The 50,884-nt window shown below is 41.4% G+C and carries 36 protein-coding genes, 1 tRNA gene and 3 pseudogenes (1 of these 40 only partly in view); 21 read left to right on the top strand and 19 right to left on the bottom strand.

Annotated elements, in window-relative coordinates:
• From ACS8FB_RS06670 to ACS8FB_RS06645, 6 genes are all read left to right on the top strand, one after another.
• On the top strand, window positions 1-2,532 hold a 2,532-nt coding region (locus tag ACS8FB_RS06670; RefSeq protein ID WP_439261623.1), incomplete at its 5' end, for a copper-transporting P-type ATPase.
• A gap of 80 nt (window positions 2,533-2,612) precedes the next feature.
• Window positions 2,613-2,897, top strand: coding sequence for a Sec-independent protein translocase subunit TatA (gene tatA, locus ACS8FB_RS06665; RefSeq protein ID WP_011959992.1), 285 nt, complete (start codon window positions 2,613-2,615; stop codon window positions 2,895-2,897).
• A 55-nt stretch (window positions 2,898-2,952) separates the two neighbouring features.
• Window positions 2,953-3,339 (top strand): Sec-independent protein translocase protein TatB, encoded by a 387-nt coding sequence (gene tatB / locus ACS8FB_RS06660; RefSeq protein ID WP_439261622.1) that lies wholly within the window; start codon window positions 2,953-2,955, stop codon window positions 3,337-3,339.
• Window positions 3,336-4,169: a twin-arginine translocase subunit TatC gene (gene tatC / locus ACS8FB_RS06655; RefSeq protein ID WP_025645697.1), complete on the top strand. Its 834-nt coding sequence runs from the start codon at window positions 3,336-3,338 to the stop codon at window positions 4,167-4,169. The genes tatB and tatC overlap by 4 nt, the downstream gene beginning before the upstream one ends.
• Window positions 4,170-4,344: 175 nt before the next feature.
• A complete protein-coding gene (locus ACS8FB_RS06650; RefSeq protein ID WP_071001775.1) occupies window positions 4,345-5,637 on the top strand; it encodes an ATP-grasp domain-containing protein in 1,293 nt (430 codons plus the stop codon).
• Window positions 5,638-5,738: 101 nt separating this feature from the next.
• Entirely contained in the window at window positions 5,739-5,831 is a 93-nt protein-coding gene (locus ACS8FB_RS06645; protein WP_439261621.1) for a DUF6122 family protein, read from the top strand.
• 53 nt (window positions 5,832-5,884) lie between these two features.
• Here ACS8FB_RS06645 and ACS8FB_RS06640 read toward each other — a convergent pair whose 3' ends face one another.
• The gene (locus tag ACS8FB_RS06640; protein ID WP_105244335.1) at window positions 5,885-6,877 is read right to left on the bottom strand and encodes an IS110 family RNA-guided transposase; all 993 of its coding nucleotides are present in this window, start codon (window positions 6,875-6,877) and stop codon (window positions 5,885-5,887) included.
• Window positions 6,878-7,133: 256 nt separating this feature from the next.
• Between ACS8FB_RS06640 and ACS8FB_RS06635 the strand changes: the two genes are divergently transcribed.
• The 5 genes from ACS8FB_RS06635 to ACS8FB_RS06615 all read left to right on the top strand — a co-directional run bounded on the left by ACS8FB_RS06635 (window position 7,134) and on the right by ACS8FB_RS06615 (window position 16,368).
• Window positions 7,134-8,317, top strand: a protein-coding gene (locus tag ACS8FB_RS06635) for an IS3 family transposase (RefSeq protein WP_105244334.1) whose coding sequence is annotated in 2 segments (ribosomal slippage) — window positions 7,134-7,407 and window positions 7,407-8,317 — 1,185 coding nt in all. Because the reading frame shifts where the segments join, the coding sequence is not laid out codon by codon here.
• 135 nt (window positions 8,318-8,452) lie between these two features.
• Window positions 8,453-9,937 carry a leucine-rich repeat domain-containing protein gene (locus tag ACS8FB_RS06630; protein WP_201600860.1) on the top strand — a complete coding sequence of 495 codons (1,485 nt, stop codon included), beginning with the start codon at window positions 8,453-8,455 and terminating at the stop codon, window positions 9,935-9,937.
• A 440-nt stretch (window positions 9,938-10,377) separates the two neighbouring features.
• A complete protein-coding gene (locus tag ACS8FB_RS06625; protein ID WP_439261620.1) occupies window positions 10,378-10,797 on the top strand; it encodes a hypothetical protein in 420 nt (139 codons plus the stop codon).
• Window positions 10,797-13,121: a hypothetical protein gene (locus ACS8FB_RS06620; protein WP_439261619.1), complete on the top strand. Its 2,325-nt coding sequence runs from the start codon at window positions 10,797-10,799 to the stop codon at window positions 13,119-13,121. Before ACS8FB_RS06625 ends, ACS8FB_RS06620 begins: the two co-directional genes overlap by 1 nt.
• A complete protein-coding gene (locus tag ACS8FB_RS06615; protein ID WP_439261618.1) occupies window positions 13,114-16,368 on the top strand; it encodes a site-specific integrase in 3,255 nt (1,084 codons plus the stop codon). The genes ACS8FB_RS06620 and ACS8FB_RS06615 overlap by 8 nt, the downstream gene beginning before the upstream one ends.
• Before the next feature lie 476 nt (window positions 16,369-16,844).
• On the opposite strand, the gene ACS8FB_RS06610 is transcribed toward ACS8FB_RS06615, so the two are convergent.
• Window positions 16,845-17,675, bottom strand: coding sequence for a cation transporter (locus tag ACS8FB_RS06610; RefSeq protein WP_087814222.1), 831 nt, complete (start codon window positions 17,673-17,675; stop codon window positions 16,845-16,847).
• Between the two features lie 76 nt (window positions 17,676-17,751).
• Between ACS8FB_RS06610 and ACS8FB_RS06605 the strand changes: the two are divergent.
• Window positions 17,752-17,826 (top strand): annotated as a pseudogene (locus ACS8FB_RS06605) (IS1 family transposase); the annotation flags it as partial.
• A 17-nt stretch (window positions 17,827-17,843) separates the two neighbouring features.
• On the opposite strand, the gene ACS8FB_RS06600 reads toward ACS8FB_RS06605, so the two are convergent.
• Window positions 17,844-18,401 (bottom strand): hypothetical protein, encoded by a 558-nt coding sequence (locus ACS8FB_RS06600; protein ID WP_439261617.1) that lies wholly within the window; start codon window positions 18,399-18,401, stop codon window positions 17,844-17,846.
• Window positions 18,402-18,676: 275 nt separating this feature from the next.
• Window positions 18,677-20,032, bottom strand: a complete 1,356-nt coding sequence (locus ACS8FB_RS06595) for a serpin family protein (RefSeq protein WP_367111849.1) — start codon at window positions 20,030-20,032, stop codon at window positions 18,677-18,679.
• A gap of 200 nt (window positions 20,033-20,232) precedes the next feature.
• On the opposite strand from ACS8FB_RS06595, the gene ACS8FB_RS06590 reads away from it, so the two are divergent.
• Complete coding sequence (locus ACS8FB_RS06590; protein WP_439261616.1) at window positions 20,233-20,553, top strand: hypothetical protein; 321 nt, start codon at window positions 20,233-20,235, stop codon at window positions 20,551-20,553.
• A 21-nt stretch (window positions 20,554-20,574) separates the two neighbouring features.
• Window positions 20,575-21,799 (top strand): annotated as a pseudogene (locus ACS8FB_RS06585) (IS3 family transposase).
• 58 nt (window positions 21,800-21,857) lie between these two features.
• On the opposite strand, the pseudogene ACS8FB_RS06580 reads toward ACS8FB_RS06585, so the two are convergent.
• From ACS8FB_RS06580 to ACS8FB_RS06540, 9 genes and pseudogenes are all read right to left on the bottom strand, one after another.
• Window positions 21,858-22,446 (bottom strand): annotated as a pseudogene (locus ACS8FB_RS06580) (transposase); the annotation flags it as partial.
• Window positions 22,447-22,532: 86 nt separating this feature from the next.
• Window positions 22,533-23,804: an integrase family protein gene (locus ACS8FB_RS06575; protein WP_201596005.1), complete on the bottom strand. Its 1,272-nt coding sequence runs from the start codon at window positions 23,802-23,804 to the stop codon at window positions 22,533-22,535.
• A 170-nt stretch (window positions 23,805-23,974) separates the two neighbouring features.
• Window positions 23,975-24,051, bottom strand: a tRNA-Ile gene (locus ACS8FB_RS06570).
• A 93-nt stretch (window positions 24,052-24,144) separates the two neighbouring features.
• Window positions 24,145-24,984 carry a pteridine reductase gene (locus ACS8FB_RS06565; RefSeq protein ID WP_439261615.1) on the bottom strand — a complete coding sequence of 280 codons (840 nt, stop codon included), beginning with the start codon at window positions 24,982-24,984 and terminating at the stop codon, window positions 24,145-24,147.
• Between the two features lie 84 nt (window positions 24,985-25,068).
• On the bottom strand, window positions 25,069-26,304 hold the full coding sequence (locus ACS8FB_RS06560) for a tRNA nucleotidyltransferase (protein WP_439261614.1): 1,236 nt from the start codon (window positions 26,302-26,304) through the stop codon (window positions 25,069-25,071).
• 178 nt (window positions 26,305-26,482) lie between these two features.
• A complete protein-coding gene (locus tag ACS8FB_RS06555) occupies window positions 26,483-28,801 on the bottom strand; it encodes an NADP-dependent malic enzyme (protein WP_439261613.1) in 2,319 nt (772 codons plus the stop codon).
• Window positions 28,802-29,329: 528 nt separating this feature from the next.
• On the bottom strand, window positions 29,330-30,796 hold the full coding sequence (locus ACS8FB_RS06550; protein ID WP_439261612.1) for a protein adenylyltransferase SelO: 1,467 nt from the start codon (window positions 30,794-30,796) through the stop codon (window positions 29,330-29,332).
• A gap of 290 nt (window positions 30,797-31,086) precedes the next feature.
• Complete coding sequence (locus ACS8FB_RS06545; RefSeq protein WP_439261611.1) at window positions 31,087-32,490, bottom strand: acyl-CoA desaturase; 1,404 nt, start codon at window positions 32,488-32,490, stop codon at window positions 31,087-31,089.
• Window positions 32,491-32,808: 318 nt separating this feature from the next.
• The gene (locus tag ACS8FB_RS06540; protein WP_439261610.1) at window positions 32,809-33,648 is read right to left on the bottom strand and encodes a glycerophosphodiester phosphodiesterase; all 840 of its coding nucleotides are present in this window, start codon (window positions 33,646-33,648) and stop codon (window positions 32,809-32,811) included.
• 391 nt (window positions 33,649-34,039) lie between these two features.
• Between ACS8FB_RS06540 and ACS8FB_RS06535 the strand changes: the two genes are divergently transcribed.
• The gene (locus tag ACS8FB_RS06535) at window positions 34,040-34,993 is read left to right on the top strand and encodes a hypothetical protein (RefSeq protein ID WP_439261609.1); all 954 of its coding nucleotides are present in this window, start codon (window positions 34,040-34,042) and stop codon (window positions 34,991-34,993) included.
• 78 nt (window positions 34,994-35,071) lie between these two features.
• On the opposite strand, the gene ACS8FB_RS06530 is transcribed toward ACS8FB_RS06535, so the two are convergent.
• The gene (locus ACS8FB_RS06530; RefSeq protein WP_439261608.1) at window positions 35,072-35,737 is read right to left on the bottom strand and encodes a cob(I)yrinic acid a,c-diamide adenosyltransferase; all 666 of its coding nucleotides are present in this window, start codon (window positions 35,735-35,737) and stop codon (window positions 35,072-35,074) included.
• Window positions 35,738-35,869: 132 nt separating this feature from the next.
• On the opposite strand from ACS8FB_RS06530, the gene cysS reads away from it, so the two are divergent.
• From cysS to pdxH, 6 genes are all read left to right on the top strand, one after another.
• Complete coding sequence (gene cysS, locus ACS8FB_RS06525; RefSeq protein WP_439261607.1) at window positions 35,870-37,330, top strand: cysteine--tRNA ligase; 1,461 nt, start codon at window positions 35,870-35,872, stop codon at window positions 37,328-37,330.
• A gap of 143 nt (window positions 37,331-37,473) precedes the next feature.
• Window positions 37,474-39,411 carry a mechanosensitive ion channel family protein gene (locus ACS8FB_RS06520; protein WP_439261606.1) on the top strand — a complete coding sequence of 646 codons (1,938 nt, stop codon included), beginning with the start codon at window positions 37,474-37,476 and terminating at the stop codon, window positions 39,409-39,411.
• Window positions 39,412-39,580: 169 nt separating this feature from the next.
• Window positions 39,581-41,605 (top strand): mechanosensitive ion channel family protein, encoded by a 2,025-nt coding sequence (locus ACS8FB_RS06515; RefSeq protein WP_439261605.1) that lies wholly within the window; start codon window positions 39,581-39,583, stop codon window positions 41,603-41,605.
• A gap of 347 nt (window positions 41,606-41,952) precedes the next feature.
• A complete protein-coding gene (gene guaB / locus ACS8FB_RS06510) occupies window positions 41,953-43,425 on the top strand; it encodes an IMP dehydrogenase (RefSeq protein WP_058368540.1) in 1,473 nt (490 codons plus the stop codon).
• A 189-nt stretch (window positions 43,426-43,614) separates the two neighbouring features.
• Window positions 43,615-44,979: a phosphoglucosamine mutase gene (glmM, locus tag ACS8FB_RS06505; RefSeq protein WP_058368541.1), complete on the top strand. Its 1,365-nt coding sequence runs from the start codon at window positions 43,615-43,617 to the stop codon at window positions 44,977-44,979.
• A 42-nt stretch (window positions 44,980-45,021) separates the two neighbouring features.
• A complete protein-coding gene (pdxH, locus tag ACS8FB_RS06500) occupies window positions 45,022-45,690 on the top strand; it encodes a pyridoxamine 5'-phosphate oxidase (protein WP_439261604.1) in 669 nt (222 codons plus the stop codon).
• A gap of 118 nt (window positions 45,691-45,808) precedes the next feature.
• Here pdxH and ACS8FB_RS06495 read toward each other — a convergent pair whose 3' ends face one another.
• The 5 genes from ACS8FB_RS06495 to ACS8FB_RS06475 form a co-directional block, all read right to left on the bottom strand.
• Window positions 45,809-47,125 (bottom strand): HlyD family secretion protein, encoded by a 1,317-nt coding sequence (locus ACS8FB_RS06495; protein WP_439261603.1) that lies wholly within the window; start codon window positions 47,123-47,125, stop codon window positions 45,809-45,811.
• 101 nt (window positions 47,126-47,226) lie between these two features.
• Complete coding sequence (locus ACS8FB_RS06490) at window positions 47,227-48,843, bottom strand: efflux MFS transporter permease (protein WP_439261602.1); 1,617 nt, start codon at window positions 48,841-48,843, stop codon at window positions 47,227-47,229.
• Between the two features lie 261 nt (window positions 48,844-49,104).
• Window positions 49,105-49,740 carry a glutathione S-transferase family protein gene (locus tag ACS8FB_RS06485; protein WP_439261601.1) on the bottom strand — a complete coding sequence of 212 codons (636 nt, stop codon included), beginning with the start codon at window positions 49,738-49,740 and terminating at the stop codon, window positions 49,105-49,107.
• A 48-nt stretch (window positions 49,741-49,788) separates the two neighbouring features.
• Complete coding sequence (locus ACS8FB_RS06480) at window positions 49,789-50,466, bottom strand: type 1 glutamine amidotransferase domain-containing protein (protein WP_439261600.1); 678 nt, start codon at window positions 50,464-50,466, stop codon at window positions 49,789-49,791.
• Between the two features lie 216 nt (window positions 50,467-50,682).
• Window positions 50,683-50,884, bottom strand: partial view of an NADP-dependent oxidoreductase gene (locus tag ACS8FB_RS06475; RefSeq protein ID WP_439261599.1) — the end only. It continues 848 nt past the right edge of the window; 202 of the gene's 1,050 nt are visible here — the last part of the coding sequence; its start codon lies off the right edge, out of view; it ends in the stop codon at window positions 50,683-50,685.

Here is a 50,884-nt window from a genome sequence, read left to right as displayed (position 1 = left end):
CCTATGCATCCAGAAGTAAGAGATGTTGAAAAAAGTGACTGCCCAATATGTGGCATGTTTCTTAAACCTGAAGACGAGGTTGCTGAATCCAACAACCATGAAGATAGTCATGCGCATTGTCATGGAGCGGATGCTAATAATAGTACTGAGTTAAAGTCTGTCGAAGGCAATAAGTACGACAAGATACCGGAAAATTATAACGGCACGATTTATATTTGTCCTATGCATCCAGAAGTAAGAGATGTTGAAAAAAGTGACTGCCCAATATGTGGCATGTTTCTTAAACCTGAAGACGAAGTTGCTAAAGATGATAGTCACGCCAGTTGTCATGGAAAGGATACTGATAGTAGCGGAGTAAAATCTGTTAAAGGCGGTAAATACGATAAAGTACCTGCTGATTACGATGGCACGGTATATACCTGTCCTATGCATCCTGAAGTGAGAGACGTTAGAAATAGCGGTTGTCCGATATGTGGTATGGCGCTTGAGCCCGAAACGCTTACTATCGGTGAAGAGGACACCTCAGAGCTTGACGACATGACTCGTCGTTTTTGGATATGTACCGTGTTGACTGTACCGCTATTAATATATGTGATGAGCGGTATGTTTGACTTAAACGTAGTTAATTTTAGTCAGTATGGTATCTCCTCAAAGATCTTACAATGGGCTGAGTTAGTGCTCGCGACCCCTGTAGTGCTTTGGGGCGCCGCCCCGTTTTTCGTCCGTGGCTGGCAGTCTATAAAAAGCCGCAATCTAAATATGTTTACCTTGATTGCGATAGGCGTAGGCGCTGCTTATATTTTTAGTATTGTCGCGACCTTTTTTCCCGATATTTTCCCAGACAGTTTCAGAGATGCCTCTGGTCAAGTCGGAGTCTACTATGAAGCGGCAGCGGTCATTGTGACCTTGGTGCTACTGGGTCAAGTATTAGAGCTCAAAGCTAGAAGTCAAACTTCAGGTGCGATTAGAGCTTTGCTTGAGCTCGCACCACCAACCGCAAGACGTGTCGATGAAAACGGTGAAGAAGTCGAAGTCTCGCTTGATGAGGTCGTCACTGGCGATAAGCTACGGGTTAAACCAGGTGAGAAACTACCCGTAGATGGTACAGTGATCGATGGTAATAGTAATGTTGATGAATCAATGGTGACGGGTGAGCCAATCCCTGTATCAAAAGTAGCAGGAGATACAGTGACTGGTGGTACGGTAAATGGCACCGGAACGCTATTGGTCGAAGCGGTCAATGTTGGAGCAGATTCGGTATTATCCAAAATTGTACAAATGGTTGCCGAAGCTCAGCGTAGCCGCGCGCCTATCCAGCGCTTGGTAGATCAAGTGGCGGGTTGGTTCGTACCTATTGTTATTGTCAGCTCTATCATAACCTTTATTGTCTGGGCAATCTTTGGCCCTGAGCCGGCTATGGCCTATGCTTTGGTTAACGCTATCGCGGTACTGATTATTGCCTGTCCTTGTGCCCTTGGTCTAGCGACGCCGATGTCTATTATGGTCGGTACTGGTAAAGGCGCGCAAAACGGCGTCCTCATCAAAAATGCTGAAGCGTTAGAGAGTATGGAAAAAGTCGATACCATTGTCGTCGACAAGACCGGAACACTGACCGCTGGTAAGCCCGAGCTTACCGCAATTGATGCGCAGGTAGGTCAAGATGAAGACGAGTTCCTCGCATTGGTAGCCTCAGTAGAAAGCGCTAGCGAGCATCCTTTAGCAGAAGCTATCGTTAGAGCAGCTCAAGAAAGATCACTCATTATTCCTAAAGCTACTGACTTTAATTCGACTACTGGCGAAGGCGTACAAGCCGTGGTCGATGGTAAGAAAGTCGCTATTGGTAACTCTAAGCTTATGGAAAGCCTAAATAGTTTTGATAATGAGCTGTCCACTAAAGCTGATGTCCGTAGAAAAGACGGTGAAACGGTAATGTTTGTGGCTATAGACGGTAAAGCTGCTGGTATTATTTCAGTTGCTGACCCTATTAAACCAAGCACTAAAGAGGCTATTTCACTGCTTCATGACGCAGGTTTAAAAGTTGTGATGCTAACCGGTGACAACGAAAAAACCGCGCAGGCAGTCGCCAATAAACTAGGTATTGATGAAGTTCATGCGGATGTCTCACCAGAGGATAAAAACCGTATCGTCAAAGAAATGCAAGACAGCGGTAAATTGGTCGCTATGGCGGGTGATGGTATCAACGACGCACCAGCGCTAGCGCAAGCTAATGTTGGTATCGCTATGGGAACCGGTACCGATGTGGCGATGGAGAGTGCGGGCATTACCCTGCTAAAAGGTGATTTAATGGGCATTGCCAAAGCTTATAAGCTTAGCCACGCCACCATGCGCAATATCAGACAGAATCTGTTTTTTGCCTTTATCTACAATGCACTTGGTGTTCCTATTGCCGCAGGTGTGCTCTATCCCATATTTGGGCTTCTGCTCAGTCCGATGATAGCAGCGGCAGCGATGAGCTTGTCGTCATTCTCGGTGATTGCTAACGCGCTGCGATTGCGCCGTTTGAAACTATAATTCTGGTACGGTAAAAAGTGTTCTAAAGCACACTGACACATACTGGTCTAAACAAGATCACAAAATATAAGGATACCGTTATGGGCAGCTTTTCTATTACACATTGGCTGATTTTATTGGTCGTAGTGGTGGTCGTATTTGGTACTGCCAAGCTTAAAAATGCAGGTAAAGATTTAGGCGGTGCGGTGAAGGGTTTTAAAGAAGCGGTCAAAGATGAAGAACCTGAGAATGCTCGCAAAAATCATGTGCTTAGCCATGAAAATAGTACGCCAGCTGCAAGTAATGATTTAAATACGCGTGTAGGTAATCAGGCTGATGATATGGAAATCAGCCCTATTTCCACTGATGACCAGCCTAAAGTATGAAGCGCGCCGCTTATAAATAGCGGCACTAAGTAGTCTATTAATATATGTGACTGTTATGTTTGATATTGGGTTTTCCGAATTACTCTTGTTTGGCGTCATTGCTTTAATCGTATTGGGCCCAGAAAAACTGCCGCAAGCCGCACGTACCGCTGGGCAATGGTATGCCAAACTGCGCCGTACAGTATCCACTCTACAATCTGAAATAGAAGCTGAGCTTGATCTAGCTGAGACACGAAAACAGATGCAAGATGAGCTGGCAAAGATTCGTCAGACCGAGTCGGATATGAAGCGCGAATTAGCAGAAATGCGTGGCAGTATGCAAAAGTTTGAGCAGTCACAGAACCAAAGCCTAGACGCTTCACATCAGTCAATCACCCCTTATGATAAAGACCATCAACAGAATACTACCTCTTCTTCAGCTATAGAGAAGGGGGATAAATGAGCTTATTTAAGCGCCAAAAAAGTCGCCAAAGAAAGTTAGCAAATACAGATGCTAAGGCGTCAGATGCTACCCATAATGTTGAGACTGATAATGTGCTGAATGTGCTTAGCGACATGCCTATTACTGAGCATTTGATTGAATTACGCAAGCATCTCATCAAAATATGCGTAGCCGTTTTGATCGTCTTCTTAGCATTGGTAGGGTTTTCGCGTGAGCTCTACAATCTTTTATCAGACCCTCTGGTTGCGCAGCTGCCTGCGAATTCGACTATGATTGCTACTGATATTACCTCGAACTTTATGGCACCTATTCGCTTGACGATTTTCGTTGCTGCCTTTGTAGTGATGCCGTATATTCTGTATCAAATTTGGTCATTTATAGCGCCTGGATTATATAAAAAAGAGAAAAAAATCACTATTCCAGTGCTGATATCTTCGATATTCCTATTTTATTCTGGTGTCGCTTTTGCCTACTTTGTGGTACTCAAAGGCGTATTGAAGTTCTTTATTTTATTCGCTCCGCAAAACGTTATACCTATGACCGATATCGACAGTTATCTGAGCTTTGCGCTAAAGTTATTTATGGTATTTGGACTCACTTTTGAGATTCCAGTGGTTACTTTATTATTGATAATGGTCGGTATCATATCCACTCAGAGTCTAGAGAGTAAGCGCCGATATATCATCGTCGGTTGTTTTGCTGTGTCAGCGGTAGTCACACCGCCCGATGGGGTGTCAATGCTATTGCTCGCGATTCCAATGTGGCTACTGTTCGAGTTAGGTTTGTTTTTAGCGAAAGTACTCATTAAAGAAGAGCGTAAAACCGTATAACCTTGCAAAGTAGCTAATTTATAAACTAGATATATTGCAAATTAAGTATCTTGCAAAATGACTATTTCGTAAAGTAACTATAAAAATAACCTTATCTTAAACATTTAAGACACTTTTTTTATTTTGGCTGTCCCCTAAACCCTATCAGTACATTCAACTTAGTAATGAGATTTAAATGGAATCCCTAATTAATAATAAAAACAAAACGAATGATAATCTGGCAAATCAGCTTAATCAAGAGTGCTATTGCCGTACTTTAGATCGTAAAGCGCTTAATAACAGCCTGCAAGATCAATTAGTAAACACAAGAGATAATCCACTAGGAGCCAATGAGCTTAATAAGCTGTTTTCAGCGACACCGGTGTTCGTCCCTAAGACAGAGATAGAAGCAATGGTGCGAATCATCGCAGCTATTGAGTCGACTGCTAGACTACCGTCATATCAACAGCAAGTACTGTCGTGGGCACCCAATATCGCGGCTTTCGATCCGGGGCCAATAGGGGCCTTTATGGGTTATGACTTTCACTTAGGGAGCGATGACCCCAAGCTTATTGAGATCAATACCAATGCTGGAGGCGCATTTTTAAACGTAGCACTTGCCCGCGCACAAAAACACTGCTGTCGCCCCTCAGAGCAAAGTGTTGCTACTACTAAAATGCTTGATGGGTTTGAAGAAGCGGTCGCTAATATGTTCATACAAGAATGGCAGCGACAATCGGCAACTAGCATGCCCAATCGCATTGCTATTGTGGATAATGAGCCCAAAAGCCAGTTCATGTATTTGGAGTTTCAGCTGGCCTGCCAACTACTTCAAGCTAAAGGCATTGATACCGTTATACTCGATCCGTCTGAGCTTAACTATGCTGATGGTGTACTGACAGCTCATAGCAAGCCCATTGATATGATCTATAATCGGTTAGTCGATTTCGCCTTTGAAAACCCCAACCACGCCGTGCTTAAAAGTGCCTATTTAGAGGGTGCGGTAGTAGTAACCCCCAATCCGCATGCCCATGCTATATTCGCTAATAAGCGCAACCTGACTTTACTATCCGATACGCAAACTTTGCAGTCGTGGGGACTAGGTGATGATGATGCAGAATATCTAAAAAAGTCAGTACCAACTACCAGAATGGTTACAAAAGAGGATGCAGCAGAATTATGGCGTACTCGGAGACAATTGTTTTTTAAGCCAGTAGCTGGTTATGGTAGTAAGGGCGTTTACCGTGGCAGCAAGATTACCCGCCGCGTATTCGAGACTATTTTAGATGAAAGCTATATTGCGCAGACCTTTATCCCTGCTACAGAGCGATCAATAAAGATTGATGATGTGGTGACGACTAGAAAGGTAGATATACGTCTTTATACCTATGCAGGACAGCTGCTACTAACTGCTGGGCGTATCTATCAAGGCCAAGCGACTAACTTTCGCACACCAGGGGGTGGCTTTGCGCCTGTTTTTCAAGTCTGAACATAGCATGAACATGTAGCTTTGGCTTCTTAAGTAACGTTTACTAGTTTAATTATTCTGCATACCAACTTATCAATAAAACATCATGCTGAATTGGAAAGATGATGATCCAAACCGTTATCCACTACTTCCTGCATTTTGGCATGCCGTTGATTATTGCCTATACTTTTTTTCGTGATGATTACAAACTGTAGTGGCATAATGAAATAGGACAGTAGATAAGAGATACCATCTTAAAAAAGCCAAATCAAGCACTAATTAGCTCAACTTTTGCTTGGTAAGACTGCTGATGTTTAATCACACCGAAACAGATATGCACAAGCTTGCGCATCGCTGCACAGACAGCCTGCATTTTGCACTTACCATTAGCAAGCAGTCGCTCATACTGCGCCTTAATATCAGGATTATGCTTAATGGCGACTAGCGCTGGCATATACAGTTTGGCTCTGATATCACTTGAGCCATTCTTTGCTAAGCGAGACTTGCCTTTAAATAGCCCTGATTCACTATGTTTGGGAACTAAGCCTAAAAAGGCGGCCATTTGTGACGCTTGACTAAACTGCTTATTATGCATCAGCGACACCATCTGCTTTGAGACAACAGGGCCGACGCCTTTAATAGTTTGTAGTAGAGTCTGATCTTGCTTTAAATTGTGATGATGATCGATATGGTCATCAATATCACCATTGAGCTTAACAATAGCGGCTTGCAAAGAGGCTATCATATGCTCAATAGAAGCTTTAACGATAGGAGCGGTGTCTGTGGCCTGCGCTTTTTCCAATCGATTCAGCTCACGTTGTAAGTCTTCTTGTAGTGCGTCTAAGCGCGACAATAATGACTTGAGGTGACGCGCCTCTGCTGGCGGCGGTGTCCATAATTTAGGCTTAGCACTATAGGTGTAGCGGGCTAATAACATACTGTCTTTTTTATCCGTCTTGTTGCGACTTCCTAAACTAGCAGCATAGCTTTTGATATAAGCAGGATTGATAATACTGACGTTAAGACCTTTATCAAATAGGTAGTAGGCGATGTTCTCGTGATAGACTCCTGTGGCCTCGACCGTGATGTGAATATTACTTAAGTCGTCAGTGATGTTAGCAATGAGCCAGTTGATAAGAGCAGCGTAGTCACTGTAATCATTTTTAAAGACTTTGGTTTTAAATTTGAGATTATCAGTGGCTTTGAGCCAGGCGATATCTAGCTTGTTTTTACTGACGTCTATGCCGATATAGTGTGTCATCTTATTGTCTTCCCTTGTCTATACAGTGTCACTCATGACACCTTGGTAGATGGCGAGGCACTTGGATACCATTCAGAATATGAAGATGATGGGATGAGCATTGGGCATAATCTCTTACACAGTGTCTAGGCACTAAGGTTATACTCATACTCTCAATGCTCATGAATAATTACTTTATTTTATCAACTTTCGTTGGCAGTATTAAGCGGTTATTCAAGATACAAGGTTATACTATCACCAAGACTGGAGAGAAGATATGACCACCAAACGCGGACGCTACAGCCAAGAATTTAAGCTAGAAGCCATTAAACTGGTTGAAGATCAAGGCAGGAAGATACCAGAAGTAGCCAACTCATTAGGTATCGGCAAAACCACCTTAGAGAATTGGGTATATAAATACCGTAAAGAACAGCAAGGTGTCATGCCATCAGAAGGCAAAGCCCTAACGCCTGAATTACGGCGTATACAAGAGCTTGAAAAACAGGTCAAACAGCTTAAGATGGAGCGAGATATATTAAAAAAGGCATCTGCTCTGCTAGCCCAAGACAATCTCAGCGTCTATCGCTAATAACCAAGCTTGCAGAGCATCATAAGCATATTAGCAAACACAAGCTATGTGAACTGTTTGGGGTTGTTAGAAGCAGCTATTACAACAGTACTAAATCTAGGTCTATAGACATTGAACTTATAAGGCTCAAAGCCTTAATCAGAGAAGTATTTGAGCAGTCAAATGGCTCGGCTGGTGCAAGGACGGTATCTGCTATCGTCACGCATCAACATGACATTAAACTCACACGCTACAGAGCAGGTAAGCTGATGGCACAAATGGGGTTGATTAGTCGACAGATAAAATCACATAAGTACAGGCGTTGTGAAAAATTCCATAAAGTTTATGGAAACATACTAGACCGTCAGTTTGCGCCCACTGCACCAAACCAAGTGTGGACAGGTGATGTTACTTATATTCGTATCAAAGGCGGATGGTGTTATTTAGCCATCGTTATGGATTTATATGCTCGACGTATTGTTGGTTTTGCCTTGTCAGATAGCCCGAATACCCAGCTGACCACATCTGCACTAAAAATGGCATATCACATAAGACTTGAGCCTAAAGGCGTGCTGTTTCATTCAGATCAAGGCAGTCATTATACCAGTGAAGAGTATGCTAAATGCGTAGCCAAGTGCAATGGTATGTCGCATAGTATGAGCCGACGAGGCAACTGTTGGGACAATGCACCTACAGAGAGGTTCTTTAGAAGCTTTAAGACAGAGTGGATGCCAAAAAACGGCTATGACAATATTGATGAGGCTCGGCAGGCAGTAAATGATTATATTTGGGGCTATTATCAAAGTGTAAGACCACACAGCTTTAATGAGTATTTAACACCGAGCGAGAAAGAGAGGCTTTATTTCAACAAAAACCTCTTAAGTACTGTCTAAAAATATTTGACCACTACAATTTAGCTAAAGACTATCTCGACTATGTGTAGCATAGGGCTGCATAAACCTATGTCAGGATACTAACGTTATTCTGGCATAAGAAAAATAGTTCAAGTTGTTATAAGGAATAAAGCTATGAATCCAAACAATAATAACTACCATCAGGACATTCATCAGTCTGATACTTCTAATAAAACATTAAATACTAATGACAACTGGATTGAGAAAATATGGGCGTGGGCAGATGAGTTTGAGCTCAAGCATTCTGAAATTCCTCGTAATAAAGAATCACTGTTAGCCCTAAAAAAGCTAGAGATCTTAGAGCCTGAACATGATGAGCAACACTCAAAAGACGTCTATAGAATAGCCTATCTACCCGATGAGCTTACCAACCTTACAAATCTAGTAGATATAACTATCAGTGGCATATGTTCAAGTCATTTACTGCCCAATATCGGTAAGCTCACTAATCTAACCAAACTGTCTATTAGTCACTCTAAACTTGTCGCATTACCTGAGAGCATCGGGCAACTGAGTTATCTTACTGAACTCTTTATTGATCAAAGTGAACTCGAAGCGCTACCTGATAGTATTGGACAACTTCATAACCTTACTAAGATGTTCATTGGTCGCTGTCAGATTCAATGTTTACCTGACAGCATTGGACAGCTTACTAAGCTTACGGTACTTGATATAGTTCACTGTGAGATTGAAGAACTGCCTGACAGCATAGGGCAGCTTATTAACCTCGCTAAGCTTTTTATTAGTTATTGCCCGCTCAAGCACTTGCCTGACAGCATAGGGCAACTCAAAAATTTAAATGACCTTGATCTTATTAACTGTGATCTCAAAGACCTACCTAGTAGTATTGGACAGCTTACCAACCTCAACAAGCTTTATATTAATCGTTGTCGTATTAAAGAGTTGCCCGCCAGCGTTGGACAACTGAGCAGTCTTACAGAGCTTTTTATTACTCATTGTGAGCTTGAAGAGCTACCTGATAGCATAGGCCAGCTTTTGAGCTTAACTCACCTTGACCTGCTTCACCTTGAACTAACGGAGCTACCCGATAGCTTTGGACACCTCATTAACCTTGCTGAGCTTAATATTATCAACTGTAAACTTAAAGTATTGCCTGATAGCATCGGACAGCTCGTTAACTTAACTAAGCTCAATTTTAATCACTCTAAGCTTGAAGTCCTACCTGATAGCATAGGGCAGCTTATTAGCTTAACTGAGCTTTTTATTAGTCATGGCAAGTTTGACAAGCTACCTGATAGCGTAGGTCAACTTACTAATCTAGAGAAGCTTTATATTAACCATTGTAGCCTCAAAGAGCTGCCTGAAATCATAGGGCAACTTAAGAGTCTGACTGAGTTTTTTATCAGTTATTGTAAATTGGGCAAGCTACCTAATAGTATTGGTGAGCTTAATAATCTTGTTAAGCTTGAGCTTGTTTATTGTAATCTTAGAAACCTGCCAGATAATTTTACACAGCTGAATAGTTTGAGATGTATCAATCTTACTGGTAATCCTCTTGATAGGCTTTCTCCGAGGGTGAAATGTTATTTACGTTCTATTGATACAGTCTACGGTTGGGATAAACAATCATACTCTTAGCGGTCGTGCGATATTCACATCATACTCTTAGCAAACTTCAAACCCTAATATTAACAACCTCACCTGAGTAAAATATCAAACCCCAAGTTTAACCTTCTCACCTAATAAAAGTATAAAAATCAATAACCTCTTAAAGCTATATTCTTTATAGTTTCAAGAGGTTTTTTTATGCCTAAAATAATACTAACTGCTTAATAATACTAATTATTTTACGATGTTAAGCCCCACAACACTAAAGCGTTTGACACCTAAGTGATTATTGGATAACATGAATTATATTCACTATTATTGTATAAATGATGAAAAATAATAAACTCAAGGTTGGGCAAAAACTTGCTAACCCCAGTAAGGATAATTTGTATGTACATCCGTATGCTAGAGCTGCTTTATGTATTTGGCAGAGATTGAGACCTAAGACTACTTATATCAATACGAAGTTTTTGAATAACTTCTACCGTCCACCACTGCGCTTGGTTGATGGAGGGGACGATGCTTTTTATTTCTTTAATGACTTCCAAAGAGTCGATCAGGTTTTAAGGTTCGAGAGTGATAGCGATTACCCATGTTTAATAATCCCTGAAAGTATTAAAGACATTCAGCAGCTGGCATGGATGGAGGTTATAGATTTGATGTTCTTGAAAGGTATTCACCATCCTGATTTGTTTAAAGCGCTTAAAAGTACTGCGCCTCAAAGCGTCATATGCCAGCTAATGGGTATTAGATATCTGACTGTAAAAAGCTATTGCCATTTTGCAGGTATTAGCCAGAGTAGTTATGAATATGGCCAATGTAAATTTGCACTAGAAGAGCGTGTTCTAGGTATCCCTCAAAGTATGAGCTGGTTGAGTGGTGCACCCTAATGAATATAAAGAAATTTGATAACAACGAATTAAAAGTGGTTTTTGATCAGTTAATACCACTTGATTCACCGTACTGTATAAAAGTACAAAACCTGATTATTAATACTCTTTATATTAGTCCAGGCTTTTGCCTGCATATTGGTGAGCAAGCCAACATAGATATGCCAGTATTTACATCGTCTGAATGTGAAGCTATCGCCAGGAAAGTCGTCAAAGAGAAAAAGATTGAAGATTGGGCAGTTACTTATATGCTGGTCTTGTTTTACCAGAGGTATGGTCAAGTACATACTGATGATGGAGCATGGCAATTTATGAGTGCATATCTGCAAATAATTATTATGATTGCTATACGTAAGGATGACCACTCTGCCAAAGTCAGTCAGCTCAGTGTGCGTCTAAGGATGGGCTTAAAGGACAATAACCCACAATCTGAGATTGTTAAAAAACTGATTGATATCCATGCACAAGATACTTCACTGACAAATGTACTAGCGGTTTTACGTCAATATGAAGCCCAGATAAGAGATGATGAAGAGTCAGGCAAAGTGGTTAATCAAAAGTTGGCTGGTAAAATTGGTCAAATAAGACTTGCCTATGAAGTGGTTGCAGAGAACAAAGCGTTTGTAGGTAAAACTTATACCAACTCACAAAACAATGAGCTTAGTAAAGAACACGCTAATAAGCGATACTTTAATAGTGCTGATGAGCTAATACGAGTCACAATATTTGGCAGATTCCATAAAAATGATAACGTGGCGGACGCTGAGAATATTGCTGATGATGACCCGCCTGCGCTCTTAGATAATGATTTTAAGCCTTCCAGGACAACCGCTAAATCCTCAGAATTACAGCAATGGAAGCTAAAAAACAACTATCGACATGCCCGCCGTAATCAGTTTCATTTTCCTACCAATCTACGTCAACTAAGCCTACTGAGCTATCAAATGCTATTTGCTCGGGTGTGGCAGTTTTTTACCGTTGTTAGCTATAAACAGCGTCAGGTTTATGCGGTCATATTACTATCACTATTAAGTGGTCGGAAGATCCAAGATGTGATTTATGAGCTAGAATTGGATAAAAGTCAGCGCAAGTGGTTGAGTCATGAGAGCGGTTCGGCTGCTGATAGTTATGCTATAAGTAATACTATCAACGTAACTTCAAATCGTAGAAGCCACTTATTGCCGCATCGTCAAAGCCATGATAGTGAATTTAAATTACCTCTGCCAGCTAGACTGCAAGCAGTTATTGAAAATAAGTTTTTGGTAAATAGTAATGAGGTCTCTGAAGTGCTAGCAAGCTTAAAAACGCAACTAGAGCTACCAGTGTTATCTAATCAGCATATTGACGCTTGTTTATATACAGTTATAAAGAATGAGCTGCAAGAACCATTACATGCCGACATGATTACTGGGGTTGATGTGAAACACAGCTCGCCTTTGTACTACACCAGTATTGAGACGATAAGCTTAGAGAAGACCTACTACAGCGCTATATGTTTATTGACCGAATACTGTACTGTGGACAGCCAAGGTGAGCTGCGACAGCTTAGTATGTCTAGCACGAAAAGTAATCGTTATAAAAAATATGTCGGTAGTGACATGACCTTAAATACTGATATCTGCCAAAGATTTTTTGATGAGCTTGCTGAGGCAGCTGAGAGTTATAACGGTCGATTAAAGCGGAACGTAAGCATAAGGCAGGACCGTTATATTGAGCAGTTTAATGCTTATGGTGTCTGGCTATGGCACATCATCTTTATTCAGACTGGGATTAGACCCGTAAAGCATGCACCTGGGCTTTTAAATCAATTTGATTTTAGGCAGCGGCTGTTATGGGTGTCGGATAAAGAAGAGCGTCATGGACAAGGGCAGGGAAGGCTTATTCCTCTTAGTGATTTCTTAATCACAGCCATTCAGAATTATATTGAATATATCAAGCAATTTGCGGTCATGCATAATTCTATATATCCCAATGATCAATTTCCTATAAATAAAATTTTGAGCTCTAGTCAGCCGCTCATTCAGCTATTTAGCCAAAATCCCAAAGGGTTTACCGGTATTACGCCTAGTAAGGTTCGCTATCAGATAAAACATTTTTTTAGTCACCAAGATAATTGGCTAAGACATCAATTACGTTCACTACTAACGAATAGGTCTCCTGAGCATTTGATCTGCGCCTTATATGGTCATGAACATCCCGATCAGGAGGCTATGCATCCAATGTCGTCATTATCCATTAATGAGCTAAAAGAATTATCCGCTGACTTAGATAAAGTTGCTATTCAGCTTAACCTACGACAAGTTGAGGTGAATATATATGGATAATGCGGTTGCCCATCAGTTAAGAGAAGAAAATAAAAGTAAAAGTCATGAAGCTATCAAAAATGAGGCTAAGGTTTTGATAGCTTCGTATGTTGATGACAATCACATACTCACAGGAACAGACCTAACTGAATACTATCAAACCATTGGTAGCATACTTGAGGTGCATTTTGATACTGCGCATAGCTATCACTTAGCCAGACAAGGATTTTTAGAATACATACGGAGTTATAACAAATCTCATGAACTGAGTATGGATGAACCAGTTGTGCCAGTCATAGCAGAGCGTGATCATTTAACAATATCCTATGATTGGATGGTAAGTGGTGCTCAAGTAAGCCTTGCTAGCCAGCAAATAATTGAGATATGGCAACGGAAAAGAAGGTTCTCAAACAATGATTTGATTGAGTCAGTGCTCTACTGTAGCGTGATGTATGGGGGATTGAATGACATAGATGTGTTAAAAGCACTGTATCAATGGCTCCTAGGCGAACGTGAGATATATCAATTGCAGCTACCAGCAACTGATGAGTTATCAGGTTCAGGTGTCAGTAGCGAGAGTTTGGCGCTAATCTTGCTCAGTATTGATGATGAAAGTTACGGTTGTTCTTATACGCAAGCTCATACTTCAGAGGATATATCTGCTACAAGCTTACAGCGCTATGTAGAGTACGTACCTGATGATATGACACTTTGCTTCTTATATGCGCTAAAAGATAAAAAGTTAAAAAAAGAAGGTGTGAAATCGTTTGAAACCATTGTTGATGATATTTGTAAGAAGCTAAAACTACAGAATAAAGATAAAAATAAACCACATTTATCACAGTTAGTAAAATACGCTGACTATCATTGGCGGCAGATGAAGGGTGCCGATATAGATAGTGCGCTCACTGTTGTTAGACAGGGCAAGATTAAAACGACGGGCTTAACCACAAATAAGCTTATTAGTTATAATCAAGAGGTGTTTAAATCAAACCCACAGCCGCTTACTTGGTCAGAGTTATTTATAGCAAGTTATTCAGAATCAGACAAAAAAAGTACCAATAGTAGGGAGTATCCAAGCTTTAGCAAGAATCTGATTAAAGAGGTTCAAGATGCCCTTAAAGGCAGTAAAGCATCCGCTATTATACAAGTAGAGCTGTTACAGCAGGAGTTTACTCAACCTAATGCTACGCGTCTTTTAGGATGGGTCAATAGCTTGTTGAGTGATAGTAATAACAGGTTAGATACCATCAGTAAATATCTGGGATGTATTGGTCGGGATTGGCTGATGCTAACAATGGATGAGAATCTTGATGAATGGTCTGGTGAGGACTTTGAAGCTGTATATGAGGAGATCATTCAAAGTAAGATTAAGGATGGAAGAAAGCAGTCTATTTTAAACAAAGACTCAGTCTTTAATGAAGTCAATCTAGATACGGATGATGATTTAGTTGGCTGTGCAGACGATGTGTTAAGTCAAGGTAGTCTCAATATCTTGAATAATGAGCATCTAAAGAAAAATAAAGTTTCATATCTGGATAAGCTCAAAGATACTCAAAAATTTACTTATGGCAGACTACGAGCTTTCCATGATTATCAGCGAGCGCACTATAATGCGCCATTTGTGTATTTCCCGTGGGGTAATAAACGCCAAGTGGTAAATGCGAACATGATATCACCTCGGATATATCATGCGATGAAAGAGTATCTGGTCAACTCGGATTTAGACGATGAACAGAAAAACCTGTGCTTAGTAGTCTTAAGTCTTGCGTATCGAACAGGGTTGCGAATTAAAGAACTTATCGGTGTTAAAGTTCGTGATATAGCTGACATCTATATTGATGAACATGGACAACGAATAGAGCAGCCGCAAATATGGTTAAGACCAAATCGCTATCGGAGATTGAAAAGTAGCAGCGCAAGCCGCCTTATACCCATTAACTGCCTACTTAAGAAAGACGAGTTAAAACAATTTACTCAGTTATATCGTCAGCAGAAAAGGTTGAAGCGTCGTTACTTGTTTTCTCAAGGTTCAGGTGATCAGCCGTTACCCAGTGTGATTTTCAGTAATCTCATGAAGTTAATTTGGGACAGATTGCTAGGAGAGCACGATTTCACATTTCACAGCTTTAGGCATACTGCGATTAGTCAGCTGGCGTTAGTACTAAGTAAGTCGCCATTGGCACAGGTGATGACTGATTATGATAATGAGCAGTGCGAAAAAGTAATAAAAGGGGTCCTTGGCTATCACAAGGAACAAGGATCCTGGTTTGGACTGGCCAGCTTTGCAGGACATTTAACGTGCGACACAACCTTCGAGCATTATATTCATACTGCTCATCTGCTGGCAGGGGAGCGGCTGAGTAATGCTTGCTTGGAGCTACCTATAACAGTTTTAGAGTTAATAACAGATCTAGATTACTCTGCTATCTATAGACAAGACAAAACTGCTTATGATGCAACGACAAAGACTGTGCAATTAAATAAGATAAGACCATATTTCCTTAAAAAAACGGCTGTTAATAAAACACCATTATTTAAGAATGCAGATGAACCTGATAGCAATGCTAGCCAGCCACTGTTAAATAGTAGTTTGAATGAATTGAAAGAGTCGAATACAAATTCAATTTTTATTCACCCTAAATATGCGGACGTCATAGGTTTTCTAGAGGAGCTGCAGGAGTTAAAAGAAAACTCTCGAGATGAGCTGTTACCTGAAGTTGCTATTAGACATGGTATAAGTCTAAATGAATCTAAATGTTTATACTTGCGCGCTAGTCAGCTGTTCGACGATGACAGGCTATTACTAGGTAGGCCTAAAGGTAGTAAGAATCAGGAAGTAATCATTAGAGCATTAGATAGGGCATATCAGATGTCTATAAAGGATCCTGAGAAGTTGAGAGTATTTATTGAGATATTTGCGCATAAGCATAACTTAAATAACTCATCGATCCATTTTGGTATTAAGGAGACCCAGATTGAGATGCTACAGAGTTTTATGCTAGTAGGTTGTCAGCTTATTGATGCCAATCATTGGCAAGTTAGGACATATAGTGAGCAAGTTGTAAGTGATGTTAAAAAAGACTTAGGTCTGAACAGCTCAATACGTGTCGGTGCACGTGAGAGTTTTCATGGCTATGAGGTAAGGGTAGTACAGAAAAAACGTAAACACTCTGACAAAAACTTGGCTACCACTAATCACTATTATGCGTCATCGGGGGTGCTTAAATATCTAGGATATCTGTTGATGGTGTTGGTGGGTTTTTAAAGTCTATAGAGTTTATTTGGTTTATATATGCAAATGAGACCATCCCGAATTCTGTGTAACTGCCGTTTAGATTAAATGCTTACACAAAATTTAGGAAGGTCTCTGAAAATTAACCACCTGACACAACTCGTCACCTACTAACAGATCTTGGCGGTCATAAAAGTTGCCCCAACGCTTATAATTATTATCCGTTCTCGACTCAGGGTTATAAGTAATGGCGATGTAGGTTTGAATTTTATTAGTGTCCTAAATTAGTTGACCACCACCAGATTCTTATCAAAGACTTCATCATCTATTATTCGCCAAACGGCAACTTGCTGATGGTCTTTGGTGGTGACTAGATTTAAAGTTTGTTCAATCATTGCTTGAGGTCTCATATCCTTATGATGTTTATTTGCTTCAAACCCAGTTACTTTACACTTAGCGGTTTAATTAAGCTACTTACTTGAGCTATTTGCTTCAGTTATTAGGCTTGGCTACTTACTCAACTTCAATATTCTAAAGGCGCCCTGAATAACTAAAGCAAATACGATGCTACCAATAATCAAATCAGGCGTACTAGAGTGTAACCAATTAACCAAAATCCCTGCAACAATTACCCCTAAATTGATAATCACATCGTTTGAAGTGAAAATCATACTGGCTTGCATATGGGCTTCTTCTTTGCTTTTCGATTTTTGTAGTAAATAGAGGCAAATCGAGTTTGCAATTAGCGCAAGAATCGATATGACTATCATGGTAGAAAAGTCAGGTAATTGCTCATTGCCAAAGAAACGTCTTAGTACTTCTAAAAAACCAAGAATCGCTAGCGTAATTTGAAAATATCCGGCAATTCTAGCAATCCGTTTTTTCTTAATGACCGTTCCACCGACCGCAAATAAGCTAATTCCGTACACGAAGCTATCTGCTAACATATCTAAGCTGTCGGCGACCAACCCCATCGAACGAGAAATCAGTCCCGTGCTCATTTCAATAATAAAGAAAGCAAAGTTAATGACCAGCACTATCCATAGTAGCTTTCTTTGCTCAGCATCTTTTTTGTGACTAGAGTCAGCATCAATTTTAAAATTATTGTTGGGATCAGAGGGGTCAATGGTTTCGGTCGAGAGTAGGGTGTCTCCTAATTTTAGGTCATGAATAGCAGTCTCTATCCCTTCTATATTGTCATGATGAAACACAGTTAATTGACGGTTAGGAATGTCGAACTCAAGATGTTCAATATTCGAGTGGCCCTCTAATTTCATTCGGATTAGGTTTTCCTCCGAAGGGCAGTCCATCTTCGATATTTTAAAAGTTGTTTTATTCATAGCTACATTTATATCCGGGTGGTGGTTCAAAAAGTAGGCTGAAAAAAAACAGGCTGAGAAATTGATAAATAGTGAAATGCAAATGACACTATACATCAAATGCCCAGCCTGTCTAAGTGACAATATAAAGAAAAATGGTTTCAAAAGCTATACCCAATAAAATTATCCTCAATCCATTAATCTCAACCCTGTTCCACCAACTTCCCAGTATTCATCAGCTTTGCAACGATCTGGTACAGGGGTATATGGTCTACTACTTGAAAAATATTTTCCGAAATCTCTTATAGTCTCACGACCACTCATTTCTACATAATCACCATCACGATAAGTCTTGTTGTTGACTTCTATCGCTTGTCCATCTTCAATAAACTTTGATCCTTCAGGGAAGATAGGCATACTTGCAAAATCATCTTCAGCTGTAGACGCAGGATAACGGTCTTTAGGGTAGGTCAGAGTAACACAGCCGTTTCTGATAGTTAGTCTACCTTCATTACATGCTTCATATTCTGTAACAATGTCGCTTCTAGCATTACCGTTTTTATCTATCATGTAGACTTTTCCGTAGTTCGGTAACGGAAAATCTGAATCTCTGCTAGATAAATTATTTTCGTTTACTTTTGAATCCTTAACCGAAGTTCGCTCATCAGTATCAATTTCCTGAATATTATTTTGACATCCCGTTGTTAATAGAGAAATTAAGACAAATATTGGTATAACACATTTCATTTTTCAGTATCCATAACAAAGGGTTAAGTTCCATATCATTTATACGAACAATTAGAGTATAAACTGCACCTAGACAAAAATTCCGATCGCCTATAGTTTTACGCATAAAAACATCATTATATGTACCTAGGAATGTACACTGTGGCTATTTTAATAACTAAAACCTCTGATATAAATACCTCACAGCCAAAGGTTCAAGTCCTCACTAGGGAACCGAACCAGTTAGAGCGCCTGATTGGTTCACAATAGGCATACCCTTATTGAGCTGTTTCCTACTAAAGTTTATTTACCTGCCCTAAGAACAATATAGCATCGGTTTTATTGTCCTTAATCATAAATATAAACGGATGATTAGCCTCAAACTCAGCGTTGTATGAAGCAGACGTCACATCTATAACAATGGCTGTAGCCGCAGCCGCTACCGTACCTTTCTCATCAACCTCAACCACCGCTTTATGAATAACAGAGTCCACTACTAACGGCAATCTTTCATTGAATAAGCTGAAATCAGCACGGCTATCAAATGCTATCGGCATACCCATCTTGGTTAGTAGCGACTCCATCTGATAATTTTCTTCTAATTTAAATTTCGGTAAATATAAGGAAATTTCTTTTTTCTCTAACGTTTCAGTCCATCGGCTAACTTGAGTAGTATTTAAATTCTTAACTAGATTTTGCATAGCAACAGCATCTTTTGATTTTGGTAAGACTACTAGCATCGATAACTCATCGCCCTTGTAGGGTAATTGCAGGACTTGTACTTGCTCATCTTCTACATAACCGAAAGTATCTGTCTCATACATCATATTGATATCAGTCGTTGTGCCATCAAGATTATAAAAAGGTTGAACCCAATTTCTGACTGAAAGCGGCTTTTTCCAATCACCTTTAAAATAGACCGCATTGGTCAATACCGTAGCAGTGCTAGGATCAATACTACCACTTGGTAGCAGCTCAAGAATCATCTGCTTGGTATGTTTGGCAATAGTCTTATTGATAGTCTGACGTGATGGCTCGGGACTGTTCTTGAAATCAAGATTGGTGACTTGACCGCCATAATAACGTTTTACGGTATCCAAATAAGTTTGATTGGGACTCAAGCCTTGACGCATCCACAAGTCATTAACCGTGCTTAACTCATGATTTGGATTGGGTTTATTAAATTGATTGTATAGCGCTGCGCTATTGGGGTTAAGGATAGCTGATGTCGGATAATGAAAGGTCTTTTGAATTTGTTGCTTCGTTTCCCCTTCTGCTGCGGTATAGAGCATTGCCATTGCAGTAGACAAGCTATAGGGTGAGAAAAAGACATTTTTATCTAATTGTTTTGGCTGCTTATTTATTTGCTGATATAGCTCAATAGCAAACTGGTTATTGGCACTAACCACTTGAGAGATACCATCTGCTGTCGCAGCAGAGTCGTCAGCAGCGACATAATCCTTATCAGTCTTTGGGGGCGAAGCGTTCTCAGTCTTGCTTGCTATAGGTTTATTATTCACTACCTGCATCGGCTGGCTATTAATAAGACTGCTATTACAACCGCTCATGGCGATTAAGCTGCCCAAAGCAAACATACCCATAATGAGCTTACTTGTAGACTTTTCATAAACGTATTGATTATTACCTTTCACGATTTTGTATCCTTTCAAAACTCGAATGATATTCTAAGTATATATAAAGGTTTGGCTCAATCCAGTAAACATATGCTAATACTAATTGGAGCATATCTGTGAGCACAATATTTAACTACACGGACCTGCTATAAATAACGCTAACTTACAGCCAAAGATTCAAGTCCTCACTAGGACGCCAACCCCATACAGACTATCAAATGAAAAACCAATCTAAAAAAGTTGCATCAACACAAAAAACACCCATTTATACGAAATTTGGCATAGCGATTATAGTTATGCTCGTAAGTATATATATATTTAACCCAGACATACTTCTTAAGGGAACTGTCTCTCTAGTGACAGGTCTTGTTTTTATAATAATTAGTATTATCAATTTAATTAGAAGAATTGAATATGATATTGTCACTATACTGGTTGGCATATATCTTCTTATAACAGGTGCAAATACTTTTTTCTCTCTTGAACTTAGCTATATGAGCTATGCTGAAGAAACCGTAGAGGTAAACTTGGTAAACTAAGCGTATTAATCGGAGTTTATCATGACCAAGAAAGTAAGAACCTACAGTGACGAATTTAAAGCCGAGGCCGTCAAGAAGATATCAGACAATAATGGCAATATCTCAGCCACTGCAAAGCAGCTTGGCATTGCCATGCACACGCTCTCAAATTGGCATAACAAAGCCAATCAAGGCAAGCTTGTCGGCACAGAGCAATACGATCCTGATCTTATGAGTGCTCTTCAAGAAATAAAGCAGCTCAAGCGGCAGCTCAAAGTGGCTGAAGAGGAACGCGAAATACTAAATGAGGAGGGATAAAGCGAAGCACTGCTTCGCCCCGACGCAAGGGGAGAGCTATGCTCGAGTTGGCGACGGCGTACTTCGCGAAAAACAGTTAGTAAAGTACGCCTTTATCAAAGACAACCAGCAAATCTTTAGCATCAGTAGGATGTGCCGCGTACTTAGCGTTAAACCATCAAGCTACTACGACTGGCTGAGTCGTGATATCAGCTGTCAGCAGGTACATCGCAACCAGTCTGAATTACTGGTTAAAGCGGCTCACAATGAAACGAAAGAACGTTATGGCGCAGATCGACTGCATGCTCATCTAAGCGAGCAAGGCCATAACATTAGCCTGTATATGGTAAGAAGCATCAAAGAGCAACACGGCATTAAATGTCGTCGTCATAAGCGCTTTAAAGTCACCACTGACTCTAATCATCACAAACTGGTCTATCCAAACGTGCTCGATCAGAAGTTTGACACCAGTCGCCCTAACCAAGCATGGGTAAGCGACATCACCTATATCTGGACACATGAGGGCTGGTTGTATTTAGCGGGAGTCAAAGACTTATATACCAAAGAGCTGGTCGGCTATGCGATCAACAAACGCATGACCGCAGATTTGGTCTGTCGCGCATTGAACATGGCCATCAGGAATAAACGTCCAAGCAAAGGGCTAATCGTTCATTCAGACAGAGGCAGCCAGTATTGCAGCCATGCCTACCACAAGACCATTAGGCAGCATCAATTTATAGGCTCAATGAGCGGCAAAGGCAACTGTTTCGATAACGCTCTGATAGAAAGCTTCTGGGGCACATTAAAGAATGAGCTGGTATATCATCAAGACTATAAAACAAGGTTCACAGCCATCAATGATATTATCAGTTATATCGAGCTGTACTACAATCAGACTAGAATTCAAAAGGGTTTGGGCTATCAATCGCCAAGACAGGTGTGGTTTGATTATTATCGTCAGGCTGCGTAATTAAAATCTCCCAAGTTTATGTGTACGGATTTGACGGCAGGGGTCACTGCTTGTCCTGACGAACTTTGACGACAATGCAGTCTAAGTAGACGATAGGATAGACGCTGCTCAGTGGCCGGTTCTGCCAAGCGGTGATGTCATCTAAGATATTATCCGTGACTCTGGAAACCAAGCTGCTTGAGATGTCGACATCGTAGAGCTCTTTGATGCTCTCTACAATCTCGGTGGTGGTTTGACCTTTGGCGTATGAGCGAGGATCAGCAAGTGTCTGGGAGACACTTGCCCGAAGCGCAAGACGTAAGGCTAAGCCTGTAGTGAAATATGATTTTGTCATCAAGACCTGAAATACGGGTTTGATGCTTACTGACAAGTACAGGCTCAAAGCTACTGTCGCGGTCTCTGGGGGTGGAGATCTCAAGCTCGCCTGTGTCGCTACGGACTCTCTTTTTAGTGTGCCCATTGCGCTTATTAGGCCTGTCTGCCTTTTCATGCTTGGGGTAGCCGAGATGCTCTTCCATTTCTGCTTCTAGGGCAGTGTCGATGAAGGACTGCATGAGCTGCTTTTGAAAGTCTTTGATGTCATCGAAGACTTTCATGCTGCTGGCCATTTGCTCAGCCAGTTTCTTGATGTCAGATTGGTTAGTCATTGCTTATTCTCCTGTTAGTGGATTATAAGCAGTTACACACTTTTTAGGAAAGGCTCATGCAAATATATGACAAGTGAAGTATTTCTTTATATAAGTTGTTTTATAAAATCGCTTTGTGTCATGCCAGCATGCCGACAATAGAAAGACTCTATTGAATTTGAAGCGTCTCTTAGTTGCCGCTGTGACACTTGGATATATTGTAGGGTAACATCATCGGTTGATTTAGCTTCACGGTGATTGAGCAAGCGTTTAAGGACTGGATAGCTGATGCTTGAGTTATTAGCTACCGTTCCAAAAGTGCGGCGCAAATCATGTGGTGTAATATACAAGTTTGTTTGATTACTTATGGCCTTATAACTACGGCTTAAATCTTTTATATGGTCATCGCTAGCTTTCAAGTTGCTCGGGAATACCCATTGCTTGCCAGCGCTTAATCTGAATCTTTCTTCAAGCAGAGCTTGTAAGATATCACTAGTAGGCATATGATAATTAGAACCATTTTTTGTAGCTTTGAATACTATCCTGCCAGCTATAAGGTCGACGTCAGACCACTTTAAGGGCTGCGCTTCATTTAAACGCACACCAGTGAACATAAAAAGTAGCATGATATCTCGTGCATTATTGCTATGGGGCGCTTGCAGGTGTGAGCTTCTATCAACATAATTTAAAAGTGTTTTGAGATACATACCTAAATATTCTTCTTCAACATGTTTAGTACGCGGCTTAATTATATTCCAATCTTTCTTGGCGTTAAGTATGCGTACTGGTTGCTCTTTAATTAAAAAGTCTTCGTTATCATCTAAAAAGCTATCACGACAATAATTCCAAACTGACCTTAGAGCTCTCATAGTTGCGTTAGCCTGAGCTTTACTATGCTTGCTTATCTCTTTATGCTTATCACTTATCATTGACTTAGATATATCATTTAAAGATATATCTAGCCAATCATCTAGCTTGTTTAGTATTTGACCATCATAAGTGTCAATAGTGCCTTTAGCTAAGCTAGTCTTTGCTGATTTAAAGTAGGTATATGCATCTCTCAGTGTTGGTACATTATTGGTCTTATCTTTCGGCTCTTCCAAGACCTCATGAAGCCCGTCATAAACATGCAGACCTTTTTTTATATTAGCCATCATTATGCTGGCTTTTTCACGTGCTTCGGTTAGCGTAATCAAGTGCGTTTCTTCCACTTCATCTCTATATAGCTTTCCGTTAATACGCTTATGTAATGTATAACGTTTGGATTGTTTGCCCACACGTAGCGCAAAACCAGTTAACACATCGTCCATATAGATTTCAGTACCTTTAGCGGTATAGTCTACTGAATCTATAAATTTTTTGGTAAGTTTAACCTTCATATATCACCCATGCAGCAGTATATAACCATAGTGTTAGTAGTATCATACTTTAATTACTATAAGGGTCAAAGTATCAAGATAGTATCAAAAAACCAACTAAGTCCATGCGTTCGCATAAATTTTAGACAATAAAAAACCCTTACAAGTCAATGACTGTAAGGGTTTGAATATGGTGGGCCCAGTAGGACTTGAACCTACGACCAAAGGATTATGAGTCCTCTGCTCTAACCAACTGAGCTATGGGCCCTAACGTTAGACGCACAATGATACCTGATTTTTTTAAATTTTCAAGTAAAAGATAACAACTAAACGATATTATTCAGCTCTTTTTGCTTACTGACTAAAAATTGCTTCCAGCGAGAGTCAAACCACGACCGCCATCGACATTAATAACCTCTCCTGTGATATAGCTTGCCTTTGCTAAATATAATACGCTGTGGGCGATATCATCTGGTGTACCGATTCGCTGCATCGGCACAGAGTCGATGATATTTTGTTGCTGCGTATCATCAAGTGCTTGATCGCTATTGGCATCTGGTAAGATATTGACCCCAGGCGCGACACCATTGATTCGTACTAGTGGTGCCATCTCTAGCGCTAGCGACTGCACCATCATACGTTGAGCCGCTTTTGCCATATTATAGACGGTATAGTGTTTAAACGGTTTATTATGAGCGTGAATATCAAGTAGGCTAATGATGCATCCATACTGCGTTTGTAAGTAAGGTAGAAACGCCTGACTCAGTAATAACGGCGCTTTAGCATTGCTTAAAAACAGCTCATCCCATTGGTCATTATCTATACTATTGAGCGGAGTAGGGTAAAATCGTGATGCGTTATGTACTAACACATCAAGCTGTCCAAATCTATCTATAACGGTTTGAACAAACTGAGTTAATAAATGGCTATTGATGACAACTGCTAAATCCGCAACGACAACTGTCGCACTATTATCACGGATTTCGTTAAGCTGGTTTGCTAGCGCTATTGCTTGTTGCTCGCTACGATGACAATGGATAATGACACGGTAGCCTTGATGATGCGCTGCTCGAATGATAGCTGCGCCAATACGCTTGGCGCTACCGGTGACGAGTATGACGGGACTATCACTGTATGAGAGGTCATTGTTCACGTCAATAGATGGGTTTGTGTCGCTCTTCACTGTGGATTCGATTGCCATAAAAATACAGTTCCATCTTTTAATCGTATTTTGTTTGATAAAAAAGGTTGTTAGCTTTGCCTATAGATAAAATATATGACACTGTTAGTTAGGACTGGCTATAGATTGCTCCATAGAGAACAGATGCGCAGCACGTGCCTCATTTAACGCTTTGCCGATTGCAGCGCCTTTGATATCTGGATCTATGTTTTCTATACCAATAGCATGGAAGCTATTTAATGCAAGCATCATTTGGCGATGTTGTTTTGCTAGCTGTAATACGTGACTGGTGACCAATAGCTGCGAGAGCTTGTTAGGCTCTTTATGAGCGCTACATGCTTGGATAAGATCAATCTTTTGAGTAGCGTTTAGTTCATTGACTGCGCTTAATTTCCCAGCTTGGGTAACGAATAAGCTTGCAAACTGAGTAGGTGTTTTAGGGACTTTGGCGCTATTGCTTATAGAGATAATGGCCTTTAGAGCAGTCTTTCTCTCATCATCCGTAACAGTCATACTTATATGAGGGGATGAAGATTTAGGGTCAGGTTTGGAAGCAAATAACGATTGATCAAGACTAGCCATTAATAATGTCCAGCGCTGGGATAAATTCAACTGCATTTGACCGGCAAAGTATAGCGCCGTCTGCACTGTTTCTCGTATGTGCACATTGCTCCAAGCATGATGCAATGGCGCAAAGTACTCAGTTAGAGCACCGATTGCATATAGCTGTTCCCAATAAACCTGTGGTGATGTCTGCATGGTGGCACGGCTTGATTCTTGCCAAATGCGCTCTGCACTTAAATGTGCAAGCTCACCTGAGGCGACCAGTTGGCGCATGAGTATGAGGGTTTCCTCAGCGATGTGAAAACATAAGCTATAATAACGTCCATAAAAACGCGCGACTCGCAGTACCCGTAGCGGATCTTCGCTAAAAGCCTGCGATATATGACGTAAGGTCTTGCTCTGAATATCATCGAGTCCACCATGATAATCTATGATTTCACCCGTGAGAGGCGTGTCGTCGGTTAAACTGTTGACTTCAATCGCCATCGCATTGATGGTTAAGTCACGGCGCTGTAAGTCATCTTGCAACGTTACATCAGGGCTAGCATGTACGCTAAAGCCTTGATAACCACGACCAAGTTTGCGCTCAGTACGTGCGAGTGCATATTCTTCTTGAGTAGTCGGGTGCAAAAATACGGGAAAGTCTGCACCGACTTGAATAAAGCCTGCTGCTAGCATCTCATCGACGGTTGCACCTACCACCACAAAGTCTTTATCGGTAATAGGGCGATCTAACAGCTGATCACGAACTGCACCACCAACGAGATAAACTTGCATGGAAACCTCTTTTATTCGTCAAACAAATTTTAATCAGATGAATATTATTATCATTTTATTGAAGCAAAAAAAACCAGTCTATACCATTTATGACGATGATATAGACTGGTCTTAGTATAGCAAACTACTACTATTAATCATGAACAGTAGCAGCTCATCGATAAATATAATGCGGCAATTACTTCTCGTTTTCTAAGTCTTGCGCTTCAGTGACAGCAAGCGCCGTCATATTGACCACGCGACGAGCTGTCGCTGATGGCGTCAAGATATGAACAGGCTTATTGGCTCCCAGTAAGATTGGACCAATAGAGGCGCTATTTGTTGCTGTTTTAAGCAAATTAAAGGCAATGTTTGCAGCATCAAGCGTTGGCAAAATAAGCAAATTGGCCGCACCTTTTAGGTGACTTGATGGCATATCTTCTAAACGAATATGCTCATTAAGCGCAGCATCACCTTGCATCTCACCATCAAAATCGAAATCCACATTCATCTCATTTAGTAGCTTATAGACTTTGCGCATTTTGACAGCACTAACGCGATCAGAGGTACCAAAGTTTGAATGTGATACCAAAGCGACGCGCGGCGTGATGCCGAAGCGGTGCAATTGATCCGCAGCCAATACGGTCATTTCAGCCAATTGTTCAGCAGTAGGGTCTTCATGAATATAGGTATCAGCAATAAAGATATTGCGATCTTGCATGAGTACCGCATTCATCGCATAAAAGTCACTTACACCGTCTTTTTTACCAATGACTTTTTGGACATAATCAAGATGTAATTGATAATGGCTAAACGTACCGCAGATCATGCCCTCAGCGTCACCATTTTCGACCAGAAGCGCACCAATAAGGCTGGTCTTGCGACGGACATCACGACGAGCAAGCTCAATACTGACACCGCGGCGTTTATTTTTTTCGTAATAACCTTGCCAGTAATCTTTATAACGAGGATCATCATCTTGGTTGATAATGGTAATGTTCTCACCGTCTTTTAGACGTAAGCCAAGCTTCTCAATATTGTTTTCAATGACTGATGGACGTCCAACCAAGATAGGTTTTGCCAGCTTTTCATCAACGACGACTTGTACGGCAAGAAGGACATTGTTATCTTCACCTTCACAGTAAACGATACGCTTTGGATCTGACTTCGCACGAGAGAAGATAGGCTTCATCACAAACGCTGAGTTATACACAAATTCTGATAAGCGCTGACGATAAGTATCTAAGTTATCAATCGGTAAGGTTGCAACACCTGAGTCCATCGCCGCTTTTGCAACTGCAGAGGCAATCTCGATGATTAAGTTTGGCTCTAGCGGTCCTGGAATCAGATAATCAGGGCCAAAGCTTCTCATTTTGTCGATATTTCTGACGTTCGTGGTCGGCGTCGCTTCAACGTGCGCCATCGCTGCAATCGCACGTACGCAAGCAATTTTCATTTCTTCGTTAACAGTCGTTGCACCTACATCTAATGCCCCACGGAAGATATAAGGAAAGCATAATGCGTTGTTAACTTGGTTTGGATAATCTGAGCGTCCGGTCGCCATAATGACGTCTGGACGTACTGAATGCGCCAATTCTGGCATGATTTCAGGCGTTGGATTGGCGAGAGCAAAGATGATAGGGTTTTTTGCCATACGGCGTACCATATCGGGGCTTAAAATGCCAGGCATTGATAGGCCGATAAACATGTCCACATCGTCCATCACATCATCAATGGTACTAGCATCGGTGTCGCGAGCATAACGTTGTTTTGATTCGTCTAGATTCTCACGACTGGTGGTGATAATACCGCGTGAATCAGAAACGAAAATATTGTTCTGATCAACACCAAGAGCACAGATGATGTCTAGGCAAGAAATAGCCGCAGCACCAGCACCTGAACAGACGATTTTGATCTCTTCAATCTTTTTGCCAGTCAAAATGAGGGCGTTTAGCATGGCGGCAGCAACGATAATAGAGGTACCATGTTGATCGTCATGAAAAACTGGAATGTTCATACGTTTACGCAGCTCGCGCTCGATTTTAAAACATTCAGGTGCTTTGATGTCTTCTAAGTTAATACCACCAAACGTTGGCTCCAGTGATGCAACCGCTTCAATAAATTTGTCAGGATCATTTTGTTGAATTTCAATATCAAAAACATCGATACCAGCGAATTTTTTGAATAATACCCCTTTACCTTCCATCACTGGTTTTGACGCCAGCGGACCGATATCACCCAAACCCAATACGGCAGTACCGTTAGTAATAACACCAACCAAATTACTACGTGCTGTATATTTAGCGGCTGTCGTTGGGTCTTTTTGAATCTCAAGACAAGGTACTGCGACACCTGGCGAATAGGCTAAAGCCAAATCACGCTGGTTAGCCAGTTGTTTAATAGGTGTTACCGAGATTTTACCTGGTCTTGGAAACTCATGATAATGTAGAGCAGCCTGTTCGAACTGTTCTTTATCTGTATTAGGATTATCCATATTCAAATTGGTATCGTCATTCATAATAATGGCCATTGTTGGAATAAATTGAAATAAAACAAAGTGTGATAAACAAAATAAAGTAACGCTCGACCCCAAAAAATCGTCGAATATAAGCTCCAGCAAATAACAGATTAAGGAGCTACTAAGCGACTATTAAAAGGCGATGCACAGTCAAAAAAGCGTTAGGCTATGATCAGATGATAACGTAAAGCGAAAAGCTAATAAACTTAGCTATTTTAGTCTAGCATTATTGATAATTAGCTGCCGAGTCAATCATAACGAAGTGCATAACTTATATAATAAATTGATAACGAACATTTAGCCAGTTGATAGTAACAAATAAAGTGAAATTTACAATATATATTCAATATTGTGACTATTGTTTTAAATTTAGTCTAAATTTTACTGTCAGTTATTAGGTTAGTGGTTTCATCTCAAGATTTTTTAGAAGTGACATAATGATTAACAACTAAACAGAGAATAATAAAAAACGTTTATTACCCTCTGTTAGGGTTTAATAGTAGTAATCAAAAAGAGATTCTGTAGTATTTATGAAGAACAACTGATCGGCATCTGCGGTGCATTAGGAGCTGGAGGGGTACTATCAAGCGCTGTTGCGATATCTTGTACCGTATATGGGCTGGCAAGCAATTCATATAAGCGTGACACCTCTTCAAACTGCCCTTGTTCAGCAGCAGTGATAGCGCGCTGAGCCATGCTATTACGGAGTACATAGACAGGATTAGTCGTTTGCATGTCGGTGACGACTTGTTCAATAGATAGCGCTTGCACATGCGCTAAATAACGCGCTGACCAATCTTGCCATACTTGTAATGCCTCACCTTGCAATTCATGAGTCAAGGTGGCTAATAATTGCTTCTCATAAGGGTAATTCTCTGGAGATACTAAACCTAAGAGGGCACGAAAGCTATTGGTATAATCAAGCAAGTTGTCTTCTAGTAAGGTCAGCCACTCAAAAGCTAAGCTTAAGCTTTCTTTTTGATGCGGCAATCCTAACTTACGACACAGTCCTTGTTGATAATGTTGCATAAAGGTTGGTTCATAAGGGGCTAAGCAATCTGATAACGCTTCACGCGTCACGCCCTCTAAGCGCATAAAGTGTGGCAACCAAACATTAAGATTCCAATGACCGATAGCAGGCTGGTTTTGATAGGTGTAGCGTCCGGTATGGTCTGAGTGGTTATTGATCCAAGCAGGATTAAAACGTTCCATAAAACCAAATGGCCCAAAATCCAAAGTGCTACCAGTGATGGATAGATTATCGGTATTCATCACTCCATGAGCAAACCCGATCAACTGCCAGTCAGCTATCATCCGTGCCGTACGCTCAACGACTGCTTGTAAAAATGCCAATACTGGCGTCTCGCTATCACGAGATTTTGGATAGTAGGTTTCAATCATATAATTAGTAAATTCACCAAGCAAATCAGGAGCAAAGCTTGCAATCCACTCTATGTGTCCTAAGCGAATGTGACTATCGGCAACGCGCATCAACGCCGCTCCCGCCTCCATACGCTCGCGACGTACTGGAGTGTCGGAAACCACAAAGCCAAGCGCATTAGAGGAGGGGATATCAAGTTGTGTCAGGGCATGACCACACAAATATTCACGAATAGTACTGCGCAATACCGCGCGCCCGTCACCCATTCGTGAGTAAGGCGTTAGACCTGAGCCTTTAAGGTGCAAGTCTTGCAGTTGGTTATTGCGGTCCAATACTTGCGCCACGAGCAAGCCGCGTCCATCACCTAATTGACCTGCCCATTGTCCAAACTGATGACCTGCATAAGCCATCGCCAAAGGCTCGAACTGAGAAGGGATGTACTGACCTCCAACGATATCTACCCAGCGCGCCATTAAGTCTTTATCATCGGCCCAACCAAGCTGTTCTGCTACTTGGGTATTAAAATGCCCTGCACGCGGACTTTCAAGCGCCGTTGGGGGCTGTTTATGATATAAGCGTGGGTCTAGATTGACATAGGTGTTCTGATAATGCATGTGGTATTTTCCTGTGGAAACTGACTAGAGATATATAATAGAAAATAACGATAAATCTACTATAACATAGCCTTAATATTACACCTGTAGACTCTGTCCATATCTTGTAATCTACTATGACTAATGACTAATGACTAATGACTAATGACTAATGACTAATGACTAATGACTGGTATGCTGTCAAACTGCGCGTATGTTTTTAAACGCCATAAAAAATCCCCCTATCTTCTGTAGAAAGGGGGATTAGATAACATTTAATAGAACACTAACGAGCAATAAATCAGCTCATCTTAAGCAGCTTTATCTTTATAGCCAATTGAGCGAAAAGCAATTTTCAAATTATCATTATGCGCATGGATTTTTTGTTCAATCTTGGCATACTCAAGCTTGAGCTTATCGTCCACTTCATGCAAGCGATCTGCAAATTCCGTTTTTTTCATCTCAACTGCTTTGGCTTTTAACGCCTGCCATTCTTCTACTGTTTGCGTGAACGCATCATACTCAAACTTGATGCGATCTTGGAAGCTTTGCATGACATGAGGAATATCAAGGCCGCTTGCACTTACCGTATCGATTTGCTGCTGAGCTTGTTTAAACTGCATTTGTACTTCAGCATGTTTGATCGTAGTGTCATCGACTGTACGTAACTCAGTTGTTAAGCCAACTTTAGAGAGACCAGCGATCAACCATTTGGTTGGATCGTACTGCCACCATTTCACACCATTACGATAATCATATTGGAAGAAATGATGGTAATTATGATAACCCTCACCCCATGTAAATAGAGCTAAAAAGAAATTATCGCGTGCAGTATTGGTATCAGTATAAGGACGGCTACCAAACATATGACATAACGAGTTGATAAAGAACGTGAAGTGATGCGTCAATACTAGACGTAACAAACCTGCAAGTACAAGCGTACCCCAAACATCACCCACTAACCAACCAACGGCTGCGACCAATCCAACGTTGGCTGCTAGTACCCAAAGACCATAATACTTATGCTGAATTTGAAGGACTTTGTCTTTAGTTAAGTCTGGAATGTTTTTATAGTCAAACTTACCACTTGGATAATTACGTAGCATCCAGCCGATATGACTGAACCAAAAACCACGTTTGGCTGAATAAGGGTCTTCTATACGATCATCAACATGGCGATGATGGGTACGGTGACCTGAGACCCAGTCAAATGCAGAGCCTTGTACTGCTAGCGTTGAACCTAGTAGTAAAAAGTTTTTTACCACTGGATGCGCTTTGTAAGCACGATGCGACAGCAAGCGATGATAACCTGCAGTAATACTAATGCCTGTCCATACCATAAAAGCACCAAAAACACCCCAGACAGGCGCGCTTACTTGATGGGTAAACAAATACCATGGAGTAATGACAGCAGCAGCAATAGGAGTCGCTACTAGTATAGTCGCCGGTATCCAATTGATAGGCGCTTTTTTAAATTCAAGCTCTTGTAAATCAAGAGTATGGTTACTTGTAGTGACGTCATTTTGCTTAGCAGTTTTTGTATAGTTACGTTTTGCGGTAGGCTGCTCATCAAGCGCAGCTTTCGCTTTGTTATTATCAAACCACGTTTTAAAACGTCCAACCTGAGTGGTTGCGTTATCCAAAATGCTGTCACCAGATTTGATAGCGAAACGTAAGCCTTTAAGCGGTAAGCCCATTGCTTTTTTTGCAATCATATAATTTTCCTAGCGGTATTAGTTTCAGGCTCTATATTACCCTAAAAGAAGCAGAAAGTGAACGTTTATACACTAGAAAAATATTAATAAATAACAATAACTTGTATGAGTTATTCGATATTTTATTGTAAATACCCTGTTAGCTATCAGGTATTGTGTGAAAGTGTAAGTTCTACTAAAGCTATGTTAAGAAACCATTGATTAATAAATAGCTAAAGCCGTCTTATCATAAGCGCTAAAAACCTTAGCAAATCAAGCTAAATATATGACGCAAATAGTAATATAAGCCACTAGCTTACGACAATTGTCAAAAAAAATTTATAATAATTGACTTGGAATGTCAGTAATAATGACGTCTACTTGCCACTCGACAAGTTTTTTTGCAATTTCTATATCGTTTACCGTCCACGCACTGACTGGTAAACCGTAACGATGCGCGTTTTGGATAATAGATTTGGTGATGAGGGGATAATGTATGCCAAGCTGGGTACAGCCCAGTTGTAAGGCGGTATTAGGTGCTGAGACTATCGATTGCGGTGTTCGTACCAGTAAGCCACGCGGAATATTTGCAAGCAGTTTATTGCATTGCAATTGGGCCAAAAGTTGCACATCAAAAGTAGTAAGAACGATAGGCAGGCTGGCAAGGGGCGTACCTACCAGATAGCGTATTAACGCTTGTATCAGTTTAGAGTAATTTGTTCGGTTATGAGTCTTAATCTCCAGCTCAATATGAGTGAACTGAGTTAAAGCAGGTAGCGATATTTTGTGGTTTTGAGTCTTAGCTACTTTAGTTGTTTCAGTTACTCGAGTGACTAGGTCTTTAGGGACCTGTGATTGAGAAAAAATAGTAGGAGAGTAGGTCATAGACTGCGCTAACATGTCCAAGGTAATTATTTTATGACCTAATTGTAGTTGGCGCTGAATTTCAATCAAGCTTAGCTGGTCCACTCGTGACTGTAAGCCGCAAAGTCGTTGTAGCGTCTCGTCATGAAATATTACCAGATGACCATCGGCAGTAAGTTGTACGTCAAACTCTACGCCTGACAAGCCTTGTGCCTGTAGCTTATAAGCATGTTCAAAACCAAATAGCGTGTTTTCCAATGCTTCACTGCGTGCGCCTCGATGACCTAGGAGCAAAGTATTCTCAAGTTTTATCATAACTACCTATCATCAATTATCTGTTGATCAATAATATGATGCCTCATAAATTTTTGCGTAAAACAGAAGAGAAGTATAGTAGAGTTTGGTTTTGTACAGCTAAAACAAAGCAATAATACTGATCAACTTAAACAAGCAACCAGACTGTTTTACACATAAACAGCTTAATGAGTGTTTGTTGCGTTTTTGCAACTAAAAAGGGCTTTTATAGTCTTTGATGGGTTTTATTTGTATATCAATGGTCCACATTACTGACCATCTGCTACAAACCTCGTATAATGAGCTGATTTTAATATTGGTCGTATAAAGCTGTTACAGCGTTATGGCAACCTAGATAGCTATACTGTCTACCGTTGACGGTGCAAATGAGTAAATCGGGAGCAAAACAAATATGAGCGTAGCAAATAAAAAGTGGTCAAAATGGCAGCAAATTGCTGGTATTAGTGTGATATGTGGTTTAGCGATTGCTGGTTGTGAACGTTCGGATAAAGATGATACTACTGAGACAGCTGAGGTTACTACTGAGCAACCAGCAGCCAATGATGGTACGGTTGTTCCTGCTATTAGCTGTGATAATCCAATGGTACAAGATCGTTTGAAATCTGCTTTAAGAAACACACTTAATCAGCAAGCACAGTCAACGGCTGCCAACTATGCGAACATTGCAGAAGTCAGCATAGACAACAGTGTCTTAATTGATAAAGTAGATGGGGTAATGATTGATGTGCAAAATGCTGCCATCTTACAAGAAGCCAATGCAAATGGTATGACAACTTGTCAAGCAAGCGTTAGTATGACATTGCCAAGCGAAGATTTGTACCAAGCCAGTCAGATGAGTGCGGCGAGCAATCAGCCAAGTCTGCAAACGCGACTCGCTCAAAACAACATCCGTATTAACAATAATATGTTAGTCGATGATGCATTCACCTATGTTGCTGGTGCGCAAAGTGGGCAAATACAAGCCCGTATTGCAGGTCAGCCAGCTCTTATCGCTATTGTGTCTGATGTGATGGCAAGCTCTGTGACACAGTCAGTTGTAGAAGAACAACGAGCGGAGCGTCAAAAGCAAGAAGCAGCACGTCGCCGTGAAGCAGCTCGCAAGAATAGTGAGAATCAGATAAAGCGTCAACCAAAGCCTGTCACACCAGTCGAGCCTGCGCGCCCAGCTGAGCCTGCTACGCCGCCTACTATCAATAAAAGTAATAATGACAATAGTGTCGAAGAAACAGCTTCACTACCTAGTGTCGATGCCAAGCCACCAGTGACGCCTGAAGCACCAAAAGTTGTCCCAAAGGATGACAGCATCGATATGATTATTGTGGAAGATGAAAGCGCAACCTATTAACTGCTAGATTCCTTGCTCTAAATCTAAATAGCGCCTGCAACTAGCATAAGTTGTAGGCGTTTTGCATATAATATACGTTCATTGATCATCAGGTTGACGGATGTTTTTATGATCGATGACAACGTTCTCTAAGACTTGACTGTCCCACAGTACCTCAGAGATCTGCCTTGGATCCGTGCAAAAACGTGCAGCGACAAACAACCAATCAGATAAACGATTGATAAAGCTAAGCGCAGTACTGCGAATGGCTTGTGGATGCTCTTGCTGTAATAGCACAGCTTGGCGCTCAGCACGGCGACACACACTACGTGCTACATGCAATTGACTGACCAATAATGAACCTGTAGGCAGGATAAAGTCCTTTAGCGGCGGCAGGCTAGTATTCATCGCATCGATTTGTTGTTCTAACCAGTCTATATGAGCAGGATTAACACCTTCATATTCTGGCATAGCAAGCTCGCCACCGATGTTGAATAATAGATGCTGAAGCACCACTAGCGCTTGAGTGACATCTGACGCTTTTTGTTGCAAGCGTTCAGGTAACTGTTGCGCGCTTGGGTTTTTACTATCAGTTATAGCTTGTGTCAGATGCGCTCGTACCAAACCGATGTGTGAATTGAGCTCGTCGATATCACCCATAACGCTAAATAGATTATCCGCTTTACTCACGCGGCTACCATCTGCCATACCAGTACTACCATCATCACCGGTACGTGTATATATTTTGCTCAAACGATTGCCCATCTCTTATCCTTAATAGTTTTTAAATGTGTGCAAGTTTTAGTTATCTGGCTATTGTAGTATTTTCCTGCCGTTTTCGCTAAGATAATAGGTTACGTTTTATTTTCTTTATTTTTATCAAAAGGCTTTTTTATTATGACCACACCACTTGCCGATGCGATGTCTCAGCTTGTCATTTATGATTCACTCACTGGCGGCAAACGTCAGTTTGAACCACTTAAAGCAGGGCAGGTAGGCATGTATGTATGCGGTATGACTGTCTATGACTATTGTCACATTGGTCATGCTCGCGTTATGGTTGGGTTTGATATGGTAGTGCGCTGGCTGGCACGACTAGGCTATGATGTTGATTATGTGCGCAATATTACCGATATCGACGACAAAATAATTGCTCGTGCTAATGAGAACGGCGAAGATATTAGTGCGTTGACGCAGCGTTTTATCGAAGCGATGCACGAAGATGCGGCCGCACTCGGCTGCGAGATGCCAGATGCTGAGCCTCGGGCGACTGAACATATTGATGAGATGCAACAAATGATTGAGACGCTGGTTACGGGTGACTATGCGTATGCTGGTGACAATGGTGATGTCTATTATGCAGTAGACAGCTTCTCTGACTATGGCAAATTATCTAAGCGTAACCTTGATGATATGCAAGCAGGGTCACGTATCGATGTCGAAAACGACAAGCGTAACCCGTTCGACTTTGTACTCTGGAAAGCGGCAAAGCCTGATGAGCCGCAATGGGCGTCACCTTGGGGCCAAGGGCGTCCAGGTTGGCATATTGAATGCTCAGCGATGTCAACTAAGTGCCTTGGTAATACCTTTGATATACATGGCGGTGGTCATGATCTGCAGTTTCCGCATCACGAAAATGAGATAGCGCAGTCTGAAGCAGCGACAGGTTGCGAATACGCGCGCAACTGGATGCACATCGGTTTTATTAATGTCGATGGCGAAAAAATGTCTAAGTCATTAGGTAACTTTTTTACCATACGTGATGTAACCGCCAAATATTTGCCTGAGACGGTACGTTTTTTCTTATTATCAAGCCATTATCGTAGCCAAGTAAACTTCTCTGATAGTGCTTTAGATGAAGCACATAATAGCCTAAGCAGACTATATAACGTCTTAAAACTGGCTGAACAGCAAAAAGGACAATCGCTAACAGTCACTGACGAATTGATAAACAACGCTTATAATAGCGCGGCTGGACAAGATTTTATCAAAGCCATGAATGATGACTTTAATAGCTCGACAGCGATTAGTGTATTATTTGGGCTGGCACGTGATGTCAACAAAGCCATCAAAGCTGAAGATTTAGACACAGCATGGCGCTTGGCGCAGCATCTAAAAGCGTTGGCACAAGTACTCAATATTTTGCAGCAGCCAGTCCAACAGTTTTTGCAGGCAGTGATTGGTGATCAAGCAGATGATGGGTTAACCGATGCTGACATTGATGGATTAATCATTGAGCGTGCAAAGGCCAAAACCGATAAAAACTTTGCGCGTGCTGATGAAATACGCGAGCAACTAAAAGAGGCAGGTATTGAGCTTGAAGACAGCCGTACTGGTACAACATGGCGCCGTGCTTAAGCCGATTGCTGGTGACATTAAATACGTATATTAACAAATTAAGTCAGCTCTACGCTGGCTTTTTTTTGTGCGCTGTTTTAGTTTGATTTTATTTTTAAGATATCTTTTTATATGACATTCACAGATGTATAGGCGCTAATTTTATGACTAGCTTTACCAAAAATGATTTTGAAATGAAATCTTCTAAAGCTTATCTCATGATTGGTTTGCTAATTATTATAGCTGGCATCATTTATATGCCAGCTAAAGCTGCCTCAAGTGATACTGAGATACTCACTAACAAAGACAATGCACCTGCTACTAGAGCAGAGCAGTCAATAAACAGTCCAAATGGTTTTATAGAATATGCTGAACAAAAAGTTGAAACCCTTGAACAAGGTGGTTTTGAGCTGTCCGATACTATCAATGAGGCTTTATATAATGACGAGCGAGCAGCGATGCAGCAAACGGATAAGCTGCAAGGATATACCGGACTTACAGGTGGGCAAGACGCAAACTACTTTGTTTTAACGCGGCTAAATAACGGTCTATCACCGTTGTCACCACCGCCAAACCTATCCACACCGTTTGCGACGTTGGAGTTTTTTCAAACAGCTGCAGTCACAAAACGTTTTGACTTGGCAGCTTATGCGCTTAATTTAAATTTGCTTGATCCAAGCGTGCAACCAAGCCGTAGTATGGAGTTGTCTAAACGTCTTGATTTTTTGCTACATAGAAAGGATCTTTATGTTTTTAATAAATTGCCAGATCGTCCTGATGGTTTGATTGAATCCTCTATTGGTAGCAGTGATCCCCTGCATGGTGTTTCGCGCCGTGCCATTCAACTTGGTCATATTGATTATCGTGAGCATCGAATACCTATATTTGTCGAACGAGTAAAAGTCGAAGATAACGCTCCTGTTTGGGTGTTTTCTGCCCAAACCGTCAGTCATATTGACAAGCTTTATGACCAGTACAAACCTGCAAAGTTCGAAAGCTATTTGCCATCAATGCTTAAGCTGCGAGTCCTTGGCATTGCTGTTTGGGAGTTTTTGGCTTTATTTATTTTCTTTATCATGACGCTAGGACTGGGTTGGGTGGTTAGTAAACTTACTGGCCGTTTGATAGACCATTATACCAGTGATGAAAATGGCTCTTACATCGGTCGCAAAAAAAGTATCACAGACTTGGTCAATAAATTTACCGTGCCGCTGACCTTTACTATTAGTTTGTCTTTAGTATTTACCTTGGTTTCAGGTGGCTTTCCTTTTATAGACGCTATTGCAACAGCGACGCGTCCTATAGTATGGATAGCTTTAGTACTGAGCGCTATTTGGCTTGGTATTCGCGTCATTAACTTCTTTGCCAATCGTTACGAGGACATTCAAATCGACAGCTTAGGGGACGAAGAGTATGACGAGTACCGTAAGCGTACGACGTATCTGTCAGTATTTCGACGTGTTTTTATCTTTGTTATGGTCATTGGTAGTGTTTGGATTGGGATGAGCGAATTTGTCAATCTTGAGGGCCTTGGCAAAACCTTATTGACCTCTGCTGGTATTTTAAGTGTAGTGATCGGTATTGCTGCGCAGCCAACGCTTGGCAACATTGTTGCGGGCTTACAAATAGCCATGACTCAGCCCATACGTATCGGCGACACAATTATGTATGATGGCAATTGGAGTACTATTGAGGATTTGGGTTACACCTACGCTACCATCAAGACCTGGGATGAGCGCCGCTTGTTTGTACCGATGCGCTACTTTGTGACAGAGACCGTTGAGAATTGGTCACATCCTGATCCGCATCAAACGTTTACAGTATCTGTACTGGTGGACTATGGTATCAATGTCGATGACGTTCGTGATAAGTACGCTGAAGTAGTGCAAGCTAGCGAGTACTGGGATGGCGAGACTGAACCCATGCTGTACGTATTGTCCGTAGATAGAGACACCATAGAGCTGTATGGCACTTTGGCGGCTGACAATCCTGATGATGGCTGGATGCTGCAATGTGAGATTCGTGAACAGCTGCTGGACTATCTTTACGATGAGCAAAAACCCTATCTACCTGCCGAGCGTATTACTTTTAAAAACAGCTAATATAATTTTTAAAAAGGCTAACGTGATTGTGCGGACAATAAATACGTATACTAACAAATTAAGTCAGCTTTACGCTGGCTTTTTTTTGCTGACTACATTAGCTTATCATCATACTACAGCCAAGATTTTTTATATGAAAACGCCTTGTCATTCAAAAATGCATAAAAATATGAATACTTTAAGAAGTGTTACTGGTAAAGACAATAAGCAAGTCAGCCATTCTATACAAGATAGTCACGCGATGCATTATGAGAGGCGCTATAAAGCGCTGCAAATACTATTAAGCTTTTTTATCATTGCACTGAGCGCTCTTTGTATTCCTACTTATGCCGCAACTAGTAATAATGAACTCAGCACTAGTGAACAAAGTGTCAGTGAGTCAAATCCTAACGCTCAAGATGATCCAAAAACTCAGGTAGCTGCTAAAGCAGAAAATTTGATCGACTATACGGCTCAAAAAATTAACACAATCAAAAAAGAAGGCGTGAGTGTCTCTGGAGTGACAGAAGAGATATTCGATCCTACAGAACTCAATGCTGTACAGCAGTCTGGAAATTTACAAGGTGATGCAGGATTAAAAGGGGAGTATAACGAAGGCTATTATATTTTAGATAAGCTCAATACTGGTTTGCCGCCCTTATCTGAGCCGCCAAACCTGTCAACGCCACTGGCCACTTTGGAGTTCTTTCAATCAGCGGTGATGAAGCAGCAGTTTGATTTGGCTGCTTATGCGCTCAATATGAACCTGATTGACAGTGAAGTTCAGCGCAGTCGCGCCCTTGAATTAGCCAAGCGACTTGATTTTTTGTTATCTGAAAAAGAGCTTTATGTATTCGATGACCTACCAGACCGTCCTGATGGTTTAATCGAGCCGCCACTTGGTAATGCCAGTAGCGTCATGGGCATTCCTAGACGCTCTATTCAACTGGGTTACATTGATTACCGCGAACGCCGAGTGCCCATTTATATAGAACGTGTACAAGTTAACGACGATGCACCGATTTGGGTTTTTTCAGCGCAGACCGTTGGCAATATTGATAATCTTTATGAGCAGTATCATCCCGCCGAGTTCGAACGTCATTTACCCATGTGGATGAAGCTACAGTTTTTTAGCATCGCATTATGGGAGTTTTTGGCTTTATTTTCATTTTTCTTATTTACCATGGCGATGGGTTGGCTACTAAGTAAAGGCACTGAAAAAATCATTAGCCACTATATTGATGACGATCAAAGGTATAGCACCTATGTAGGCAGTACTAATGGTGTGGCGGATTTGGTAAGTAAGCTGACGGTACCATTAACTTTTAGCATCAGCTTTTCGTTAGTTTTTACTTTAGTATCAGGCGGTTTTCCATATCTAGACGCGGTAGCGTCATCGACCCGTCCAGTTATTTGGATTGGGTTGGTATTTAGTACGATGTGGCTTGGTATACGCGTTATTAACTTTTTTGCCAATCGCTATCAAGACATGCAGATTGAAAACCTATCTGAAGAACACCTGGATAAGGAGCGACGTCGTCGTACCTATGTGTCGATATTTCGTCGTGTCTTTATTTTTGCCATGATTCTCGGCAGTATTTGGATCGGTCTTAGTGAATTTACTAATATGGAAGGCCTCGGTACGACCTTATTGACCTCGGCTGGTATCGCTGGTGTGGTCATTGGTATAGCCGCACAGCCCATATTGGGTAACATCATTGCTGGTGTACAGGTAGCGGTAACCCAGCCGGTCCGTATCGGCGACACCGTGATGATGGAGGGCGATTGGACTACTATTGAAGATCTGCGTTATACCTACGCGGTGCTAAAGACATGGGATGAGCGCCGCTTAATCGTACCAATGCGTCATCTCATTACTGAAGTGGTAGAAAACTGGTCACATACTGAAGCGCATCAGACTTGTGTGGTCTATCTATACGTTGATTATGGAGCAGATATCGATGCTGTTCGAAACAAGTTTAGTGAGCTGGTTAAAGAGAACGAATTTTGGGATGGTGAGACAGATCCTCAAATGCTAACAGTGTCACTAAGTGAAAACACGATTAAATTACGCGGTAGTCTGGCGTCTGATAGTCCTATGAATGCTTTTTATTTAGAATGTGAAGTGCGTGAGCAGATGCTCAGCTATCTATATCAGGAACAAAAAGAGTATCTACCAGCCGAGCGTTTAATATTTAAAGATAGGGACGAATAACGAATGATTGGTTGATACTTTCTATTAGCAAAATAAGCGAGTAAATATAACATGCGATTTACGCGCTTATTTGTTATAATATGGCGTTATTTTTAAGGGATAATTAAGACAGCAAGAGTAAGGCGACGCTATATTTGCGCTAACCAACAAATGGTAAATGAATGGCAATCTTCTAGTGTTTTATTTAACTGGTACATTGTTTACTGTTCAAAGCCTTATAAACCAAAGTATTGTGAGATAAAGTCTTTAGCTAAAGATTAGATATCATAAAGTTGCATTGGTACTCTTGATAGACCGTCTTAATACGAGTATCCCGCCCATCAAAATAACCACCACTAGAGGTCTGTATGTTGCGAATTGTCGATGAAGCCTTAACCTTTGATGACGTTTTATTGTTACCAGCCTATTCTGAAGTCCTGCCAAAAACTGCCAACTTGTCTACGCGTTTGACCAAAAACATCACCCTTAATTTACCGCTAGTATCTGCTGCTATGGACACGGTAACTGAGTCTGAGATGGCAATCACTATGGCACAGTTAGGCGGGATGGGTATCTTGCATAAAAGTATGGATATCGTCAAACAAGCCACGCAAGTACGCCGTGTCAAAAAGTTTGAAGCAGGTACAGTGGTTGACCCTATTACGGTACATCCTGAGATGACCATCGGTGACTTATTAAAGTTGACCCAAGATAACAACATCTCTGGTGTGCCTGTGGTAGAGAAGGGCACAGATAAAGTCGTTGGTATCGTGACTCATCGTGATTGGCGCTTTGAAACTAATTTGTCGTTGCCTGTTAGCCATATTATGACGCCAAAAGAGCAATTGGTCACCGTTCATGAAGGCGAAAGTAATGAAAATATCAAAAAACTACTTCATGAGCATCGTATCGAAAAAGTCATCGTTATTGATGATGAATTTCGCTTGCGTGGTCTAATCACGGTCAATGACTTTGCCAAAGCCGAAAATAATCCCAATGCTTGTAAAGATGATCAAGGTCGCTTACGTGTTGGTGCCGCTGTCGGTACAGGCGCAGATACGCAAGCGCGCGTTGAGGCATTAATCGACGCTGACGTAGATGTTATCGTGGTAGATACAGCTCATGGTCACTCAAAAGGAGTGGTGGATAAGGTTTCTTGGATCAAGAAAAACTATCCGAATGTGCAGGTTATCGGTGGTAATATCGCAACGGGTGATGCGGCCAAAGCATTGCGTGATGCAGGTGCTGATGCAGTTAAAGTAGGTATTGGTCCTGGCTCTATCTGTACGACGCGTATTATCGCTGGTATCGGTGTGCCACAAATCTCAGCTATCGATAATGTCGCTAGTGCCTTGCAAGACAGTATTCCATTGATCGCTGATGGGGGTATTCGCTATTCAGGCGATATGGCAAAAGCCATCGCTGCTGGTGCGTCTTGTATTATGGTAGGCTCGCTTATGGCTGGTACTGAAGAAGCGCCGGGCGAAGTGGAGCTATTTCAAGGCCGTTATTATAAAGCGTACCGCGGCATGGGCAGTCTTGGCGCGATGTCAGGATCAAATGGTTCGTCAGATCGTTATTTCCAAGATGCCAAAGATGGTGTAGAGAAGCTTGTGCCAGAAGGTATCGAGGGCCGTGTTCCTTATAAAGGTCCAGTCGCTGGTATTGTCAATCAATTGGTCGGTGGTCTGCGCTCATCAATGGGTTATACAGGCTCAGCAACCATCGAAGATATGCGTACCAAACCGCAATTTATCAAAGTCACTTCAGCGGGTATGAAAGAGTCGCACGTCCATGATGTACAGATTACTAAAGAAGCACCAAACTATCGTGTGGACTAAACTGACGTATTAACCAAATTAGCGCTTTAAATATTCATTCTTTGATATATAATGTCTTAGAATACAACAGTCAACAATGCTCGTGTATTGTTGGCTTTTTTTATAAAATAAATTTAGTGGACAGACTATCATGCCTAAAGGCGTTTGGATTCTGTTATCTCTAACAGCTAGCACAAGGATATAATCATAATGAGCTATTTTGGCACCGATGGTATACGTGGAAAATTTGGACAACTACCTATTACACCAGATTTTATTTTAAAATTGGGCTATGTAACAGGACGGGTGCTTATAGAGAATAATGATAATCCTAATCGTAAACCTAGTGTGGTCATCGGTAAAGACACCCGTCTTTCAGGTTATGTGATTGAGGGAGCACTGCAAGCAGGCTTTAACGCAGCAGGCGTCGATGTACATATGCTAGGTCCGCTACCCACGCCAGCTATTGCGCATATTACTCGTAGCTTTCATGCTGATGCTGGTGTTGTTATTTCAGCCTCGCATAACCCTTACTATGATAACGGTATCAAGCTGTTTTCAGGCGATGGCAAAAAGCTAACTGATGAGATGCAAGATGCTATCAACGATAAATTGCAAGCGATGATGAATCCTACTAACGACGACTTACTGATGCCTATCATAGATCCATCGCAGTTGGGTAAGCATACTCGTATCAATGATGCTACAGGTCGCTACATCGAATTTTGTAAAGGAACTTTTCCTTATCAATATGATTTGAGTCATTTGACTGTTGTCGTAGATTGCGCCAATGGTGCAGGCTATAGCGTCGCCCCAAGAGTCATGCGTGAGCTTGGCGCTACTGTAATACCTATTAATAATAAGCCTGATGGTATCAATATTAATGCCGACTGTGGCTCAACACATCCTGAAGGTCTGCAAAAAGCGGTATTAGAATATGATGCAGACGTTGGCATTGCACTAGATGGAGATGGAGACCGTATCGTCATGGTAGACGAAACGGGTAAGCTGGTTGATGGTGATGGCATCCTATATGTGCTTGCTACTCAAGGACAGTCACGTGTTAAAGGCGTTGTTGGAACCTTGATGAGTAATATGGGCCTAGAGCTTGCACTACAAAATGCAGGAATTGAGTTTACTCGTGCGAAAGTCGGTGATCGCTATGTTATGCAAGAGCTTGCCGCCAATGATTGGTTATTAGGCGGCGAGCCATCAGGGCATATATTATGTTTGGATAAAAGCCGTACCGGTGACGCCATTATTGCAAGCCTGCAAGTACTTGCCGTTATGCAATCAGAGGGCAAAGCATTAAGTGAGCTAACAGAAGGGTTTGAAATCTTACCGCAAAAGCTTGTCAATGTCCGCTTGAATCAAATGCAAGATCCTTATGAGCAAGAAGAGTTGGTGCAAGCTTTTGATAAAGCACAAGCTACTTTGGAAGGTCGAGGTCGTCTGCTTATTCGTCAATCAGGTACAGAGCCTATGATTCGAGTGATGGTTGAGTCAGATGATGAGATTGAATGTGATGTCATGGCTAACGACTTAGCAGATAAAATCAAAGCAGTACTAGGTTAACCGTTTAATATAATGATCTTAAGATAAGGGAATAGAGTGAGCATGGACTTTACTGACCAGCGTTTGTCATACGAAAAAGGCAGTCTTGATCAGCAATCAATACCAGCATCACCGTTTGAGCTGCTAAAAACTTGGATGGATGAGGCGATAGCGCAGCAAGTACAAGAGCCATACGCTATGAGCCTAGCAACTTGCGGTACAGACCAAAAACCGAGCGTTCGTATCGTCCTTATGCGCGAGATTACCGATACTGGTATTGTGTTTTATACCAATTACGAAAGCGCTAAAGGTCAAGATATCAGCGAGAACCCTAATGCTGAGGTACTGTTCTTTTGGCATGAGCTTGAGCGTCAAATTCGCATTAGTGGTAGTGTTGCTAAAATAGATACCGATAAATCTGCCGCTTATTTTCAAAAGCGTCCGCATGATAGCCAAGTAGGCGCGTGGGTCAGCCAACCACAAAGCGGTGAAGTGGCTAATCGTGAAGTGATGGAACAAACGTTTGAGACGCTGCAAAACGACTATCCAGAAAACAGCCAAGTACCAACGCCAGAATTTTGGGGTGGTTACGAGATTACTATTCATGAGATAGAGTTTTGGCAGGGACGTGCCAGCCGCATGCATGATCGCATTGTCTATACTCGTGATAGTAATAGCAATAATATGAATAAAAACGATGCTAGCTGGTCTACCAAGCGATTATTACCATAATCTGATACTCTGATATATCGTTAATAATAAAAATGTAGCCATAAAAGGCCATGCTATAGCTTGTGTTAACACAAGCTATAGCATGGCCTTTTATGGCTACATCGTACACTGTATAGCGCTATTCTTTGGTATCAACACTTGCTGACACTGACATGCCAGGACGTAACTGTGCCAGCGCTGCTTGGTCTTGATCTAAGTCAATACGTACCGGAATGCGCTGAGCAATCTTAATGTAGTTACCAGTAGCAGGATTAGATGCACCCGCGCTAAATTCGCTTCCTGTTGCTGGCGAGATGTTACTGACATGACCGTAAAATTCGGTACCGCCTAAAGCATCGACATGAACAGTAGCAGGCTCACCGACAGTCATATTTGCAACTTGAGTTTCTTTAAAATTGGCAATAACCCAGACGCCTTTTGGAACAATATACATCAGCTGTGTACCAGCACTAACGTATTGTCCAGTCTTGACGCTAACTTGGCTCAGTTGACCTGATTCAGGCGCGGTAATAATCGTATTTTCTAGATTGATCTGCGCTTGCTTGGCACCAGCTGCCGCGTTTTTGATATTGGCATCAAGTGAGGAGCGACTACCACTGGTTTTTTTACTGGCCTCAATTGCTACTTGTAAATTGGCCTCAGCTTGCTGTACGCTCGCCTGTGCTTGAGCCAGCTGAGCTTTTGTATGGGCAACATCCGCCTTAGACACAGCGCCAATCGCATCAAGTCCTTCATAGCGTTTGACATCTTCACGTGCGCTATTAACACTGACTTTAGCACTATATAAGTCAGCCTCGCGTGCTTCGATTTGCGCCTGACTTGACTGCGTATCTTGCACGTTGCTTAAGCGATCGGTGTCTGCTATTTCGATGTTCGCCTGCGCTTGTTCCAGCTGCTGCTGAAAGGCACGATCATCGATCTTGACGAGCAGATCGCCTGCTTGCACATTTTCAAAATCTTGTACGGCAACTTCTGTCACGTAGCCTGAGACTTGTGGGCTAATAATAGTGGTTTGGCCCTTAACAAAGGCGTTGTCGGTCTGCTGCAGCGTTGGTGTGAAAGGTGGCAGTTTCCACGCATATAGGATCAACGCTATACCAATAACAATCAACCCAACAAGCAAAACCAAATTAAATAGTGATTTCTTTTTTGGTGACCAGCCTGTAGGTGCAGGAATAGGTTCAGTGGGCGGCATCGGTGTGTCATTTCCCGTTTCAACGGTTACGCCATCTGTATTTATCTTATCATTGGAGTCTTCAGGTTTATTTAAGACAGCGGTTGTTTGGTGCTCAGATGTCTCAAGCTTGGTAGTTGCAGGCTCAGGTATGTTGCGGGTCTCGGCTGACGAGTCCACAGGCGTAGCGATTTGTTGTTCAGACGCTTTGTTAGGCGTGTGTGCATCATTAGAGCCATAAGAAGGTTTTTTGTCATTCATGATGCACTCCCAAGGAATTTATTAAACATAGTAAGTAACTTTAAAAAATAATCGTAAGGTAATAGTAGAGGTAGAACACCCAATAAAATTCACACTATCCGCTATTTCTTGCCCATCATCTCTGCTAATGCGGCCAGCTCCTTGCCAAGCGGATTGTGCTTATGATAACGATAATAAAAATAAACTATCAATAAGTATAGGGTCGCGATAGTGGCGCTCACTGCCATCAAAAAGAACAAATCATCATAGGCGGCGACCGCTGCTTGACGCTGAATGCCTTGTAGTATTTGTGGCAGCGCAGCAGTATTAACTGCATTCATTGAGCTGACCATATCAGCATAGTGCATTTGGGTGCGAATGGTCGTAAAGGCTTGAATGCCTGCCGCGCCTGCTAAGCCTCCCACGGTTTGGGAAATTCCAAAGATGACTGAAAAGCTGATAATGTAAGCTGGACCGTTGGCAATCGCACGAAACATACCTTCAAATACCATAGGCCCCATAAAATATACCGCAGCAAAAGCGATCATAAACTGACTAAGATAAAACATATATGGCGCAGAGTTTAGAGATACGCCTGTATCTAGCCAAGCACCAACAGCAATCAGGGCAACAGAAAAAATAACTGGACGACGTAAATCCATTGCATTGGTCTTAAAAATACTCAGCACTAATGCTAGTGCGCTAGCGACCAATATCACTGCATAAAAAACAACCAGCTGATCATTGCCATAACCTAAATTGGCCAGTAGTCCTGCTGCACCAACGTTTTGTTCTGATAGCAAAATACGCATCACAGCGCCTGTTATCATAAATGCGATGATAGTACGGCTACGCATCCAGCGCACTTGTAGCATAGGACTCTTGCGATGCGTTTCAATCCATAAAGCAATAGCTATCGTGGCTACTGAAATGATTAGTGGATAACTTAACCAAGGTGTCGTCCACCATAAAATCCGTCCTTGCACCAAGAACACAGATAATGCGGCAAGACCTGTGGCAAAAAAGGCAAAGCTCAGGATATCAAGCTTTTCAAATACCTTTTCGGTATTACCAGGTGGCAGCTCAAGAATATTAATAAGCCCAAAACATATCAGTGCAAGGCCAAACTCAAACAAAAACAAATTTTCAAGTTGACCATCAATCGCTAAATAAGGTGAGATAATACGTGATAGCGGAATACCAAACTGCACCAGACCAAATCCTAAAATCAGTCCACTAATGCGCCGCGCAGTAGGCATGCCTTGTAGACAATAAAAAATAGACAATACTGTCATCGCACTAGCTACCACCCCACTAAAGCCACGCGCGATAAGTTCTAAATAGTAAGGCTCAATACTAATGCCAGTCGCACCAGATAATAGGTTGCTACTAACCAACCACTGCATACTAGTCGCTGATAACAAAAAGAATAAGGTAATTTTGCTAAACAACGACATACCAAACTGCTGACGTATTTTATAAAGCAAGACAGTAATGCAAACATTGGTCATGTTATAAGCGACAGATATCCAGCCGCCTTCAACAGGGGTTAAGCCCATGTCACCTTGAATTTGAGTAAGGTTAGCGACCAATAAGCCGTTTTGAAAACTGGCGGTTAGACCGATAAAGATACCGATGAGTAAGTAGAGTACCTTGCGACGTGTAGGATGATCAGGGGTAGCAGGAGAGCCCAACATAAACGGCTGTTCATGGGGCTTAAATTGGTATTCAGCACTCATATTCAGTACTCAAGGATAGAGGTAATAGGCATGGATGAATAAATAAAGTCTTATCAGAGCTTGTAAGCCGTTTATAAACTACGGCCTTGCAAGTATTGACTGACGATGATCAATAATAGGACAAAAAAATAGCTCAAGATACACTTGAGCTATTTTATCATATTCGGCATATGGTATTTAAGGCGCTGTCGAGATGATTAAGTAGTAATCTATATAGAATCATCAGAATAACTGTCAGTTTCAAGAATTACTTAAATGATTCTATACTGAGCTTGATTGGTCATGCTCGGCTTCAAGACGCATTGCGCTTTGATAGCTATCAATATTAGCAAGCTGTAATGCATATTGCTTGATATGAGGATAATCCTCTAGCTGTTTACGCTTAGCCAGCATAATCAAATCAAACGATAGCATGAAGTCCGCACCACTTAACTTGTTGCCAACGATAAAGGATTTATCCTTTACTTCATCATTTAGATAGTTAAGCAGCTTGTGTTTTTCTGCACCGATATAGCCATTCAAAAACTCATTATTGTTGATGCCGGCTTTATTAATAAACAATTCAAGCAATAAAGGCACCATGAGCGAGCTTTCAGCAAAATCTATCCATTGTAGATAATGTCCATAGTCGCTGCTATCTGTAGCAGGACGCAAACTCTCAGGTGCAAAGCGCTCAATTAATATTTGGGTGATCGCTCCTGATTCTGCATACATCACCCCATCTATTTCGATAACGGGCGATTTACCAAGTGGGTGTACTGCTTTAAGACTGTCCGGTGCCAAGTTGGTGTTGGCATCACGTTGATAACTGACAATCTCATAGGGTTCGCCAAGCTCTTCTAAGAGCCAAAGCGTACGTAGCGAGCGCGATTGATTAAGATGATGTAAACGAATCATAATATTGGCCTTTTTTGCTTAGTATGTGGTATTAATCATCGAATGCTATTAGCCTTTAAGCTTAGCAATCAAACGTTTGGCGGCTTCTTCTGATGAGGCTGGATTCTGACCTGTGATGAGCAGACCATCTTCGACCACAAACGATTCCCAATCAGCGGTTTTTTCATAGTTGCCACCATTGGCTATCAGTGCATCTTCTACTAGGAATGGCACCACATCGGTAAGGCCAACCGCTTCTTCTTCAGTGTTGGTAAAGCCAGTAACTGTCTTGCCTTTTACCAAGTACTCACCGTCAACCTTGACGTTTTTGAGTGCGGCAGGAGAGTGACAAACAAAGGCAACAGGCTTATCTTGCTTCACAAAAGTCTCAATCAAATTGATAGAGTCTTTGTCGACTGCCAAATCCCATAATGGGCCATGACCACCAGGATAGAATACTGAGTCGAAGTCTTCTGCTTTCATGTCAGCAAGTTTTTTGGTGTTGGCAAGATGTTTTTGCGCATCGGTGTCTTCTTTAAAACGCTTGGTATCTTTCGTTTGCGCATCTTCAGTATCGCTACTAGGATCAAGTGGTGGCTGACCACCAGCAGGAGAGGCAAGGGTTACATTGACCCCAGCATCAAGAAAAGCATAGTAAGGGGCTGCAAATTCTTCTAGCCAAAAGCCAGTTTTTTTACCGGTATCACCCAATTCATCGTGTGAAGTTAGTACCATTAAAATATTCATAGTTGTCCTTTTCTATTAAAGTGATTTTTAAATTATTGATGGTTAGCAGTCACGTTAAATAATTATACTTAATCAGTAGTTGTATTAACGGTGACTGCTAGCCGTATCCATGTAACAGTATTCATGGTAAAGATGTCATTTTCAGTAGTTGTCTTAACAAGTTGTGTTGTTAAGTCGTTATTTACCACTGACTTAAATTTCGTTAACAAATCTTGATTATTTAACGTCAGCTACTTTGACTACTGTTTTACCGAAGTTATCGCCATTTAGCATACGAACAAAGGCATTTGGTGCATCGTCTAAGCCTTCAGCGATGGATTCTTTGGTTTTAACATCACCTGACTCTACCCATTTGCTCATGGTTTTGAGGAACTCTGGGAAGTGATCGCCATACTCTTCAAAGATGATAAAGCCTTTA

The sequence above is a fragment of the Psychrobacter sp. 1U1 genome (genome assembly GCF_051847535.1).
Taxonomy (GTDB): Bacteria; Pseudomonadota; Gammaproteobacteria; order Pseudomonadales; family Moraxellaceae; genus Psychrobacter; species Psychrobacter saeujeotis.
The sequence above is the reverse complement of the archived record's forward strand: the minus strand, read 5'-3'. Positions and strand labels throughout refer to the sequence as shown.

Excerpts from the sequence above, each read along its gene's own strand:
- ACS8FB_RS06590 (WP_439261616.1), top strand. The coding sequence starts at position 20,233 with ATGAAAAACCAATCTAAAAAAGTTGCATCAACACAAAAAACACCCATT.
- pdxH (WP_439261604.1), top strand. The coding sequence starts at position 45,022 with ATGGACTTTACTGACCAGCGTTTGTCATACGAAAAAGGCAGTCTTGAT.
- glmM (WP_058368541.1), top strand. The coding sequence starts at position 43,615 with ATGAGCTATTTTGGCACCGATGGTATACGTGGAAAATTTGGACAACTA.
- ACS8FB_RS06550 (WP_439261612.1), bottom strand. The coding sequence starts at position 30,796 with ATGCATTATCAGAACACCTATGTCAATCTAGACCCACGCTTATATCAT.
- ACS8FB_RS06520 (WP_439261606.1), top strand. The coding sequence starts at position 37,474 with ATGACTAGCTTTACCAAAAATGATTTTGAAATGAAATCTTCTAAAGCT.
- ACS8FB_RS06615 (WP_439261618.1), top strand. The coding sequence starts at position 13,114 with ATGGATAATGCGGTTGCCCATCAGTTAAGAGAAGAAAATAAAAGTAAA.
- ACS8FB_RS06610 (WP_087814222.1), bottom strand. The coding sequence starts at position 17,675 with ATGAATAAAACAACTTTTAAAATATCGAAGATGGACTGCCCTTCGGAG.
- ACS8FB_RS06575 (WP_201596005.1), bottom strand. The coding sequence starts at position 23,804 with ATGAAGGTTAAACTTACCAAAAAATTTATAGATTCAGTAGACTATACC.
- ACS8FB_RS06650 (WP_071001775.1), top strand. The coding sequence starts at position 4,345 with ATGGAATCCCTAATTAATAATAAAAACAAAACGAATGATAATCTGGCA.
- ACS8FB_RS06640 (WP_105244335.1), bottom strand. The coding sequence starts at position 6,877 with ATGACACACTATATCGGCATAGACGTCAGTAAAAACAAGCTAGATATC.
- tatB (WP_439261622.1), top strand. The coding sequence starts at position 2,953 with ATGTTTGATATTGGGTTTTCCGAATTACTCTTGTTTGGCGTCATTGCT.
- cysS (WP_439261607.1), top strand. The coding sequence starts at position 35,870 with ATGACCACACCACTTGCCGATGCGATGTCTCAGCTTGTCATTTATGAT.
- ACS8FB_RS06515 (WP_439261605.1), top strand. The coding sequence starts at position 39,581 with ATGAATACTTTAAGAAGTGTTACTGGTAAAGACAATAAGCAAGTCAGC.
- ACS8FB_RS06565 (WP_439261615.1), bottom strand. The coding sequence starts at position 24,984 with ATGGCAATCGAATCCACAGTGAAGAGCGACACAAACCCATCTATTGAC.
- ACS8FB_RS06620 (WP_439261619.1), top strand. The coding sequence starts at position 10,797 with ATGAATATAAAGAAATTTGATAACAACGAATTAAAAGTGGTTTTTGAT.
- ACS8FB_RS06540 (WP_439261610.1), bottom strand. The coding sequence starts at position 33,648 with ATGATAAAACTTGAGAATACTTTGCTCCTAGGTCATCGAGGCGCACGC.
- ACS8FB_RS06485 (WP_439261601.1), bottom strand. The coding sequence starts at position 49,740 with ATGATTCGTTTACATCATCTTAATCAATCGCGCTCGCTACGTACGCTT.
- ACS8FB_RS06630 (WP_201600860.1), top strand. The coding sequence starts at position 8,453 with ATGAATCCAAACAATAATAACTACCATCAGGACATTCATCAGTCTGAT.
- guaB (WP_058368540.1), top strand. The coding sequence starts at position 41,953 with ATGTTGCGAATTGTCGATGAAGCCTTAACCTTTGATGACGTTTTATTG.
- ACS8FB_RS06490 (WP_439261602.1), bottom strand. The coding sequence starts at position 48,843 with ATGAGTGCTGAATACCAATTTAAGCCCCATGAACAGCCGTTTATGTTG.
- ACS8FB_RS06530 (WP_439261608.1), bottom strand. The coding sequence starts at position 35,737 with ATGGGCAATCGTTTGAGCAAAATATATACACGTACCGGTGATGATGGT.
- ACS8FB_RS06535 (WP_439261609.1), top strand. The coding sequence starts at position 34,040 with ATGAGCGTAGCAAATAAAAAGTGGTCAAAATGGCAGCAAATTGCTGGT.
- ACS8FB_RS06545 (WP_439261611.1), bottom strand. The coding sequence starts at position 32,490 with ATGATTGCAAAAAAAGCAATGGGCTTACCGCTTAAAGGCTTACGTTTC.
- tatC (WP_025645697.1), top strand. The coding sequence starts at position 3,336 with ATGAGCTTATTTAAGCGCCAAAAAAGTCGCCAAAGAAAGTTAGCAAAT.
- ACS8FB_RS06480 (WP_439261600.1), bottom strand. The coding sequence starts at position 50,466 with ATGAATATTTTAATGGTACTAACTTCACACGATGAATTGGGTGATACC.
- ACS8FB_RS06645 (WP_439261621.1), top strand. The coding sequence starts at position 5,739 with ATGATGATCCAAACCGTTATCCACTACTTCCTGCATTTTGGCATGCCG.
- ACS8FB_RS06555 (WP_439261613.1), bottom strand. The coding sequence starts at position 28,801 with ATGAATGACGATACCAATTTGAATATGGATAATCCTAATACAGATAAA.
- ACS8FB_RS06600 (WP_439261617.1), bottom strand. The coding sequence starts at position 18,401 with ATGAAATGTGTTATACCAATATTTGTCTTAATTTCTCTATTAACAACG.
- ACS8FB_RS06495 (WP_439261603.1), bottom strand. The coding sequence starts at position 47,125 with ATGAATGACAAAAAACCTTCTTATGGCTCTAATGATGCACACACGCCT.
- ACS8FB_RS06560 (WP_439261614.1), bottom strand. The coding sequence starts at position 26,304 with ATGCAAGTTTATCTCGTTGGTGGTGCAGTTCGTGATCAGCTGTTAGAT.
- tatA (WP_011959992.1), top strand. The coding sequence starts at position 2,613 with ATGGGCAGCTTTTCTATTACACATTGGCTGATTTTATTGGTCGTAGTG.